55 protein-coding genes and 1 pseudogene (2 of these 56 running past the window's edge) are annotated in these 55383 nt (G+C 64.2%); 37 read left to right on the forward strand and 19 right to left on the reverse strand.

Annotated features, from left to right (window positions below; all coding sequences use genetic code 11):
- On the forward strand, window positions 1-22 hold the end of the coding sequence (gene pth / locus DUGA2_RS24045) for an aminoacyl-tRNA hydrolase (RefSeq protein ID WP_070271961.1). It extends 560 nt beyond the left edge of the window; only the last 22 of its 582 coding nucleotides appear in the window; the start codon falls outside the window, past its left edge; its stop codon occupies window positions 20-22.
- Between the two features lie 49 nt (window positions 23-71).
- Window positions 72-1358 (forward strand): amidohydrolase, encoded by a 1287-nt coding sequence (locus tag DUGA2_RS24050; RefSeq protein ID WP_070271962.1) that lies wholly within the window; start codon window positions 72-74, stop codon window positions 1356-1358.
- Between the two features lie 95 nt (window positions 1359-1453).
- Here the strand turns inward: DUGA2_RS24050 and DUGA2_RS24055 are convergent, their stop codons facing one another.
- A complete protein-coding gene (locus DUGA2_RS24055) occupies window positions 1454-3292 on the reverse strand; it encodes a DUF885 family protein (RefSeq protein WP_070271963.1) in 1839 nt (612 codons plus the stop codon).
- A 144-nt stretch (window positions 3293-3436) separates the two neighbouring features.
- Here DUGA2_RS24055 and DUGA2_RS24060 point away from each other — a divergent pair, with 144 nt between their 5' ends.
- A complete protein-coding gene (locus DUGA2_RS24060; RefSeq protein WP_070271964.1) occupies window positions 3437-4765 on the forward strand; it encodes an MFS transporter in 1329 nt (442 codons plus the stop codon).
- A 1-nt stretch (window position 4766) separates the two neighbouring features.
- Here DUGA2_RS24060 and DUGA2_RS24065 read toward each other — a convergent pair whose 3' ends face one another.
- From DUGA2_RS24065 to DUGA2_RS24095, 7 genes are all read right to left on the reverse strand, one after another.
- Window positions 4767-5918 (reverse strand): acyltransferase, encoded by a 1152-nt coding sequence (locus DUGA2_RS24065; RefSeq protein WP_070271965.1) that lies wholly within the window; start codon window positions 5916-5918, stop codon window positions 4767-4769.
- Between the two features lie 2 nt (window positions 5919-5920).
- On the reverse strand, window positions 5921-6958 hold the full coding sequence (locus DUGA2_RS24070; RefSeq protein WP_070271966.1) for a hypothetical protein: 1038 nt from the start codon (window positions 6956-6958) through the stop codon (window positions 5921-5923).
- Between the two features lie 87 nt (window positions 6959-7045).
- A complete protein-coding gene (locus DUGA2_RS24075) occupies window positions 7046-8047 on the reverse strand; it encodes an SUMF1/EgtB/PvdO family nonheme iron enzyme (RefSeq protein WP_070271967.1) in 1002 nt (333 codons plus the stop codon).
- Window positions 8048-8153: 106 nt separating this feature from the next.
- Complete coding sequence (locus DUGA2_RS24080) at window positions 8154-8921, reverse strand: LytTR family DNA-binding domain-containing protein (protein ID WP_070271968.1); 768 nt, start codon at window positions 8919-8921, stop codon at window positions 8154-8156.
- Window positions 8918-10048, reverse strand: a complete 1131-nt coding sequence (locus DUGA2_RS24085; protein ID WP_070272036.1) for a sensor histidine kinase — start codon at window positions 10046-10048, stop codon at window positions 8918-8920. Before DUGA2_RS24085 ends, DUGA2_RS24080 begins: the two co-directional genes overlap by 4 nt.
- Window positions 10049-10155: 107 nt before the next feature.
- Window positions 10156-10581 carry an XRE family transcriptional regulator gene (locus DUGA2_RS24090; protein WP_070271969.1) on the reverse strand — a complete coding sequence of 142 codons (426 nt, stop codon included), beginning with the start codon at window positions 10579-10581 and terminating at the stop codon, window positions 10156-10158.
- 9 nt (window positions 10582-10590) lie between these two features.
- A complete protein-coding gene (locus tag DUGA2_RS24095; protein ID WP_070271970.1) occupies window positions 10591-11016 on the reverse strand; it encodes a type II toxin-antitoxin system RelE/ParE family toxin in 426 nt (141 codons plus the stop codon).
- Between the two features lie 382 nt (window positions 11017-11398).
- Here DUGA2_RS24095 and ychF point away from each other — a divergent pair, with 382 nt between their 5' ends.
- The 4 genes from ychF (at window position 11399) to DUGA2_RS24115 (ending at window position 15938) form a co-directional block, all read left to right on the forward strand.
- A complete protein-coding gene (ychF, locus tag DUGA2_RS24100) occupies window positions 11399-12490 on the forward strand; it encodes a redox-regulated ATPase YchF (protein ID WP_008444460.1) in 1092 nt (363 codons plus the stop codon).
- A 198-nt stretch (window positions 12491-12688) separates the two neighbouring features.
- On the forward strand, window positions 12689-13417 hold the full coding sequence (locus DUGA2_RS24105; protein ID WP_070271971.1) for a Crp/Fnr family transcriptional regulator: 729 nt from the start codon (window positions 12689-12691) through the stop codon (window positions 13415-13417).
- Window positions 13414-15129 carry an ATP-binding protein gene (locus DUGA2_RS24110; protein ID WP_070271972.1) on the forward strand — a complete coding sequence of 572 codons (1716 nt, stop codon included), beginning with the start codon at window positions 13414-13416 and terminating at the stop codon, window positions 15127-15129. Before DUGA2_RS24105 ends, DUGA2_RS24110 begins: the two co-directional genes overlap by 4 nt.
- Window positions 15126-15938 carry a response regulator gene (locus DUGA2_RS24115; protein ID WP_070271973.1) on the forward strand — a complete coding sequence of 271 codons (813 nt, stop codon included), beginning with the start codon at window positions 15126-15128 and terminating at the stop codon, window positions 15936-15938. Before DUGA2_RS24110 ends, DUGA2_RS24115 begins: the two co-directional genes overlap by 4 nt.
- Here the strand turns inward: DUGA2_RS24115 and DUGA2_RS24120 are convergent.
- Window positions 15935-17134: a hypothetical protein gene (locus DUGA2_RS24120; RefSeq protein ID WP_083296442.1), complete on the reverse strand. Its 1200-nt coding sequence runs from the start codon at window positions 17132-17134 to the stop codon at window positions 15935-15937. The two genes, DUGA2_RS24115 and DUGA2_RS24120, sit on opposite strands and share 4 nt — an antisense overlap.
- A gap of 114 nt (window positions 17135-17248) precedes the next feature.
- Here DUGA2_RS24120 and DUGA2_RS24125 point away from each other — a divergent pair, with 114 nt between their 5' ends.
- The 4 genes from DUGA2_RS24125 (at window position 17249) to DUGA2_RS24140 (ending at window position 22012) form a co-directional block, all read left to right on the forward strand.
- On the forward strand, window positions 17249-18052 hold the full coding sequence (locus DUGA2_RS24125; protein ID WP_168167821.1) for a transporter substrate-binding domain-containing protein: 804 nt from the start codon (window positions 17249-17251) through the stop codon (window positions 18050-18052).
- A gap of 117 nt (window positions 18053-18169) precedes the next feature.
- Window positions 18170-19783, forward strand: a complete 1614-nt coding sequence (locus DUGA2_RS24130; RefSeq protein ID WP_070271976.1) for an NYN domain-containing protein — start codon at window positions 18170-18172, stop codon at window positions 19781-19783.
- Between the two features lie 112 nt (window positions 19784-19895).
- A complete protein-coding gene (locus DUGA2_RS24135; protein ID WP_070271977.1) occupies window positions 19896-20747 on the forward strand; it encodes an MOSC domain-containing protein in 852 nt (283 codons plus the stop codon).
- An 80-nt stretch (window positions 20748-20827) separates the two neighbouring features.
- Window positions 20828-22012, forward strand: a complete 1185-nt coding sequence (locus tag DUGA2_RS24140) for a diguanylate cyclase (RefSeq protein WP_070271978.1) — start codon at window positions 20828-20830, stop codon at window positions 22010-22012.
- Between the two features lie 126 nt (window positions 22013-22138).
- On the opposite strand, the gene DUGA2_RS24145 is transcribed toward DUGA2_RS24140, so the two are convergent.
- Window positions 22139-24121, reverse strand: a complete 1983-nt coding sequence (locus DUGA2_RS24145) for a monovalent cation:proton antiporter family protein (protein ID WP_070271979.1) — start codon at window positions 24119-24121, stop codon at window positions 22139-22141.
- Between the two features lie 127 nt (window positions 24122-24248).
- Here DUGA2_RS24145 and DUGA2_RS24150 point away from each other — a divergent pair, with 127 nt between their 5' ends.
- From DUGA2_RS24150 to DUGA2_RS34580, 10 genes and pseudogenes are all read left to right on the forward strand, one after another.
- A complete protein-coding gene (locus DUGA2_RS24150) occupies window positions 24249-25247 on the forward strand; it encodes an SIS domain-containing protein (RefSeq protein WP_083296444.1) in 999 nt (332 codons plus the stop codon).
- Window positions 25247-25777, forward strand: coding sequence for an HAD family hydrolase (locus DUGA2_RS24155; RefSeq protein ID WP_070271980.1), 531 nt, complete (start codon window positions 25247-25249; stop codon window positions 25775-25777). Before DUGA2_RS24150 ends, DUGA2_RS24155 begins: the two co-directional genes overlap by 1 nt.
- Before the next feature lie 10 nt (window positions 25778-25787).
- Window positions 25788-26381, forward strand: coding sequence for an LPS export ABC transporter periplasmic protein LptC (gene lptC / locus DUGA2_RS24160; RefSeq protein WP_070271981.1), 594 nt, complete (start codon window positions 25788-25790; stop codon window positions 26379-26381).
- Between the two features lie 28 nt (window positions 26382-26409).
- On the forward strand, window positions 26410-26988 hold the full coding sequence (gene lptA, locus DUGA2_RS24165; protein ID WP_070272037.1) for a lipopolysaccharide transport periplasmic protein LptA: 579 nt from the start codon (window positions 26410-26412) through the stop codon (window positions 26986-26988).
- Window positions 26989-26990: 2 nt separating this feature from the next.
- Complete coding sequence (gene lptB / locus DUGA2_RS24170) at window positions 26991-27743, forward strand: LPS export ABC transporter ATP-binding protein (RefSeq protein ID WP_008444484.1); 753 nt, start codon at window positions 26991-26993, stop codon at window positions 27741-27743.
- A gap of 5 nt (window positions 27744-27748) precedes the next feature.
- Window positions 27749-29227, forward strand: a complete 1479-nt coding sequence (locus DUGA2_RS24175) for an RNA polymerase factor sigma-54 (RefSeq protein WP_070271982.1) — start codon at window positions 27749-27751, stop codon at window positions 29225-29227.
- 78 nt (window positions 29228-29305) lie between these two features.
- Window positions 29306-29665 carry a ribosome hibernation-promoting factor, HPF/YfiA family gene (gene hpf / locus DUGA2_RS24180; protein WP_070271983.1) on the forward strand — a complete coding sequence of 120 codons (360 nt, stop codon included), beginning with the start codon at window positions 29306-29308 and terminating at the stop codon, window positions 29663-29665.
- 102 nt (window positions 29666-29767) lie between these two features.
- Window positions 29768-30703 carry an alginate lyase family protein gene (locus tag DUGA2_RS24185; RefSeq protein WP_070271984.1) on the forward strand — a complete coding sequence of 312 codons (936 nt, stop codon included), beginning with the start codon at window positions 29768-29770 and terminating at the stop codon, window positions 30701-30703.
- Window positions 30704-30735: 32 nt separating this feature from the next.
- Complete coding sequence (locus DUGA2_RS24190) at window positions 30736-31821, forward strand: enoyl-CoA hydratase/isomerase family protein (protein WP_070271985.1); 1086 nt, start codon at window positions 30736-30738, stop codon at window positions 31819-31821.
- Window positions 31822-31833: 12 nt separating this feature from the next.
- Window positions 31834-32025, forward strand: a pseudogene (locus DUGA2_RS34580) (Lrp/AsnC family transcriptional regulator); the annotation flags it as partial.
- A gap of 40 nt (window positions 32026-32065) precedes the next feature.
- On the opposite strand, the gene DUGA2_RS24195 reads toward DUGA2_RS34580, so the two are convergent.
- Both DUGA2_RS24195 and rapZ read right to left on the reverse strand, forming a co-directional pair.
- On the reverse strand, window positions 32066-32311 hold the full coding sequence (locus DUGA2_RS24195; protein WP_070271986.1) for a hypothetical protein: 246 nt from the start codon (window positions 32309-32311) through the stop codon (window positions 32066-32068).
- A 27-nt stretch (window positions 32312-32338) separates the two neighbouring features.
- A complete protein-coding gene (gene rapZ / locus DUGA2_RS24200; protein ID WP_070271987.1) occupies window positions 32339-33202 on the reverse strand; it encodes an RNase adapter RapZ in 864 nt (287 codons plus the stop codon).
- A 171-nt stretch (window positions 33203-33373) separates the two neighbouring features.
- On the opposite strand from rapZ, the gene DUGA2_RS24205 reads away from it, so the two are divergent.
- The 4 genes from DUGA2_RS24205 to DUGA2_RS24220 are packed head-to-tail and all read left to right on the forward strand — an operon-like array spanning window position 33374 to window position 37462.
- The gene (locus tag DUGA2_RS24205) at window positions 33374-35305 is read left to right on the forward strand and encodes a TonB-dependent receptor domain-containing protein (RefSeq protein WP_168167822.1); all 1932 of its coding nucleotides are present in this window, start codon (window positions 33374-33376) and stop codon (window positions 35303-35305) included.
- 3 nt (window positions 35306-35308) lie between these two features.
- Complete coding sequence (locus DUGA2_RS24210; RefSeq protein WP_083296446.1) at window positions 35309-35572, forward strand: hypothetical protein; 264 nt, start codon at window positions 35309-35311, stop codon at window positions 35570-35572.
- Complete coding sequence (locus DUGA2_RS24215) at window positions 35565-35861, forward strand: hypothetical protein (RefSeq protein ID WP_070271989.1); 297 nt, start codon at window positions 35565-35567, stop codon at window positions 35859-35861. Before DUGA2_RS24210 ends, DUGA2_RS24215 begins: the two co-directional genes overlap by 8 nt.
- Complete coding sequence (locus DUGA2_RS24220; RefSeq protein WP_070271990.1) at window positions 35858-37462, forward strand: PepSY domain-containing protein; 1605 nt, start codon at window positions 35858-35860, stop codon at window positions 37460-37462. Before DUGA2_RS24215 ends, DUGA2_RS24220 begins: the two co-directional genes overlap by 4 nt.
- A gap of 13 nt (window positions 37463-37475) precedes the next feature.
- On the opposite strand, the gene hprK is transcribed toward DUGA2_RS24220, so the two are convergent.
- The 4 genes from hprK to ilvA form a co-directional block, all read right to left on the reverse strand.
- On the reverse strand, window positions 37476-38411 hold the full coding sequence (hprK, locus tag DUGA2_RS24225; RefSeq protein WP_008444515.1) for an HPr(Ser) kinase/phosphatase: 936 nt from the start codon (window positions 38409-38411) through the stop codon (window positions 37476-37478).
- A 66-nt stretch (window positions 38412-38477) separates the two neighbouring features.
- Window positions 38478-38960 (reverse strand): PTS sugar transporter subunit IIA, encoded by a 483-nt coding sequence (locus DUGA2_RS24230; RefSeq protein ID WP_070271991.1) that lies wholly within the window; start codon window positions 38958-38960, stop codon window positions 38478-38480.
- 339 nt (window positions 38961-39299) lie between these two features.
- A complete protein-coding gene (gene queF / locus DUGA2_RS24235; protein WP_070271992.1) occupies window positions 39300-40139 on the reverse strand; it encodes an NADPH-dependent 7-cyano-7-deazaguanine reductase QueF in 840 nt (279 codons plus the stop codon).
- 62 nt (window positions 40140-40201) lie between these two features.
- The gene (gene ilvA, locus DUGA2_RS24240) at window positions 40202-41737 is read right to left on the reverse strand and encodes a threonine ammonia-lyase, biosynthetic (protein ID WP_070271993.1); all 1536 of its coding nucleotides are present in this window, start codon (window positions 41735-41737) and stop codon (window positions 40202-40204) included.
- Window positions 41738-42013: 276 nt separating this feature from the next.
- Here ilvA and DUGA2_RS24245 point away from each other — a divergent pair, with 276 nt between their 5' ends.
- The 4 genes from DUGA2_RS24245 (at window position 42014) to DUGA2_RS24260 (ending at window position 47591) form a co-directional block, all read left to right on the forward strand.
- Window positions 42014-42505 (forward strand): YqaA family protein, encoded by a 492-nt coding sequence (locus tag DUGA2_RS24245; protein ID WP_070271994.1) that lies wholly within the window; start codon window positions 42014-42016, stop codon window positions 42503-42505.
- Between the two features lie 222 nt (window positions 42506-42727).
- Complete coding sequence (locus DUGA2_RS24250) at window positions 42728-46735, forward strand: FAD/FMN-binding oxidoreductase (protein ID WP_070271995.1); 4008 nt, start codon at window positions 42728-42730, stop codon at window positions 46733-46735.
- On the forward strand, window positions 46735-47169 hold the full coding sequence (locus DUGA2_RS24255) for an HIT family protein (protein ID WP_070271996.1): 435 nt from the start codon (window positions 46735-46737) through the stop codon (window positions 47167-47169). Before DUGA2_RS24250 ends, DUGA2_RS24255 begins: the two co-directional genes overlap by 1 nt.
- Window positions 47166-47591 (forward strand): gamma-butyrobetaine hydroxylase-like domain-containing protein, encoded by a 426-nt coding sequence (locus DUGA2_RS24260; protein WP_070271997.1) that lies wholly within the window; start codon window positions 47166-47168, stop codon window positions 47589-47591. The genes DUGA2_RS24255 and DUGA2_RS24260 overlap by 4 nt, the downstream gene beginning before the upstream one ends.
- Window position 47592: 1 nt before the next feature.
- Here DUGA2_RS24260 and DUGA2_RS24265 read toward each other — a convergent pair whose 3' ends face one another.
- Window positions 47593-47865, reverse strand: a complete 273-nt coding sequence (locus DUGA2_RS24265) for a hypothetical protein (RefSeq protein WP_070271998.1) — start codon at window positions 47863-47865, stop codon at window positions 47593-47595.
- Complete coding sequence (locus DUGA2_RS33745; RefSeq protein ID WP_141753364.1) at window positions 47852-48340, reverse strand: type II toxin-antitoxin system VapC family toxin; 489 nt, start codon at window positions 48338-48340, stop codon at window positions 47852-47854. The genes DUGA2_RS24265 and DUGA2_RS33745 overlap by 14 nt, the downstream gene beginning before the upstream one ends.
- Window positions 48341-48481: 141 nt before the next feature.
- Between DUGA2_RS33745 and DUGA2_RS24270 the strand changes: the two genes are divergently transcribed.
- The 6 genes from DUGA2_RS24270 (at window position 48482) to DUGA2_RS24295 (ending at window position 54363) form a co-directional block, all read left to right on the forward strand.
- On the forward strand, window positions 48482-49780 hold the full coding sequence (locus DUGA2_RS24270; RefSeq protein ID WP_070271999.1) for an alpha/beta fold hydrolase: 1299 nt from the start codon (window positions 48482-48484) through the stop codon (window positions 49778-49780).
- A 40-nt stretch (window positions 49781-49820) separates the two neighbouring features.
- Window positions 49821-50555 (forward strand): bifunctional demethylmenaquinone methyltransferase/2-methoxy-6-polyprenyl-1,4-benzoquinol methylase UbiE, encoded by a 735-nt coding sequence (gene ubiE / locus DUGA2_RS24275; RefSeq protein ID WP_008444534.1) that lies wholly within the window; start codon window positions 49821-49823, stop codon window positions 50553-50555.
- Between the two features lie 23 nt (window positions 50556-50578).
- On the forward strand, window positions 50579-51496 hold the full coding sequence (locus DUGA2_RS24280; protein WP_070272000.1) for a Tim44 domain-containing protein: 918 nt from the start codon (window positions 50579-50581) through the stop codon (window positions 51494-51496).
- A gap of 91 nt (window positions 51497-51587) precedes the next feature.
- Complete coding sequence (locus DUGA2_RS24285; protein ID WP_070272001.1) at window positions 51588-52202, forward strand: SCP2 domain-containing protein; 615 nt, start codon at window positions 51588-51590, stop codon at window positions 52200-52202.
- Window positions 52199-53767: a ubiquinone biosynthesis regulatory protein kinase UbiB gene (ubiB, locus tag DUGA2_RS24290; protein WP_070272002.1), complete on the forward strand. Its 1569-nt coding sequence runs from the start codon at window positions 52199-52201 to the stop codon at window positions 53765-53767. The genes DUGA2_RS24285 and ubiB overlap by 4 nt, the downstream gene beginning before the upstream one ends.
- A 2-nt stretch (window positions 53768-53769) precedes the next feature.
- Window positions 53770-54363 carry a methyltransferase domain-containing protein gene (locus DUGA2_RS24295; protein ID WP_070272003.1) on the forward strand — a complete coding sequence of 198 codons (594 nt, stop codon included), beginning with the start codon at window positions 53770-53772 and terminating at the stop codon, window positions 54361-54363.
- 9 nt (window positions 54364-54372) lie between these two features.
- On the opposite strand, the gene DUGA2_RS24300 is transcribed toward DUGA2_RS24295, so the two are convergent.
- On the reverse strand, window positions 54373-54585 hold the full coding sequence (locus DUGA2_RS24300) for a hypothetical protein (protein ID WP_070272004.1): 213 nt from the start codon (window positions 54583-54585) through the stop codon (window positions 54373-54375).
- 250 nt (window positions 54586-54835) lie between these two features.
- Between DUGA2_RS24300 and DUGA2_RS24305 the strand changes: the two genes are divergently transcribed.
- Entirely contained in the window at window positions 54836-55126 is a 291-nt protein-coding gene (locus DUGA2_RS24305; protein WP_070272005.1) for an FmdB family zinc ribbon protein, read from the forward strand.
- A gap of 47 nt (window positions 55127-55173) precedes the next feature.
- Window positions 55174-55383 carry the 5' end (the start) of a DUF502 domain-containing protein gene (locus DUGA2_RS24310; RefSeq protein ID WP_070272006.1) on the forward strand. It continues 411 nt past the right edge of the window, so only the first 210 of its 621 coding nucleotides appear in the window; the start codon lies at window positions 55174-55176; its stop codon lies beyond the right edge, outside the window.

Raw genomic sequence — 55383 nt, forward strand, 5'->3', positions numbered from 1 at the left:
GATGAAGTTGCATACAGCCTGATCCGCCGGTGGTATGCTGGTCCGATTATCCCCGGACCAGGAAACCACCGATGAAGCTGCTCCCGCTTGCTGCATTCTTGTGCATCCACGCCGCCCAGGCGCAGGATGCGTCCGCCGTCGCCAGCCAGATCAATGGCATGTATCCCAAGCTCGATGCGATCTACAAGGATCTGCATGCGCATCCCGAGATCGCCTTCCAGGAAGAACGCACGGCCGCCAAGCTGGCCGCCGAGATGCGCGCCATCGGCTTCGAGGTGACGGAAAAAGTCGGCAAGACCGGGGTGGTGGCGATCTACAAGAACGGCGCCGGTCCGACCGTGCTGGTGCGCACCGAGCTCGACGGCCTGCCGATGGAGGAAAAATCCGGCTACGCCTATTCCAGCAAGGCGCACGCGCTGTTGGACGGCAAGGATACGATGGTGGCCCACAGCTGCGGCCACGACGTCCACATGACCGCCTGGCTGGGCGCGGCGCGCGCGCTGGTGGCGCTGAAGTCGCAGTGGAAGGGCACGCTGATGTTCATCGGCCAGCCGGCCGAGGAAACCGTCAGCGGCGCCAGGGCCATGCTGGACGACGGCCTGTTCAAGCGCTTTCCCAAACCGGACTACGCCTTCGCGCTGCACAGCTGGCCGCTGGCCTACGGCACCATCGGCTACAACAGCGGGCCGGTGTCGTCGAACTCGGACGCGATTGAAATCACTTTTAAAGGCCGCGGCGGCCACGGCTCGGCGCCGGACAAGGCGCTCGACCCGATCGCCATCGCCGCCCGCTTCGTGGTGGACGTGCAGACCGTGGTCAGCCGCGAGAAGGATCCCAAGGAATTCGGCGTCGTCACCATCGGCGCGATCAACGGCGGCTCGGTCGGCAACATCATTCCTGACACGGTGCGCGTGCGCGGCACGATACGTTCGTACAGCCCGGAAGTACGGGCGAAACTGCTGGCCGGCGTGCGCCGCGTCGCCAACGCCTCGGCCGCGATGGCCGACGCGCCGGCGCCGGACGTGGAGCTGATCACCGGCGGCGCGGCCATCGACAACAGCGACGCGCTGGTCAAGCGGACCGAGGGCGTGTTGAAGCAAGCCTTTGGCGACGCCAACGTCGCACGCATGCCGGCGATGACGGCCAGCGAGGACTTCTCGGCCTACGTCAACGAAGGCGTGCCGGGCATGTTCTTCTTCACCGGCGTCTACGATCCTAAAGCGGTGGCCGAGGCGGCCAAGCCGGGCGGCAAGCCGATCGCCTTCAACCACTCGCCGTACTACGCGCCGGTGCCCGAACCGTCGATCAAGACCGCCGCCCAGGCGATGACGCTGGCCGTCCTCAACGTACTTAAATAAACCTGGGGTCAAGTCTGACATTCGGACACGAACTCTGCCTTAGCGTCTGCTACGGCAGAGTTCGTGTCCGAATGTCAGACTTGACCCCGGTGTGTTTACTTGCTGGCGGCGATCCAACGGTCCACGCGGGCTTCCAGGATGGGCAGCGGCAGCGTGCCGTCGCCGATCACCACCTCGTGGAATTTCTGGTAGCTGAACTTGTCGCCCAGCGCCTGCTGCGCGCGCGCCCGCAGTTCCAGGATTTTCAGCGAACCGATCTTGTAGCTCAGCGCCTGCGCCGGCCAGACCATGTAGCGCTCGATCTGGTTCCTGGCGCGCGCTTCGCTCCAGCCCAGCGTGTCCGCCAGGTAGGTGATGGCTTGCTCGCGGCTCCAGCCCTTGGCGTGCATGCCGGTATCGACCACCAGCCGCGCCGCGCGCAGCATCTCGGCGTTCAGGTGGCCGTAGTAGGCCACCGGATCCTCATACAAGCCCATCTCGCGGCCCAGCGTTTCCGAGTACAGCGCCCAGCCTTCGGTGTAGGCTGCGCTGTTCGGATTCTCGGTGCTGAACTTGCGGAAGTCCGGCAAATCCAGTTCCTTCAGCAGCGCCGCGTGCAGGTGGTGGCCCGGCACGCCTTCGTGCAGGAACAGGCTGACCATGTCGACCCGGCTGTATTTCTTCGGATCGTTGACCACCGGCCAGAACACGCCCGGATGCGAGCCGTCCGCCGCCGACGGCGTGTAGTGGTCGGACGCCGTGGCGCGCGTCAGCTCCGGCTCCAGGTGCAGCTCCAGCTTGGCCTTCGGGACCAGGCTGAAATAGGTTGGCAGCTTGGTCTGCACGGTGGCGTAGATGTCGCGGTAGGCGTCCAGCACCTGCTCATCGGTGCTGAAGATCTTGAACTTGTCCTGCGCCGCCACCCACTGCGGCAACTGTTTCTCAGGCCCGTCGTAGCCCAGCTTGGGACCAAGCGCGGCCAGCTGCTGCTGGATGCGCGCCACTTCCTTCAGGCCCAGCGCGTGTACCGCGTCCGGCGTCAGCGGCAGGTTGGTGCTGTCCTTGATGCGCGCGGCGTACCAGGCGGCGCCGTTCGGCAGCGCGCTCCAGCCGGTGCTGGCGCGGCTGGCCGGCAGGTATTCGTTTTCCAGGAAGCTCACCAGGCGGTTCAGCGCCGGCGCGATTTTCGTATCGACCGTTTTCAGGTAGGCCGCCGTCAGCTTCTGCTTGTCGGCGGCGGAGAAGCCGGCCGGCAGGCGCGTCACCGGCGAGTAGTAGATGCTCGCTTCCGGCGTCGCGCTGCGCAGGTTCTGGAACTGCGGCAGCATCGCCACCGTGATCGCCTTCGGCTGCACGATGCCGCTGCGCATGCCCAGCTTCATGTTGGCGATGGCCTGGTCTATCCATGCCGGCAGCTGGTTCAGGCGGCTCAGGTAGGCCTGGTATTGCTTGACCGTGCCCAGCGGCTGCGAACCGTTGCCGTCGGCGTAGTTGGCCAGCGTGCTGGGCACGTTGTCGAGCTGGTTCAGCGGCAGCTGGTGCTCGGGGAAGGACTCCAGCTGCATCGCGTTGTTCAGTTCGTAGGACAGCAGGTCGTAGGTCAGCTGGTCCTGCTGGCCGAGCTGGTCGCGGCGCACCGTCATCAGCTGTTTCTGCATCTGGCGGTACAGCGTGAACTGCTGCGCGCGCACCTTGGGCGAGATGCCCAGGCCAAGCTGGTCGTCGTAGCGGCCGTCGCCGTTGGCGGTGGCGAACAGCAGCGGATCGAACTTGCAGCGCGCCGTGTGGAAGGCCGCGGCCAGCTTGGCCAGCTGCTTCTGCGCGAGTTTCGCTCCCACCCCGGCCGCTTGCGTGTGGGCCGGCTTGGCGGCGGCTTGCGCCGGCGGCGCTCCGATCAGCAGGGCGGCAATCAGGGCGGAAGTGGTCAGCGCGGCGAGCGGGCGGGCAGTTGGCATAGGTGTCCTCGAAGTTGAGATGATTTGCGCCCAGCAGTCTAGCATTTGTCGATCCGGTTTACTCATCGCGGGAAAAATTGCGTATTCTATGCTTGCCGCGAACCGGCGCACCCATAAAAACGAGACAAGAAGCGAGACGAAAACATGCACATAGAAGACAGCGCAGCAGCCATGGCCCCGAACGCCAGGAAGGAAGCGCGCGCCGCTCCGGCGCGCGCGCTCACCCGGCAGGATTACAAGACCCTGTCATTGTCGGCCCTGGGCGGCGCCCTGGAGTTCTACGACTTCGTTATTTTTGTGTTCTTCACCGCCGTGCTCGGCAAGCTGTTCTTCCCGCCGTCGATGCCGGACTGGCTGCGGGTCCTGCAGACCTTCGGCATTTTCGCCGCCGGCTACGTGGTGCGTCCGCTGGGCGGCATCATCATGGCCCACTTCGGCGACTTGCTGGGTCGGAAAAGAATGTTCACCATGTCCATCCTGCTGATGGCGGTGCCGACCTTGCTGATGGGCCTGTTGCCGACCTACGCCAGCATCGGCCTGGCCGCGCCTGTGCTGCTGTTGCTGCTGCGGGTGATGCAGGGTGCGGCGGTGGGCGGCGAAGTGCCGGGCGCGTGGGTGTTTGTTTCGGAGCACGTGCCGGCCCGCCATATCGGCTATGCCTGCGGCACGCTGACGGCCGGCCTGACCGCCGGCATCCTGCTGGGTTCGGTCGTCGCGACCGGCATCAACACCGCCTTCACGCCCGACCAGGTGGCCGACGGCGCCTGGCGCCTGCCGTTCCTGCTGGGCGGCATCTTCGGCCTGGGCGCGATGTACCTGCGCCGCTGGCTGCATGAAACGCCGGTGTTCGCCGAGCTGCAACAGCGCAAGGCGCTGGCCGCTGAAATGCCGCTCAAGACCGTGCTGCGCAACCATCGCGGCCCGGTCGTGATCTCGATGCTGCTGACCTGGATGCTGTCGGCCGCCATCGTCGTGGTCATCCTGATGACGCCGACCCTGCTGCAAAAAATCTACGGCTTCGATCCGCATACTTCGCTGGTGGCCAATACCGTGGCGACGCTGTGCCTGTCGATAGGCTGCCTGGTGGCCGGCGTGCTGGCCGACCGCATCGGCGCGCGCACCACCCTGTTCGGCGGCGCCTTGCTGCTGGCGGTCTGCACCTATGTGTTCTACACCACCATCAAGGGCCGCCCCGATCTGCTGCTGCCTTTGTACGCGCTGGTCGGCTTCAGCGTCGGCGTGGTCGGCGCCGTGCCTTGCGTGCTGGTCAAGGCCTTCCCGGCGCAGGTGCGGTTCTCGGGCCTGTCGTTCTCGTACAACCTGTCGTACGCGATTTTCGGCGGCCTGACGCCGGTGGTGGTGGCGCTGATGTTGAAGAATAATCCGCTGGCCCCGGCCTACTACGTCATCGCGGTGAGCGTGATCGGCATGATCACGGCGCTGTTCGTCAAAGAGCGTACGGACATCGCCTGAGTCAGATCGCGACCGACCGCTCGCCAGCGCGCCGCCGGTCGCGCAGCAGCAGGAAGGGCCGCTCCAGCGCAACGTGCAGCAGCCACGCGGCGGCCCAGGACATGGCGCCGTAGATGGCCAGGAACAGCAGGCTGGCCGTTGCCGGCGCCAGGCCATCAGGCAGCGCCCGGCACACCAGCATGGCCGGTGCGATCAGCGGGTAGTGCACCAGATACAGCGCATACGACAGCTTGGCGATATAGCGCAACGGCCGCGCCGCGCCAAACGCCGGCAGCCTGCAATTGACGGCCAGGCCGCAACGCACCAGCAGCGCAAACAGGCAGGACGACAGCACGATGATCGAGCAGACCGCCGGCCAGTCGCTACGCCCCAGCCAATCGCGGTACATGAGCAGCATCAGCGGCAGTGCGGCCAGCGCCAGGAACAACGGACGCGGCGCCTGGCGCGCACTGGACGCGCCGTGCTGCACGGCGACCAGCACGCCGGCCAGGATGCCTGGCACCGCATGGTGGAACGGCGCGCGCACCGTCCAGAAGAAGGCCGCATAGTCGCCCGGCGCGACGCCCGCCGTGCCGGCCTGCATGGACCAGCACACCAGCCCCATGGCCGCCGCCAGCAGCACGCAGGCGACGCCGGTGCGCAGCCGCAGCAGCATGAACAGCAGCAGCGGCGCGGCCAGGTAAAACTTTTCCTCCACCGCCAGCGACCACAGCGTGACCATCGCGTCCGAGCCAAGATAATCCTGCAGGAACAGCAGGTGGGTGACGAACGACAAACTGGTGAACGCGGCGCCCGGCCGCCACGGCGCGGTCAGCCAGCACAGCAGGATCACGCCCCAGTACAGCGGCAGCGTGCGGAACGCGCGCCGCCGGTAGAAGTCCAGCACGGCGGCGCGGCTGAACGGCTGCGCCTGCGGTCCGGCGAAATGGGTGCCGATCAAAAAACCGCTCAGCACGAAGAACAAGTCCACGCCCAGCCAGCCATTGAGCGACAGCACCGCCAGCGGACCGCCGGGCACGACGCCGAAAGCGCCCTGCGACGCCACCGCCCAATGCCGCGCCAGCACCAGCAGGATGGCCACCGCGCGCAGCGCGTCGAGCACCGGGTAGCGCCCGGGATTGCCGGCCAGTCCCTTGCGCTCGGAGACGGGCATGGTCAGCCTATCTTCAACGCGCTTTGCACATCGCGCTTGCGCAGCTTCCAGATGATCGAGTCGACGATGTAGTGATGGAAGTTGATGCCCTGGTAGGCGATGACCACCAGCGGCACCATGGTGTAGTTGGCGAACCAGGCGTTGGAGGCGTCGATCGAGCGGTACACCACGCCGGTCAGCGCCACGCAGGCCATCAGGTAGAGCGGCCATCGGCCTTCCTGGCTGAGCCAGGACAGCGCCAGTTGCTGCCGGTTGACGCCGCCCTTGAACTGGTTGGAATTGAACAGCCAGACAAAGGCGATGTACTGCGCGTTATGCCACACGTTGATGACCAGCCAGCCGGTCGTGATGTCGCGGATCGCCACATAGGACACCAGGTAGATCACGTAGTGCGAACACAGGTAGGCGAAATGCAGCAAGCCCAGCGTGCCAGCGCGCAGCGCCCGCAGCTGCGCCGCCAGCCACCACGCCAGGCAGGCGCCCGCCGCCGCCAGCGTGGCCTGCGACAGCCACTGCGGCACCGGCAGCTTCCACACCTCGATCCCCAGGAAGGTGGTTTCCGGGCGCGCGCTCATCATCAGGAAGGCCGCCACCGGCACCAGGTAAAAAGCGAGGCGGTTGAACCGCGCATTGCCGGCCTGGGCGCTGCGCGTCTTCATGCCGTAGGCCTTGTTGATGCCTTCGCTCTGCCGCGTGTAGTGATACCACTGCCAATGCATGTACAGCGTGGCGACCGCCGTTACGCCGCCCCAGCGTATCAGCAGGTAGACGCCGGCGAACACCGCCACCGGCAAGGGCAGCAGCAGCGCCCAGTGCTGGCGGGCCGATTTCAGGTCGAACAGCAGCCGGGTGTAGGTGGAAATGACATGGTGGTAGCCCAGCAACGCCAGGTCGAGCGTGAGTATCAGCACCACGTATTGCGGATAGCCGAGCGCCAGCGCGCCCACGGCCAGGGCCAGCGATGGGATGCCCAGCACGAACAGGCGATCGAATCGCCTGCTGCGCATGTAGATCGGGGCCGTCTCGGCGATTGCGGACATGGCGTGGACTCCGGCAGGTGGCACTGTCTGTATGATAGTGCTACGCGGCAATAAGTCCACTATTCCTTTGTGCAGTGTTGCGCCGGCTTACTTTGCGCGGCGGCTGCGTTCGGCCGCTTGCGCTGCCGCCAGGCCGGTGTCGAAGGCGCGCGTACCGGCATCCTGGACGATGTCGCCGACGGCGTCCTCGGCGATGCGGAAGCCTTCTCCCACGCTGCTGCGGTTGTCCTTGCCCGTATGTCCACGATAGGTCGGGCTGGCGCCGGCCGGGCCGTTGTTGTAGTTGCCGCCACGGTGGATGACCATGACCGAGCCGTGGAACAGCTTGCAGTCGCTGGCCCAGGCCGCGCCGTTCTTCGGGGCGCCCTCGTAGTTGAGGTGCTGGCAATCTTCCACCAGCTCGCCGGCGTTGCCCAGCATGTCATGCAGGCCGTAGGCGTTCGCCGCGTACATGCCGACCACGGTGGTCAGCGCCGCCTGGTCGTCGCAGTCGATTTCCTTTCTTTCCTTGCCGGTCAGGCGTGCAATGACGGGCTTGCCGCTGCGGTCGAAAACATTGGCGTATTGGCACAGGGCGGCCGGATCGTCGCCGTGCGGGTAGCGGGTGCTGGCGCCGGCGCGCGCCGCGTATTCCCATTCCGCCTCGCTGGGCAGGCGGAAGTGGCGGCCGGTCTGCTTCGACAGCCATTGCAGGTAGGCGTGGGCGTCGTCCCAGCTCACGCACATCACCGGGTGGTAGTCGCTGGGCGCGTTGACGGCCGCGTCCCAGCCGGCCTTGCCGCCTTCCATGCCCCAGTCGTTGGCCGCCAGCTTCCAGCAATCGCCGTCGGTCTTGTAGCCGGTGGCCGCGACAAACTGGCGGAACTGGCCGACGGTGGTCTCGTAGCGGGACAGCCGGTAACTCTGGATGTTGACGGTGTGGACCGGCTCCGACACCGGATAGTCGTCGTTCTTCGGATTGGCGGTGCTGCCCATGGCGAACTCGCCGCCCTTGATCGTCACCATCGAGGGCAGCAGCAGGGGATCGGTGGCGGCGAACAGCGGGCAGCCCAGCATCAGCATCGACAACAGCGAGAGGGTTTTTTTCATGGTGGAATCCTGTGGTATCGGTAGGGAGGCAACCATCCCACAGGCCGCGCGCCGGCGGCAGCGGCAGGCGACGAATCGACAGCCGCGCCGACGAATCGCCAGCGGCCTACATCGCCCGGAACAAATGGACGTAGGCGCGGCTGACCCGCAACTCGCGGGCATGGCCCTTGATGCGCAGGAACAGGCGGCTGCTTTCATCGCGCCGGGTGCCGGCCAGGTAGTCCAGGTTGACCAGCGTGGAGCGGTGCACCTGCCAGAATTGTTCGGGGTCGAGCTGTTCGCACAGTTCGGAGATGGTGGTGCGGATCAGGTGCTCGCCGCCGGTGGATTGCACCACCGTGTATTTGTCGTCGGCGTGAAAGTACAGCACGTCGCTGACGGCGATCTGATGCACATACTCGCCTTGGCCTGCGCGCACGAAGCGCAACCGCGACGGCGCCGCCGGCCCGCGCGTCAACTGCTGCAGCGCTTGCGACAGGCGCGCATCGGGCTGGGCGTCGCGGCCGGTCGCCTGCAAGGCCAGCGTCGCCTTCACGCGTTCTATCATCAGCGCCAGGCGGTCGGTCTTCAGGGGTTTGAGCAGGTAGTCGAGCGCGCAATGATCGAAGGCTTGCACCGCGTAGGTATCGAAGGCGGTCACGAACACCACGCGGGTGTTGCCCTCGATGCCCTGCGCCACCTCCAGGCCGCTCAGGCCCGGCATCTGGATGTCGAGGAAGGCCAGGTCCGGCTCCAGCTCTTCGATGAGCGCCGCCGCTTCCACGCCGTTGCGGGCGAGGTGCAGGATCTCAAGTTCCGGCCACAGCAGTTCCAGCTGCTCCTTCAGGTAGAGCGCCAGATGCGGCTCGTCGTCGGCGATCAGCGCGCGCGTCATGCCGGCGTCCGGTAGGGGAGGGACAACGCGGCCTGCGTGCCCACCGCTTGCGGCGTCAGCGTCAGCGTGGCCTTGCCGCCGTAGCGGGTGCGCAGCCGCTCGCGGATGTTGGGCAGGGCCATGCCGTTGCCGCGCCGGCGCGGACGGCGCGGGCCGTCGAGGCCGAGGCCGTCGTCGTCGACGCAGATGTCGAGCTGGCCGTCGGCCACGCGCGCGCGGATGCGGACGCGGCCGCCTTCGATCTTCGGTTCCAGGCCATGTTCGATGGCGTTTTCCACCAGCGGTTGCAGCAGCAGGGTCGGCAGGGATGCCGCCAGGGCGTCGTCGCTGGCGTCGATCTCGAAGCGCAGCCGGTCTTCCATGCGGATCTGCAGCAGCGTCAGATAGCTGCGCACCATCGCCAGTTCGGCCTCCAGCGTGCTGTCGGTGTGGCGCAGCTGGCCCAGGCTGGCGCGCAGGTAGTCGGTGAAGCTTTCCAGCATCAGCCGGGCGCGCGGCGTGTCGCGTTCGAGCAGGCTTTGCACATTGGCCAGCGTGTTGAACAGGAAGTGCGGTTCGATCTGGGCCTGGAGCAGGCGCAGCTGGGCCTCCATCGCCTGATGCAGCAGCCGGTCCTGCTTGACCCGCAAGCGCCACCAGAACCAGTTGGCCGCCGCGACCACCATGAGAAAGGCCAGGAACTCGGTCTTGGCCACGCTGTGGCCCATGAAACTGGTCCAGCCATCCCAGTCGGTGAACCAGGTGTACATGCTCAGGCTGAGTGCGGCGCCCAGCATCACGCCGCCGATCGCGATGGCGTTGATGACCAGGGCGGAACGCCAGTCCGCGGCCTCGGACATGCGTTCGATGCTGGCGGCGGGCAGCAGCCTTTCGACGACGCGGGTGATCGCCAGCATGCTGTAGGCGACGCACAGGCAGCTGAACAGGTTGAACAGCAGCGAGGCCCGCCACCAGCCGTGATCGCTCACGCGGCCGGTCAGCAGGCCGTTAATCAGCATCATGCCGAAGCCGATCGGCAGCGCCAGGGCGGCGCCGACCGCCAGTTGCGCCCACAGCGGCTCCTGGCGGTGCTTTTTAAGCTGCCAGAACGAGCGCCAGGCCAGTTGGAAAGGGGAGCTGGTATTCATGGCGGCCATTGTAGCCGGGAAGAATCGCCGGGCCGGGGGGAATGCGATGGATCGACAGGAATGCCGACGGAATGCAAGCGTTTACTCAGCCGGCATGGTGTTTGGCGTCAGGCGCCCGCTTTTTTTGCGCGTGTTGTTCGTTTCCTGGCTGCGTTTTTCTTGGCGGACGGCGTGGTTGCTTCTGCAGCGTCCTCGTTGGAATTGTCGGACCATTGAAGAAAGTTTTGCAAGTCAATCCGCATCCCGTTTTTGTCGAGAACCGACAACTCAAGCGTCAATCCCAGCGATTTCAGGAATCGGCGCAAAGTGGAAACATAGGTCTCGGAACGCTTTTCAAGTTGAGAAACTGCGTTCTGATTAATGCCCAATTCCTTGGCTACTTCAGCCTGGGTCTTGCCGACAGCCTTGCGAAAATCGGTGAGCGTCGCCGCGTGCGCGATCATCTCTTCTATTTTTTTTTGAGAAAGCGCCGCAATTTTTTTCTGACGGTCAGCCGGCAGGCCTTTGATGACATCGTCCAGATTTCTTCCCATTGCAGTCTCCTATTTCTTTCCCTTGGTGCTTTTCTTTTGCACTTTCGAAGGCCCGGCGGCTACGGTGGTTCTCAAGTTTTCCAGGTGTTTATCGAAGCGCTCATTTGCCTTCTTCAATAAGTCCTTGTAAAACTTCTTCTCATCAATGCCTTGCTTGTCGGCGGCAATTAAGACGATCGCTTCGCGGAGAGGGTCAAAGGCAAACGCGGCCCTCCAAACTTCCGCCCCATGGTTTGCCTTGAAGCGAAGCTCTTTCATGTTGGGATGTCTTGGGTTTTCCAGTGTCCCCACATGAGGGCGACCAGCGGCCGGGCCGAGTTCCCTTACAGCGGCAGCGACCGCAAGCAATTCATCCTGGACATCTTTTGAGAAGGCATCGAATTCTGCGTCAAATTCGTCATGGAAAAATACCGTCCACTTCTGGGATCGAGTCAATTATCATCTCCTCGTGATATCACGTCAACGTGATTACCTCGGTCCATAGCGGATGGTCATAGCCTATGTGACTATTCTTTCACAGAGAATTCACGTGGCGTCACGGAATGCGCGATTGCCTATACCCAGATCAAGGGGGGGCGGCGCGCCGATCATGCGGAATTGCGCGTTCCCGTGCAGGATGCTTTGGAGATGGGTGTCGCTGAGGGTTACAATAGCGATATTCTTTGACGAAACTCGCACAAAATTCAGCGATCGCGCTGTAGTTTTGGGAGTTTTGTTGTCATTTATAGTAGTGATGGTGGTTGAAGCAAGCGTCTTGCCTGGCGAATTATTGCCACGATCTGCATCCGCCTAACTTATTGATAATTAAAGGTTTTTCATGAGTCTCCAATGCGGCATCGTCGGCCTGCCCAACGTCGGCAAGTCCACCCTCTTCAACGCCCTGACCAAGGCCGGCATCCCGGCCGAGAACTATCCGTTCTGCACCATCGAGCCTAATGTCGGCGTGGTCGAAGTGCCGGATCCGCGCATGGGCGCGCTGGCCGACATCGTCAAGCCGGAACGCATGGTCAACGCCATCGTCGAATTCGTCGACATCGCCGGCCTGGTGGCGGGCGCGTCGCAGGGCGAGGGCCTGGGCAACCAGTTCCTGTCGCACATCCGCGAAACCGACGCCATCGTCAACGTCGTGCGCTGCTTCGAAGATGACAACGTGATCCACGTGGCCGGCAAGGTCAGCCCGCTGGACGACATCGAAGTGATCCAGACCGAGTTGGCGCTGGCCGACCTGGGCACCGTGGAAAAAGCCATCCACCGCGAAAACAAGAAAGCCCGTTCCGGCGACAAGGACGCCGCCAAGCTGCTGGCCATCATGGAGCGCATCGTGCCGCACCTGAACGAAGCCAAGCCAGTGCGCGCCATGGGCCTGGACGCCGACGAAATGGCCCTGATCAAGCCGCTGTGCCTGATCACCGCCAAGCCGGCCATGTACGTGGCCAACGTGTCCGACACCGGCTTCAAGAACAACCCGCTGCTGGACCAGCTGACCGCCTACGCCGCCACCCAGAACGCGCCTATCGTCGCCATCTGCGCGTCGATCGAAGCGGAAATCGCCGACCTGGACGACGCCGACAAGACCGCCTTCCTGAGCGACATGGGCATGGAAGAGCCGGGCCTGGACCGCCTGATCCGCGCCGCCTACAAGCTGCTGGGCCTGCAGACCTACTTCACCGCCGGCGTGAAGGAAGTGCGCGCCTGGACCATCCACATCGGCGACACCGCGCCGCAAGCGGCCGGCGTGATCCACACCGACTTCGAACGCGGCTTCATCCGCGCGCAAACCATCGCCTACGACGACTACATCCAGTACAAGGGTGAAGGCGGCGCCAAGGAAGCGGGCAAGATGCGCGCCGAGGGCAAGGAATACGTGGTCAAGGATGGCGACGTGCTGAACTTCCTGTTCAACGTCTAAGCTGAAATCACCGAAAAAGCCCCGCCGTTGCGGGGCTTTTTTGTTTGAGACGGAGCGGAACCGGCCACAACGCCTTGCCTGGCGTGCTACGGTGCGCCGCTTGTCATTCGGCAAAGTGTGTTACTCTGTACAGCGGCCTTCGTTTGCCGTCTTTGCCCCCCACTCTCCTAGTTGACGACCTGGAACAAGGAATGTTTCATGCGTCTCAACAACCCCAATCAAAACCATCTGCTGGCCGCGCTGCTGGACGCCGAGTTCTCGCGCCTGTCGCCGCACCTGGAGCCGGTCATGATGCGGCTGGGCGACGTGCTGTACGAATCGGGCGGCAAGCTTAACCACGTCTATTTCCCGACCTCGGCCATCGTCTCGCTGCACTATGTGCTGGAGAACGGCAGCTCGTCCGAGATCGCCGGCGTCGGCAACGAGGGCATCCTCGGCATCTCGCTGTTCATGGGCGGCAACACCACGCCCAGCCGCGCCGTGGTGCAGACCGCCGGCCACGGCTATCGCCTCAAGTCGCAGATCCTGCTCGACGAGTTCAACCTGGCCGGACCGGCCATGCGGCTGCTGCTGCGCTACACCCAGGCGCTGATCACGCAGATGTCGCAGACGGCGATCTGCAACCGCCATCACACGCTGGAACAGCAGCTGTGCCGCTGGCTGCTGCTGACGCTGGACCGCCTGCCCACCAGCGAGCTGACCATGACCCAGGAATTGATCGCCACCATGCTGGGCGTGCGGCGCGAAGGGGTGACGGTGGCGGCCGGGCGCCTGCAGGCCAAGGGCTACATCAGCAACCGCCGCGGCCACATCTCGGTGCTGGACCGGATCGGGCTGGAGGGCGATGTCTGTGAATGCTATGAAGTCGTCAAAAAAGAATTCGCGCGCCTGATGTCAGACGTACGCCAACGTCAGGAACCGCAATGAAAACCAATCAACTCCCCGACAGCCCCCTGCTCAAGGCCGATGCGCTGCAACTGGCGATCCACAACAGCGCCAACTTCTCCAGCATCGCCACCGACGCGCAGGGCGTGATCCAGATCTTCAACGTCGGCGCCGAGCGCATGCTGGGCTACAGCGCGGCCGAGGTGGTGAACCGCATCACGCCGGCCGGCATTTCCGATGCGCAGGAAGTGGTGGCCCGCGCCGCCGCGCTCAGCGAGGAATGGGGCACGACCATCCGGCCGGGCTTTGACGCGCTGGTGTTCAAGGCTTCGCGCGGCATCGAGGACATCTACGAGCTGACCTATATCCGCAAGGATGGCAGCCGCTTCCCGGCCATCGTCTCGGTCAGCGCGCTGCGCGACGCCGAGGAAAAAATCATCGGCTATCTGATGATGGGGACGGACAATACGGCGCGCAAGGAAGTCGAGCGCGAGCAGGCGGCGCTGGACCAGCGCCTGCGCGAGCAGCAGCTGGCGCTGCAGGAAACCAATGTGGAGCTGGAAGCGGCGCGCGCGGCGGCCGACAAGGCCAATCGCGCCAAGTCGGATTTCCTGTCGGGCATGAGCCACGAGCTGCGCACGCCGCTCAACGCGGTGCTGGGCTTTGCGCAGCTGCTGGCGTCGGACAAGCCGCCGCCGAGCGCCTCGCAGCAGCGCTCGCTGGACCAGATCCTCAAGGGCGGCTGGTATCTGCTGCAACTGATCAATGAGATCCTCGACCTGGCCATGATTGAATCGGGCAAGGTGACGATGTCGCAGGAGTCGATGGGCCTGTCCGAGGTGCTGCGCGATTGCCAGGCCCTGATCGGGCCGCAGGCGGAAAAGCGCGGCATCCGCCTGTTCTTCGCCTCGCTCAGCGAACCGTTCTTCGTCCACGCCGACCGCACGCGCGTCAAGCAGGTGATGATCAACCTGCTGTCCAACGCCATCAAGTACAACAGCCACGGCGGCAAGGTGACGGTCGAATGCATGGCCGGCCGCGAAGGCATGGTGCGCATCAGCGTGACCGACACCGGCGCCGGCCTGACCAGCGAACAGACGGAGCAGCTATTCCAGCCGTTCAACCGCCTGGGCCAGGAAGACGGCGCGGAAGAGGGCACCGGCATCGGCCTGGTCGTGACCAAGCAGCTGACCGAATTGATGGGCGGCGCCATCGGCGTCGAGAGCGAAGTCGGGGTCGGCACCACCTTCTGGATCGAGCTGACCGCCAGCAGCGAGCCGGTGCTGGAGGCGGCGGCTTTCGATGCGCCGTTGCTGCTCGGCGCCCGCAATGGCGCGGCGATGAAGACGCTGCTGTATATCGAGGACAATCCCGCCAACCTGACCCTGGTGGAGCAACTGATACAGCGCCGCAGCGATCTCAAGCTGCTGACCGCCATCGACGGCCATACCGGCATGCAGCTGGCGCGCGCCTACCAGCCCGATGTAATTTTGATGGACATTAACTTGCCGGGCGTGAGCGGCTATGGCTGCCTCAAGATCTTGCGGGATGACGCCACCACCGCGCACATCCCGGTGATGGCGCTGTCGGCCAACGCCATGCCGCGCGACATAGAAAAAGGGGTGGAGGCGGGCTTCCTGCGCTATCTCACCAAGCCGATCAATGTGGTTGAATTCATGGGCGCCCTGGATTTCGCACTTGAATTCGCTGCCGATGGCAGCCGCCTTAGCCAACCACCGGAGGTCGCATCATGATCGCGCCATCAGAAATACTGCACGCCGAGATCCTGATCGTCGACGACCAGGAAGCCAACGTCATGCTGCTGGAGCAGATGCTGGCCAACGCCGGCTACACCCGCGTCACCAGCACGATGGATCCGTTTGCCGTCTGCGACCTGCACCAGAAGAACCACTACGACCTGATCCTGCTGGACCTGCAAATGCCCGGCATGGATGGCTTCGCCGTGCTGGAAGCGCTCAAGGATATCGAGCCGGACGGCTATGTGCCGGTGCTGGTGGTCACGGCGCAGCCCAACCACAAGCTGCGCGCGCTGCAGGCCGGGGCCAAGGATTTCGTCGGCAAGCCGTTCGAGCTGGTCGAGGTGGAAACCCGCATCCGCAACCTGCTGGAAGTGCGGCTATTGCATCGCAAGCTGCAGCGCTACAACCAGCAGCTGGAATACACGGTGCTGGAGCGCACGGCGCAATTGCGCGCCAGCGAGGCGCGCTTCCAGCGCTTCGCCGAACTGTCGACCGACTGGTACTGGGAGCAGGATGCCGACGGCAAGCTGACCAACTGGTCCGGCCCGGTGGCCGACATGGTGGGCATAGGCGGCAGCGACACCGGCGGCTGGGATGTGGCCGAGCACGCGCTGTTGCAAGAGAACATAGACGAGCGCAAGGCCTTCCTGGACTTCGTCTACAGCCGGACCATCAACGGCGTGGTGCAATACCTGCAGGTGAGCGGCGAACCGATGTTCGACGAGACCGGCCGCTTCACCGGCTATCGCGGCGTCGGCCGCGACGTCACCGAGATGGCGGCCATGTTTGGCAAGGCCGGCTAGGCCGGAGGCGCGCTGTCCAGCGCATGCAATTTGACCGACTGCGACACCAGCGCCTCCATCATGCGCTTGTGGCGTGCCGCGAAGTCTTCGCGTCGGGGTATCGCATCGATCTGCTCCAGCCGCAGCTGCGCGGCGCTCTCCGGATGCCGCTGCGCCAGCGTCTTCCGCAAACCGTCGAACAGGGTCATGTCGTACTCCTGGTGGAAGCGCTGCTCGGTGTAGCAGATCGAATCGTGCAGGAACACCTGGCGCTTTGCCTCGGACATTTCGGCAAGTACCGACGGCGTCATATACCACTCGTTGCAGCATGCGATGATAGACTCCACCAGGTCGAGCGCGGCGATATCGGAAGCGAAGCCGTGCTCCAGCCGGTCCCGCACCCGGGCATTGATAGCCTTGGGCATGACGCCCATGACCACGGTGGCCGCTGCATACGGGATGACCGTGAAGTAGAAGTCCTGCAAAACCTTGTCGGCCAGGATGGTGAGCTTGGCATTGAGCGCGACCGGGATGCGGAAGCCCACGCGCCGGAAGACAATGGCGTGGCTGGACTGCTCGGTGGCCACGGTAACGAGATGGTCCAGCGGCCTCGATTCGATGATGTGGAATCTCTCCAGCAGCTCTTGCGGTAAATGCATCAGCGCGTCGGCCCGTTTTTTCTCGCTGTCCGCGATCTCTTTGTACCGCGATCTGACCTGGGCCCGGACTCGCTCGTCGCGGAAGCGAGGATCGTCCGCGGCCCGCGCATCCAGGACGGCTTCGATATCGGCTCGGGTGCGGCCCTCATACATCAGCTTGGCTATCCGGGATTCGGTGCAGCACGCTGCCATGACAGACCGGTATGCCTGCAGGAACAGGCTCTTGGAGTCGGCGATTTCCCGCGTGTCCAGGCTTTTGAACAGGTCGTCATGCGTTGCGCAAAAACCGTTGAAGGCGGTGGCCTGCTTGATCCCGATGCGGTCGAAGTCCAGCGTCTTGATGTCCCCCTGCCGCTGCGACCGCACGGTCTGCAGATGCCCCGACTCGGCGATCGTCTCCAGCGAAATCGACTTGGAAATCGCATGGGAGTAGATGCATTTGTCCGCGCAGCCGGGATGGAGGCACGGCCAGGAGCGGTTGGGCCTTAAAATCTCGCGCAGCGCGCGTTCGTGCTGATTGTCGGAGTGGATCGTCGATTTCCTGACATCTCTGTTCATGTCGTCTCGCTTGCTCTGTTGGCGCCAGGCAAGCATATTAGCAAATGCACGCCTGCGCCATGCCGGCATTGCCGCCGCTGGCCGCCGCCGCGGCATGCTGATAGTATGGGCGGCATGACAAGAACAAGGACATGGAGACGGCTCGCCGGCCTGGCGCTGCTGCTGCTTGGGCGCCTGGCGCCGGCGGCGGAGAGCGTGCCGTTGTATGTCTACTACGCCGATCCCACCTTCGCCGCCGACACGCCCGACAGCCTGACCGACAAGATGGCCGCCTGGCTGACGCAGCGCTCCAACGGCCGCTACCATTTCATCGCCACCCAACTGCCGCGCCGCCGGCTGGAGTTGATGATGGAACAGCCTGCCTGGCCGGGCGTGGTGGCCTGGGCCAATCCGCGCTGGTTCGCCGCCTCGGCCGCGCGCCAGAGCTGGAGCCGCTACTACATGGTCGACGCCAACCTGGTGGCCTCGCTGCGCAGCGCGCCGCTGGATTACGTGGACGACAGCTCGCTCTACGGCCACAACATCGGCACGGTGCGGGGCTACATCTACAAGAACCTGGAACCGCTGGTCAAGGACGGCAAGCTGGCCCGCGACGACGCCGATAGCGAGGCCCGCAACCTGCTCAAATTGCAGCAGCGCAGGGTGTCGGTGGCGTTCCTGCAAGCGAGCTCGCTGCCGCGCTTTCACCGGCAGTTCGCCAACCTCGATCACTGGCTGTATCTGTCGCCCAAGCCACGCACGGTGTTCGAACGGGCCTTTTTCACCGCGCCGAACCAGCCTGAACTGCTGGATTTCATCAACCGGCAAGTCGACGCGCTGATTGCCGACAAGCCGTGGCAGGAGGCGTTCGGCACCTGCAAGCTGGTGCTGCCGCGCCAGTCCGGCGCCACCGACGCCCAACGCAAGCTGTGCCGCTAGTTGTCGCGTTCGTCGCGCGCGGGCCGTTGTTGGGTATAATCGTCGGATTGCCGGATCGAACGACCGCCGCGTCTACCTTCCTCACCGCCTCACTCCTCACTAGAAAAAATACTCTTCATGGCTTCTTCCAACGATAACGTCAGCATGGCGCTGTTCTGCGATTTTGAAAACGTGGCGCTCGGTGTGCGCGACGCCAACTACGACAAGTTCGACATCAAGCCGGTGCTGGAACGTCTGCTGCTCAAGGGCAGCATCGTGGTCAAGAAAGCGTATTGCGACTGGGACCGCTACAAGGGCTTCAAGGCGCCGATGCACGAGGCGAACTTCGAACTGATCGAAATCCCGCACGTGCGCCAGTCCGGCAAGAACTCGGCCGACATCCGCATGGTCGTCGATGCGTTGGACTTGTGCTACACCAAGTCGCACGTCGACACCTTCGTCATCATCTCCGGCGATTCCGACTTTTCGCCGCTGGTGTCCAAGCTGCGCGAGAACGCCAAGAAGGTGATCGGCGTCGGCGTCAAGCAGTCGACCTCGGACCTGCTGGTGGCCAACTGCGATGAATTCATTTTCTACGACGACCTGGTGCGCGAGAGCCGCCGCGCCAAGCGCGAATCGAGCACCGAGGCCAAGCCGGCCGTCAAACGCTCGCCGGAAGAGGAACGCGCCCGCCGCGAAGAGATGGACAAGCGCCGCAACCAGGCGGTGGAAATCGCCGCCAATACCTTCGAGGCGCTGGTGTCCGAGCGCGGCGACAGCGGCAAGATCTGGGCTTCCGTGCTGAAAGAGGCGATCAAGCGCCGCAAGCCGGACTTCAGCGAGTCCTACTACGGCTTCCGCACGTTCGGCAACCTGATCGAGGAATGCAAGGCGCGCGGCCTGCTGGAATTCGGCCGCGACGAGAAATCCGGCGCCTATGTGTACCGTGGCACAGGCGTGCCGACGCCGGGCTTGCAGGGCGGCGAATCGTTGTCGGCCGACGGCGCGCAGGGCGATGGCCAGGATGGCGGCAAACAGGAATCGCGCCGCAGCCGCGGCCGCGGCCGCACCGCCGCCGAGCGCTTCGCGGAGCGCCAGGCCGAGCGTCTGGCCCAGCAGGCACGCGCCGCGCAAGCGGACGGCGATGCGGACGATGCCGAGCCGGCAGCGCATGCCTATGTCGAGCCGGAACAGTTGGCCGGCCAGCCTGACGCGCCTGAGGCGGTAGCCGCGCCGGAGGCGGCCCCAGCCGCCGAATCCGACCGTGGCCGGGGCCGTGGCCGCGGCAATCGCGGCGGCCGCAAGCAGGGCGAACGCCAGGGCCAGCAGGATGTCGCTGCCGAGGCGCCGGTGGCCGTGGAAGCTGTCGTCGAAGTGCCGGTCGTGGTCGAGGAAACTTCGGCCAAGAAGAAAAGCGGCCAGAAACCGCCTGCACGCAAGCTGAAAGAGGCTGCCAAGCCGAAGGCGGAAGAGGCTGCGGCCAAGGGCGGCAAGAGCGCGAAAAATGCACGCGGCGGCAAGAGCGCGGCGGGCCTGGGCGAGCAGCCGGCGGCGGCAGCCGCGCCTGCTCCGGCACCAGCGCCAGTTGCCGCAGCGGTCGAAGCGGCCCCGGCCGCAGCAAGCGCACCGGCGGATGCGGCGCCAGCCGCCAAGCCTGCCAAGGCCAAGCCGGCCGCCAAGCCGGCCCGCAAGCCTGCGGCGGCGCGCACGCCGCGTCCGGCCAAGGCGGCTGCTGCCAAGGCCGAGGAGTAATCCGGCTCCGAGAGGATGGACGCCGTCGCCGGACGGCCCACGGCAAGCGGCTTTGCGCCGCTTGATCGTATAATGGCAATGTTTTCATCTGCCTAACGACCGGTGCCCAAGCATGCCCATCCTCTCCGATATCACGCTGTACCCGATCAAATCCTGCGGCGGCATGTCGCTGCAGGAAGCGACGCTGACCACCACCGGTCTGATGACCGAGCAGATCTACGACCGCGAATGGATGGTGGTCGACGGCGCCGGCGTCTGCCTGACCCAGCGCGAACATCCGCGCATGGCGCTGATCATCCCCAGCATCAAGGGTAGCCGGCTGGAACTGCGCGCACCCGGCATGCTATGCCTGGAAATCCCGCTGGACCTGCCCGACCCCTACCTCGCCCCCACGCTGACCACCCAGGTTTGGGACGACACCGTGCTGGCCTACGACTGCGACGAGCTGACCGCCGAATGGTTCAGCAAGGCCATCGGCGTGCCGTGCCGCCTGGCGCGCTTCCACGCCAAGGCCGAGCGCGCCGTCAGCGGGAAGTGGACCAACGGCGTGGCCGCCACCACCATGTTCTCCGACGGCTATCCGGTGCTGGTGGCCGGCGCCGCCTCGCTGGACGACCTGAACGACAAGCTGCGCCGCGCCGGCCGCGACGCCATTCCGATGAACCGCTTCCGTCCCAACCTCGTCATCGAAGGCATCGAAGCCTTCGAAGAGGACTACGCCGACACCTTCCAGCTCGGCGACGCCGTGCTGAAACCGGTCAAGCCTTGCCCGCGCTGCCCGATGCCGTCGGTCAACCAGGCCACCGGCGAATTCGGCCCCGACCCGCTGGACATCATGCAAAGCTACCGTGCCAAACCGGAAGTGGACGGCGCCCTGTGTTTCGGCATGAACAGCATTTTGATCGCCGGCGAAGGCCAGCGCGTGCGTGTTGGGCAGGAAATCGTCGTCACGTTGGCGTTTTAACGCAGACAGGCATTCCCAAGTGCTAAAACTTGGCGTAATGTGGCATCTGGCATGAAACTAGCTGATGAGTAAGGGCATATATGACGCAAACTGCAACAGGCAAGTTCACGCCGCAGACCGATCACGCCGCGCGCGCGATCGATCTGGCGGCCGAAAACCAGGCCCTGCGTGCGCGCATGGCTTACCTGCTTGAGCAGGCCGAGCGCAACCATTCCATCATGACCCGCCACCAGGCGTTCGACCTGGACATCGTCAGCGCCGCCAATTTTCCCGAACTGATAGGCACCATCTTCCGCGTGCTGCCGGTGATCTCCGAGCTCGACAGCGTGACGCTGACGCTGATCGATGAAGACGCCGACATCCGCACCGTCATGGCCAAGCTGGACGTGGTGTTCGAGGATTTCCCCGAGCTGATCTTTGTCGAGACGATCGACGGCCTGGGCTTCGACCTGGGCCAGCGCAACGCCTACACGCCGACGCCCAAGCCGCTGCTGGGCATGTACGACGCCCATCGCCATGCCACGCCGTTCCCGCAGCCGCCGGCCGGCCTGCAGAGCGTGGCGCTGGTGCCGCTGCTGCGCAACAAGCGCATCATCGGCAGCCTGAACCTGGGCAGCTGCGACCCGACCCGCTTCACGCCCAGCCTGGGGACCGACTTCATCGAGCACATGGCGTCCATCATCGCCATCTGCCTGGAAAACGTCATCAGTAACGAGATGCTGAAGTACATCGGCCTGACCGATTCGCTGACCGGCGTGTACAACCGCCGCTATATCGACCGCCGCTTGCTGGAAGAGATAGCGCGGGCGCGGCGGCAGCAGTATCCGATCTCGTTCATGTACATCGACATCGACCACTTCAAGCGCGTCAACGACACCGTCGGCCACGGCGGCGGCGACGACGTGCTGCGCGAGGTGGCCAGCCGCATCAAGAACGAGCTGCGCACGTCGGACGCATTGGCGCGTTTCGGCGGCGAGGAGTTTGTCGTGCTGCTGATCGACGCCAATCTGGAAAGCGCCGCCTTCGTGGCCGAGCGCATCCGCGCCAGCGTGGCCGGCAGCATGATCGCGCTGTCGCAGGAATTGCAGTTGTCGGTGACGGTGTCGATCGGCGTGGCGTGTTTGAATCCGGGCGAAGCCGAGGGCGATCCGGCGGCCGTCGCGCGCGCCTGGGTGGCGCATGCCGATACGCTGCTCTACGTCGCCAAGGAAACCGGCCGCAACCGCGTGGTCAGCCGCGATCCAGAAGGCCGGGGTCAAGTCTGACATTTGGACACGAGCTCTGCCGTAGCAGCCGCTACGGCAGAGCTCGTGTCCAAATGTCAGACTTGACCCCAGGGTTTGACCCCAGGGTTTGACCCCAGGGTTTGACCCCAGGGTTTGACCCCAGGGTTAGCGCAGCAAGCGCTGCTCGGCGCGGTTGACCGCGTCGGCGGCGCCGCGCAGCACCACCACATCGCCCGCCTCCAGCACCAGGTCCGGCGCCACGTCCAGCCGCCCCTTGCCGCGCCGGATGCTGGTCACTGCCGCGCCCGCGCCCGCCACATCGATCTCGCCCAAGGCCTTGCCCACGCTGACCGCGCTGTCGCTCAGCGTGACCGAATGCAGCCGTTCCAGATCGGCCTCTTCGCCGGCGTCGCTGACGCCGTGGAAGTAGCCGCGCAGCGATGCATAACGTTCCTCGCGCGCGGTCTGCACGCGGTGCACCACGCGCCGCAGCGGCACGCCCAGCATCACCAGCGCGTGCGAGGCCAGCATCAGGCTGCCCTCCATCAGTTCCGGCACCACCTCCGCCGCGCCGGCCGATTTCAGCAGGTCGAGGTCGGTGTCGTCGTGCGAGCGGACGATCACCGGCAGCGCCGGCGCCAGCTCGTGCACCAGGTGCAGCACCTTCAGCGCCGACGGCGTGCTGGCGTAGGTGATGACCACCGCGCTGGCGCGGTAGATGCCGGCCGCGACCAGGCTCTCGCGCCGCGCCGCATCGCCGTAGGAGACGTTGCGGCCCGCCGTCCGCGCTTCCTGCACCCGCTCCGGATCCAGGTCCAGCGCGTGATAATCGATCTGCTCTTCGCCCAGCAGCGTCGCCAGGCTCTGGCCGCTGCGGCCGAAGCCGCACACGATCACGTGCTTGTTGGTCGACATGGTGCGGCTGGCGATCTTGGTCAGCGCCAGCGACTGCATCATCCACTCGTTGCTGGAGACCTTCATCACGATCTGGTCCGACTTGGAAATGATGAACGGCGCCACCAGCATCGACAGCACCATCGACGCCAGCACCACCTGGATGATGAACGGGTCCATCAGGTGGCTGCCGCCCGCCAGGTTCAGCAGCACGAAACCGAACTCGCCCGCCTGCGCCAGCGCCAGGCCGGTGCGCATGGAGACGCCGTCGGAGGCGCCGAACAGCTTGGCCAGGCCGGCGATCAGCGCGAACTTCATCAGCACCGGCCCCGCCAGCAGCACCAGCACCAGCCACCAGTGCGCCAGCACCAGCTGCACATTGAGCAGCATGCCGATGGTGATGAAGAACAGCCCCAGCAGCACGTCGCGGAAGGGCTTGATGTCTTCCTCCACCTGGTGCTTGTATTCGGTCTCGGAGATCAGCATGCCGGCCACGAAGGCGCCCAGCGCGAGCGACAGGCCGGCGCGCTCGGTGATCCAGGCCGCGCCCAGCGTGATCAGGAGCAGGTTCAGCATGAACAGTTCCTGCGAGCGCCGCTTGACCACGACGGTGAACCAGCCGCGCACCAGCTTCTGGCCGAAGAACAGCAGCAGCGCCAGCACGATCACCGCCTTGACTCCGGCCCAGGCCAGCGTCTCGACCAGCGCGTCCGGGCGCTGGCCCAGCGAGGGGATCAGGATCAGCAGCGGCACCACGGCCAGATCCTGGAACAGCAGGATGCCGATGATCTTGCGGCCGTGCTCGCTCTCCAGCTCCAGCCGCTCCGTCAGCATTTTTGACACGATGGCCGTCGACGACATCGCCAGCGCGCCGCCCAGCGCGAACGAGGCTTGCCAGCTGATGTGGATCGAAGGGGGCAATTGGGTGGCGATGGTCCAGCCGAACAGCATGGTGGCGGCGATGGTCAGCACCACCTGCGCCATGCCCAGCCCGAACACGATGCCGCGCATGGCCATCAGCTTGGGCAGCGAGAATTCCAGCCCGATGGAGAACATCAGGAACACCACGCCGAATTCGGCCAGCGAATGGAAGGCCTCGCTCGATTCGGCCAGCCCCAGCGCGTGGGGGCCGATCAGGATGCCGACCGCCAGGTAGCCCAGCATCGGCGGCAGGTGCATCATGCGGAAAGCGACGACGCCCAGCACCGCGCTCCCCAATAACAACAATGTTAATTCCAAGGGTGAAAACGTCATATCAACCTAGCCAGTAAATATAATTTCGTTGTTTGTCGGCCGGCGCGGGCGTTATGTTGTGACTGGCAAGTTTTTTGCTTTCTCAATTCGGCTATACTTGGGCATGAGTGTAACCCATGAAAAAACAATGCTGAAAGCTTTTGACGCAAATATGGCCGCGCATGCGTTGCGGCTGGCCCGCGACACCCTGCAGAACGAAGCAGAGGCGATCGCCGCCCTCAATGCCCGCCTGGACGCCGACGACAGCGTCGTGCAAGCCATCGCCCTGTTGCTGAACTGCAAGGGCCGCGTGGTCGTGTCCGGCATCGGCAAGTCCGGCCATATCGGCCGCAAGATCGCCGCCACGCTGGCCTCGACCGGCACGCCGGCGCTGTTCGTGCACCCGGCCGAAGCCGCCCACGGCGACCTCGGCATGGTGACGGCCGACGACGCCTTCATCGCCATCTCGTATTCCGGCGAAAGCGCCGAGCTGATGACCATCCTGCCGGTGGTCAAGCGCATGGGCAGCAAGGTCATCGCCATGACCGGCAAGCCGGGCTCCAGCCTGGCCGAGATCGCCGACGTGCACCTGAACGTGGCCGTGGCCAAGGAAGCCTGCCCGATGAACCTGGCGCCGACCACCTCGACCACCGTCACGCTGGCGCTGGGCGACGCCATCGCCGTCGCGCTGCTGGACCTGCGCGGCTTCAAGGAAGAAGACTTCGCCCGCTCGCATCCGGGCGGCGCGCTGGGCCGCCGCCTGCTGACCCACGTGCGCGACGTCATGCGCAGCGGCGACGCCGTGCCGCAAGTGACCGCCGACGTCAAGCTGACCGACGCGCTGCTGGAAATCACGCAAAAGGGCATGGGCATGACCGCCGTGGTCGACGCCGACGGCAAGCCGGTCGGCGTGTTCACCGACGGCGACCTGCGCCGCATGATCGAGAAGGTCCAGGATTTCACCAAGGTCGTGATCCGCGACGTGATGCACGCCAATCCGCGCACCATCTCGCCGGAAAAACTGGCGGTGGACGCCGTCGCCGTGATGGAACAGTTCCGCATCAACCAGATGCTGGTGACGGACGCCGCCGGCAAGCTGGTCGGCGCGCTGCACATCCATGACCTGACCCGCGCCAAGGTGATCTGATGACCGAGTTGACCTATGTGGAGCGCGCCGCGCGCGTCAAGCTGATGATCTTCGACGTCGACGGCGTGCTGACCGACGGCAGCCTGCACTACGGCGCCGACGGCGAGGCGCTGAAGACCTTCAATGTGCACGACGGCCTGGGCATCAAGCTGCTGCAGGAATCCGGCGTGCAGACCGCCATCATCAGCGCGCGCACCTCGCCGCAGGTGATCAGGCGCGCGGCCGACCTCGGCATCGGCCACCTGCACCAGGGCGGCCACGACAAGCTGACGCCGTTCAACGCGCTGCTGGAAAAGACCGGCCTCACCGCCGAGCAGGTCGGCTTCATCGGCGACGACGTGGTCGACCTGCCGATTTTGACACGCGTCGGTTTCGCCGTCGCCGTGCCGAACGGCCGCGCCGAAGTGCTGGAGCGTGCCCACCACACCACCGTCGCCCACGGCGGCCGCGGCGCGGTGCGCGAAGTGTGCGAGCTGCTGCTGCACGCGCAGGGCACTTACCCGCGCGTGATGGCGCAGTTCCTGGTGTAACGGAGCGGCCATGCGTAAAAGAACAGCCCACCGCTGGCAGCTGACCATCGTCATGGTGGTCGGCGTGTTTGTCGCCGTCGGCAGCTTCTGGCTGGTGCAGGTGGTCAACCAGGCCGGCCAGGAAGCGCAGGAAGACCAGCACCGCAACGAGCCGGACTACATCATCGACCGCTTCAGCCTGGTGCGCATGAACAAGTCCGGCCAGCCGGCCTATATCATTTCCGGCGACAAGCTGACCCACCGCCCGATCGACGATTCGTCCGACATCGACAAGCCGTACGTGCACAGCCTGTCGGGCGACCAGCCGCCGATGAATATGCACGCCGACACCGCCCATGTCGACCAGGGCAATACGCGCGTCAAGCTCAGTGGTAATGTGGACGTGGTGCGCCCGGCGACGCCGAACGCGCAAGCCTTGCGCATGACCACGCCGACGCTGACCGTGTATCCCGACGAAGAACGCATGGAAACCGCCAGCCCGGTGGCGCTGGAGCTGGGCAAGACCACCGCCACCGGCGTCGGCATGAAGGCCAACAACGCCACCCGCCAGGTGCAACTGGGCGGACGCGGGCAGCTGGTGATGCCGCCGCGCGACGCCCGCTGACGAACCCAATACGATGAATGGAATGACGATGAAGAAATTGATACTCTCGGCCACGATGCTGCTGCTGGCGATGACCGCCGCGCACGCTGAAAAAGCCGACGCCAACAAACCGACCACGATCAACTACGACGACCTGCAGATCGACGACGTCAAGCAGATCAAGACGCTGATCGGCAACGTGGTGCTGACGCGCGGCACCTTGCTGATGAAGTCGCCGAAGGCGGTGATGACCACCGACCCTGAGGGTTATGACTTCGTCGTGCTGACCAGCACGCCGGGCACGCCGGCCACCTTCCGCCAGAAGCGCGACGGCGCCGGCGACCAGTGGGTCGAAGGCGAAGCCGAACGCATCGAATACAGCAACAAGACCGACCTGGTCAAACTGTTCTCGAAAGCCAAGATCCGCCGCCTGGAGGGCGGCCGCCTCAGCGACGAGGTCGACGGCGAATTCATTTCCTACGACAGCCGCAAGGAACAGTTCGCGGTGAAGAACAGCGTCACCGGCGAGAGCAAGCCGGGCGCCGGCCGCGGCACCATGGTGATCCAGCCGGTGATCCGCCCGGCGCCCGCGCCAGCCGCGTCGACCCCGCCTGCGACGGAGAAGTAAGCATGGAAGCATCCTGCGGTAGCACCCTGATCGTGCGCGGCCTGCAAAAGACCTACGGCAAGCGCCAGGTCGTGCACGACGTGTCCCTGCAAGTGGAATGCGGCGAAGTGGTGGGTCTGCTCGGCCCCAACGGCGCCGGCAAGACCACCTCGTTCTACATGATCGTCGGCCTGGTGCCGTCGGACGCCGGCAGCATCGATATCAGCGGCACCGACATCTCCTCGCTGCCGATCCACCGCCGCGCCTCGCTCGGCTTGTCCTACCTGCCGCAGGAAGCGTCGGTGTTCCGCAAGCTGACGGTGGAAGAAAATATCCGCGCCGTCCTCGAAATCCAGAAAGTGGACGGCAAGCCTTTATCCAAGGCTGCCATTGATGAACGGCTCAATACCCTGCTGGCCGATTTGCAGATCGAAAAGCTGCGCGAAAACCAGGCGCTGTCGCTGTCGGGCGGCGAACGCCGCCGCGTGGAGATCGCGCGCGCGCTGGCGACCAACCCGCGCTTCGTGCTGCTCGACGAACCATTCGCCGGGGTCGACCCGATCGCCGTGATTGAGATCCAGCGCATCGTGCGCTTCCTCAAGGAACGCGGCATCGGCGTCCTCATTACCGATCACAATGTGCGCGAGACGCTGGGCATCTGCGACCGCGCATATATCATCAACCAGGGCACGGTATTGGCTTCAGGCCGGCCAGACGACATCATCGCCAACGAATCGGTGCGTCGCGTGTATCTGGGTGAACACTTCCGCATGTAAAACCCATGAAACAGTCTTTGCAACTGCGCACGTCGCAGCACCTCGCGCTGACACCGCAATTGCAGCAGTCGATACGGCTGCTGCAACTGTCGACGCTGGAGCTGCACCAGGAACTGGAACAGCTGCTGACCGATAATCCGCTGCTGGAGCGCCTCGACGACCCGCTGGACCGCTCGCTGCGGCTGCTGTCGGACGGCGCCATCAGCCAGCAAGCCCCGGTCGGCGATGCGCCGCCGGAAGGCCCGCCCAACGCCCAGGAAGCGCCGGCCGCCGACGCCGACAACTACGACGGCCCGGCCGCCGACACCGAGAGCACCAGCAGCGACGCCGATGTCGACTGGAGCGACGCCGGCCGCAGCAAGGCGCCCGACGACGAGGACTCGCGTCCGCAGCTGGAGGCCAGCCACTGCACGCTGCGCGAGCACCTGATGGAGCAGATGCGGGTGACGGTGCTGGAGATGCGCGACCGCGCGCTGGTCGAGCTGATCATCGACGCGCTGGACGAAAACGGCTACCTCGAAGAACCGCTGGAGGAAATCCTGGCGCGCTTGCCGGAAGAGCTGGAGATCGACCTCGACGAACTGCGCACCGCGCTGTCGCTGCTGCAAAGCTTCGATCCGATGGGCGTGGGCGCGCGCAACGCGTCCGAGTGCCTGGCGCTGCAGATCAAGCGCCTGCCGGGCATACCGATGGTGACGCGGCGCATGGCGCTGGCCATCGTGGAAAACCACCTGACCTGGTTTGCGCAGCGCGATTTCAACAAGCTCAAGAAGGCGCTGCTGTGCGACGACGAGGATTTGCGCGAGGCGCAAACCGTCATCCGCCAGTGCAATCCGCATCCGGGTTCGGCCTTCGCGTCGGACGTGTCGGACTACGTGGTGCCGGACGTGATCGTCAAGAAATCGCGCACCGGCTGGCAGGTCAGCCTGAACAACGACGTCATGCCGCGCCTGCGCGTCAACGCCATGTACGCCAACCTGCTCAAGCAGGGAAAAGGCGAGGGCGCCATGGGCGCGCAGCTGCAGGAAGCCAAGTGGCTGATCAAGAATATGCGCCAGCGTTTCGACACGATACTGCGCGTCGCCCAGGCGATAGTAGAAAGACAAAAGAACTTTTTCTCGCACGGCGCGGTCGCCATGCGCCCCCTTGTGCTTCGCGAAATTGCTGATACACTGGGTCTACACGAGAGCACTATTTCTCGTGTAACAACTCAAAAATATATGCTGACCCCGCATGGCATGTTTGAGTTGAAATATTTCTTTGGTAGCCATGTCGCCACCGAAGCGGGGGGGGAAGCAAGTTCGACGGCGATACGCGCACTCATCGTGCAATTGACAGGAGCAGAAGACCCGAAAAATCCTTTATCCGACAGTAAGATTGCGGACATGCTGGGAGAACAAGGCATGGTGATTGCGCGACGAACTGTTGCCAAATATCGCGAAGCGTTGAAAATCCCGCCAGTCAGTCTCCGCAAGTCTTTGTAGTTATTCTGGTTCCTGCGCGCCCGGCAGTAATGGGCTACGCACTAACCGTAAGAAGCGACATTATCTCTAGGAGTGTGTATGAATCTCACCATCAGTGGACATCATCTCGAAGTGACCTCGGCCATCCGTGAATATGTGCAGAACAAGCTTGAGCGCGTCACCCGCCACTTTGATCAAGTGATTGATATTGCTGTCATCCTGACTGTAGATAACCTTAAAGAGAAAGAGAAACGCCAGAAGGCTGAAATCAACCTGCGTCTGTCGGGCAAAACCGTCTACGTGGAAAGCCTGTCGCAAGACCTGTACGCCGCCATCGATACCTTGATCGACAAGCTGGATCGGCAGGTCATGAAGTACAAAGCCAAGGTCCAAGAGCACGGCCACGATGCGATCAAGCATCTCCCGGATAGCTACGAACCCGCTGCCGCCGCCCTATAACAACGGCCCCGGCACCATCAAACTAAGGGCGCAGAGGCGCCCTTTTTTGCGCCCGGATAGTTTAGAGTAAACGTTTTCCAAATGTCTTCTGATGGGAGTGGCATGAAACGAACTAAACTATTTACAGCCTGGCTGCTGGCGCTGGCCGCCCCGGCCGCGCTGGCGTGCACCGCGCCGCCGCCGGCCGTGATCGATATCGACGCCAACAGCTATTACTCGGATGCGCATCACTCTGTCATCGATCCGGTGCTGCGGGCACGCAATATCGCCAACACCAAGCCCATCGACGACTTCCTGGCCGACGTGGCGAAAAACGCCAGCCTGGGCAACGCCGCCTGCGCGCTGGGCTGGCTGGAGAGTTGGGCTGGTCAAAAGGCCTTGTTGGGCAAACTGTCCAGCGAGCAGGCGTGGTATGTGCGCAAGTGGACCCTGGGCGGCATGGCGCTCAGCTATGCCCGCGTCAAACCGGCCGCCGGCGCGGCGCAGCAGCAAGCCATTGAAAGCTGGTTCAAGACGCTGGCCGACGCCACCATGGCGCACTCCGACGCGCACAAGGGCACGCGCAACAACCATTACTACTGGGAAGGACTGGCGGTGACGGCGGTGGGCGGCGTCACCGGCGACGAGCGTTATCTGGGCTGGGGCCGCAAGGTCTTCGAGCATGCGATGGGGCAGGTGGCGGCCGACGGTTCACTGCCGCCGGAAATGGAGCGCGGAGCCAAGGCGCTGCACTACCATGTGTTCGCCGCCGTGCCGCTGGTGATGAGCGCATCCATCCTGGACATCCGCTCGCCCAAGCTGGACCAGCTGATGCGCTTCACCATCGCCGCCGCGCAAGACCCGTCGGCGATGGAGAAGGCCACCGGCTTTGCGCAGGAGCGGGCCAACGGCAGCGAAATGTCGTTCGCCATCATTTATGCGCGGCACGAGGGCAGGGCGGAGCTGATGCCGGCCAAGGCCAACTTCCAGCCACGGCTGGGCGGCGACCTGAATCTGCCCAATCCGCTTGAGCATCTGGCGGCGCGCAAGTCGCAGTAGAATAGGGTTTTCTCCACGAACCCAAGCACCTCATGAGCGACTACGTCCACACCAGCGTCAGCAACGGAACCGGCTTCATCACACTGGACCGGCCCAAGGCCTTGAACTCCCTGTCGCTGGCGATGGTGCGCGATATTACGGCGGCGCTGATGGCGTGGCGCGACGACAGCGGCGTGGCCGCCGTCGTCATCCGCAGCAGCAGCGAGAAGGCGTTCTGCGCCGGCGGCGACATTCGCTTCTTCTACGACAACGGCCGCGCCACGCCGCAGGGCGGCAGCGCGCTGGTCGAGGATTTCTTCACCGAGGAATATGCGCTCAACCATCTGATCCATTTCTATCCCAAGCCGTATATCGCGCTGATGGACGGCGTGGTCATGGGCGGCGGCATGGGCGTGGCGCAGGGCGGTCCCGACTGCCGCGTGCGCATCGTCACCGAGCGGACCAGGATGGCGATGCCGGAAGTGAATATCGGCCTGTTCCCGGATGTGGGCGGCAGCTATTTCCTGTCGCGCGCACCAGGGCGCTTGGGCAGTTACCTGGGCGTGACCGGCGTCACCATCGGCGCGGCCGATGCGCTGTACGCCGGCCTGGCCGACCACTACGTGCCGGCCGCCGAGATGGCGGCCCTGTCGGCGCTGCTGGAGTCGACTGCTGGCGCGGCGTTGAAGGACGCCATCGCGGCCTTCGCGGCGCCGTTCCGCGCCGCCGTAGGCGAGGGCAAGCTGGCGGCCGAGCGCAGCGTCATCGACCGCCACTTCGGCGCCGCCTCGGTGGCCGCCATCGTCGGCTCGCTGAAAACGGACGACAACGCCTTCGCGCAAAAGACGCTGCAGGTGATGGCCACCCGTTCGCCGCTGATGATGTGCGTCACGCACGAGCTTGTCCGGCGCGGCGCCGCGCTGGATGTGGCCGAGTGCCTGCGCCTGGAGCGCACGCTGGTGCGCCACAATTTCGAGGATGGCGAAGTGATCGAAGGCGTGCGCGCGCTGGTGATCGACAAGGACAACACGCCGCAATGGAAACCGTCGTCGCTGGACGCGGTCGACGAGGCGATGGTGCAGCGCTTCTTCCAGCCGGTGTGGCCGGACTACGCCCACCCGCTGCGCCACCTGGACTGATCGCCGATGACTGTGGAACTGGACCGGCTCGACATCCAGATACTCAACCTGCTGCAGGAAGACGCCACCGTGCCGCTGCGGCGGATCGCCGAACAGGTGCACGCGTCCGCCGCCACCTGTCAGCGCCGCATTGCCCCGCTGCGGGCCAGCGGCGTGCTGGTCAAGGAAGTGGCACTGGTGGATCGCGTGCGGGATCAAAGACCCCGACGGCCACATCATCGAAGTGGTGCACTGGAGCCGCTGACTAAGCGCTGGGGGGGACGGCGGCGACAGTCAGTCTTAGTCCGAGCACCTTCATCAGCGCCAACGTGGTTTTCAGGGATGGCTCACCTGCCAATTGTGTGAGTCCTTGCGCCTTGGCGGCGATATCCAACGCCGCAGCGATATGCGCGGCATCACCGGTTTCGAATGCATCCGTCATGAACACTTCGATGGCTTCCAGGCTATTAAGCGCTTGCGTTGGATCGTAAGGGGAAAATTTTTCAGCCATGATCTCGCCTCCATTGATCGAGACCGCTTAAGCCTGCTCGCGGTGGCGCAGGATGACGCGTTCGGATTTTTGGAAGTAGGCCGCCAGTTGTTCGGCCATGTAGACCGAGCGGTGCTGGCCGCCGGTGCAGCCCACGGCCACCGTCAGGTAGCTGCGGTTGTCGGTCTTGAAGGACGGCAGCCACTTTTCAATGAAGATGCGGATGTCGTTCATCAGGTCCAGCGCACTCGGCTGGGCGTTGAGGAAGTCGATCACCGGCGCGTCGCGGCCGGTCAGCGGGCGCAAGGTCAGGTCGTAGTAGGGATTGGGCAGCGCCCGCACGTCGAACACGAAGTCCGCGTCCAGCGGCACCCCCAGCTTGAAGGCGAACGATTCGAAGAACAGGATCAGCGGCGCGCGCTCGATCGCCACCAGGTCCTTGACCCACGCCCGCAGCTTGTTGGCGCTCAGCTCCGAGGTGTCGATCACATGGCCCAGCTGCTCGATCGGCGACAGCCGTTCGCGCTCTTCCGAGATGCACTCGATCAGGGTGCGCCGCGCCGCCGGGTTCTGCCCTGGCCGCAATTCGTGCGACAGCGGATGGCTGCGCCGCGTTTCCGAAAACCGCGCCACCAGCGAATGTGTGTTCGAGGTCAAGAACATCACCTTGACGTCGTGCCCCTGCTGGCGCAGGCGCTCGACGTCGGCCGGCAGCGTCGCCAGCGATGCGGCGCTGCGCGCATCGACCGCCACGGCCAGCGCTTCCATTCCTTCCGCCACCAGGGTGTCCACCAGGCTGGCGAGCAGGGCGGGCGGCAGATTGTCGACGCAATAGTGCCCCGTGTCCTCCAGGACGTTCAGGGCGACGGATTTGCCGGAGCCGGAAATACCGGTAATGAGTACGATGCGCATAGTCCCCGATGATACCGCAGCCCGGCCAAGCTTGCCGAAAATGACCATCTTTTGTCCCGGCAACAATGCGAAAAAGATACTAAATTCCTTGCCAATCTAAATAGAAATAATTATCATTTGCGTTCATTTTTTCGAAACGCAGGGATGGGTATGTCTTTTACAAAAAAAACGATGGTTGCCGCGATAGCCGGCGTATGTGGTTTTGCTTCGGCGATGGCGGCCAGCGCCGTGGATGCACAGGATGCGGGGACGGTGGTGGTCAGCGCCACCCTGCGCGAACATAATCTGGCGTCGGCCCCGGCCTTCACCACCGTGCTGACGGCGGACGATATCGCCAAGTCGCCGGTCAACAGCCTGGCCGACTTGCTGCGCGAAACCGTGGGCGTGAACAACCAGAGCGATGGCACCGGCCGCGACGAGATCCAGATCCGCGGCCTGCCGGGCAAGTACACGCTGATGCTGGTCAACGGCCGCCGCCTGTCCTCCACCGGCGCGCTGTGGCGCGGCGGCGACTTCGACTTCAGCTCGATTCCGCTCAACAGCATCAAGCGCGTGGAAATCGTGCGCGGCCCGATGGCGGCGCTGTACGGTTCGGACGCCATCGGCGGCGTCATCAACATCATCACCAAGACCCCGACCAGGGACTGGAGCGGCGCCGTCACCGGCGAATACCGCACCATCGCCAGCGGCGACCGGGGCGACCAGTACCGCGTGGGCGCCTCGGTGGCTGGCGCCTTCAACGACGCCGTCAGCCTGTCGATTTCCGGCGAAGACTATGACCGCAAGCCCTGGTACAGCACCAGCGCTTCCGATCCGACCCGCCCGCCGCGCCTGGAGGAAAAGCGCGCGCAAAACCTGGTGTCGACGCTGACCTGGAAGCTGTCGGAAACGCAGAGCCTGGACTTCGACTTCGGCTACAACAAGGACGAGCGTCCGCTGGGCATGTTCTACTACAGCTACAACCCGCAATGGAACTACACCGCCAAGGACTTCCGCGCCCAGACCATCAAGCGCAGCACCTTCGGCGTGACGCACAAGGCGCTGTGGGGCTGGGGCAGCACCACCGCCTTCCTGAGCCAGGAAGAGACCCGCATCGACGACTTCAACAGCCGCTACAACAAGCCGCAGCAGCGCGTGCTGAGGGAGAAAAATACTTCCGCCAAAGTCTACGGCAGCACCGAGTTCGGCAATCACTCGCTGACCGCCGGCGTCGACCTGCGCCGCCAGGTCGTCAAGGATCCGCTGTCCTACCTGACGAGCGGCCAGTCGACCACCGACCGCTCGGCGGTGTTCGTCGAAGATGAAATCGCCCTGACCAAGCAGCTGAGCCTGACCCTGGCCGGCCGCGAAGACCACACCGACTTCGGCAACCACTTCACGCCAAAGTCCTACCTGGTCTACCAGGCGACGCCGGAGTGGACCGTCAAGGGCGGCGTCAACAAGGCCTTCAAGGCGCCGGACGCCTATCAACTCGTCAAGGACTACAGCATCATCAGCTGCGGCGGCGGTTGCTATCTGAACGGCAATCCCGACCTGACGCCGGAAACCAGCATCAACTACGAGTTCGGCGTCGAGTTCCACCGCAAGGGACTGAACGCCAGCGCGGCGGTCTTCAAGAACGACGTCAAGGACATGATCGTCTCCATCTACAGCCCCAATCCGCCGTCGCGCAAGTGGCTCAACGTCGCCAAGGCCAAGACCAGCGGCATCGAGTTGCAGGCCGACGCCGTCATCAATCCGGCGCTGTCGATCAGCGGCAACTACACCCGCCTGAACGCGAACTACACCGACGAATCCGGCAAGGAAGCCAAGCTGGATAACCGTCCGCGCCAGATGGCCAGCGTCAGCCTGAATTGGAACGCGGCCGCGTGGCTGCAGGGTTCGCTGGCGGCGCACTACACCGGCGAGCAGTCCTATGACGACGCCATGCTGCCGGCTTACACCCGCGTCGACGTGTCGGCTTCGGCCAAGGCCGGCCGCAACATCACGCTGCGTTTCGGCGTGAAGAACCTGACCGACGTCAACCTGGAGCAGAAGAGCAAAAGCTTCCAGACGTTCGAGCTGGGCCGCAACTACTACGTCAGCGCAGCGTATGCGTTCTAAGCGATGCTGATCCCCCTGACGGCGTTGTTGTTGACGCTGGCGGCGTGTGTGCTGCTGTACCTGAGCCACCGCCACCAGGGCTGGTTGCGCGCGCCTTTGCCGGCCTGGCCGGCGAGGGCGTCCGGCGTTGGCTTGCTGTTGCTGGCGCTGGCCTGCGGCTTGCGCTATTACAGCCCGCTGACCGCCGTTTTCGCGTGGCTGATGGTGCAGATGCTGGTCTTCAGCACGCTGCCTTTCCTTTCTCTGTTGAAGCGCCGCGATGGATAACAAGATGGACCGCAAGATCGCTCCCGACTGGTGGAGCAAGACCTTTGCCGGCGCCGTGCTCGGCTTCTCGCTGGCGTTCGCGCTGGCCGGCCTGCTGGCGTGGTACGGCCCCGGCGGCATCGCCGCGCCGAACAAGACGCAGGCCGTCATGTGGAGCATCGCCGTGTTCTGGATGCCGGTGTTCGCCTTCGTCTACCTGTTCCGCACCGGCTTGCGCGCGGTGCTGTGGCTGTCGGCCGCCAATGCGGTGGCGTATGCCGCGCTGTTTCATGCGCGAGGACTGTTATGAAAATTCGTAGCGACATCTTGCGCGTCTACCAGTCGCTGCACACCTGGGTCGGCATCTGCGCCGGCATGCTGCTGTTCATCGGCTTCTTCGCCGGTGCGCTGACCATGTTCAAGCAGCCGCTGGACCGCTGGATCAGCGCGCCGGCGCGCACGCTGCCGGCCATGCCCGCTGCGCAAACCGATCAACTGGTGCGCGAGCTGCTGGCACAAAAGCCGGCGGCGCGGAAAGAGTTCACGCTGCATTTGCGGCAGCATGAAAACATCGCCGCCCCGGTCAGCTGGAGCGAAGGCGAGGGCGAGCGCAGCATCGATGTGTCGGCCACCCGCTGGCATGCGGCGCTGGACCCGTCCGGCAAGCTGCTGGTGCAGGAGGAAGTGCCGTCGCTGCTGGCGGAGCTGATCGACATGCTGCACCGGACCGGCGGCATCCCGGGACGGCTGGGCGACGAGTACATCGGCGCTTACCTGATGGGCATCGCCGGCATCATGTATTTCCTGGCGCTGGTCTCGGGCGTGATCCTGCTGCTGCCGACGCTGGTCAAGGATTTCTTCGCGCTGCGGCCGGGCAAGAACCGCAAGCGCTTCTGGCTGGATGCGCACAACATCGTCGGCATCGCCAGCCTGCCGTACCACATCGTCATCAGCGTGACGGTGATCGTGTTCGCCTTCCATGACCAGTTCTACGGCGGCATCGCCAAGGTGGTCTATGGCGAGCAGCCGATGTTCGCGCGGCGCGCCGCCGACGCCGCGCCGCACCGCATCGGCGACCTGCAGCCGGCCAGCGCGCTGGTGGCAGCCGTGCGGCGCGAGGCGCCCGGCTTCGAGGTGACGGCGCTGATGTACATGGGCCTGGAAACGCCGCGTCCGATGATACGGGCTGCGGTGGCCAGCCCGCGCTACCTGGTGCGGGGTGCGGAGACCGGCTATGTGATGATCCACCCCTACACCGGCAAGGTGCTCGACACCAGCATGTTGCCGAGCAAGAGCGATGCATGGAGCGATGTGGTGGCGCCGATGTTCGCGCTGCACTTCGGCAGCTACGGCGGCAGTTTGATGCGCTGGGTGTATTTCCTGTTCGGCGCCAGCGGCGCCTTCCTGTTCTACTCGGGCAATCTGCTGTGGGTGGAGAAGCGCCGCAAGAACCAGTTGCGCAATGGTCCGGTGCCGCGGCAGTCGCTCACCACGCGGGTGATGGCGGCGGCGACCGTGGGCGTGTGCTTGGGATCGATGGCCGGAGTCGCCTTCGCCATCGTCGCCGGCAAATGGTTGTTTGCGGCGGCGGAGAATATCAACTCGGCTTACCTGACGGTGTATTACTGCGTGTTCCTGGCGGCGCTGGCGTGGGCGTTCTGGCGCGGTGCGTCGCGCGCGGCGGTGCACCTGCTGGCCTTGTGCGCGCTGGGCGCCTTGGCGATTCCATTGACCTCGTTAATGGCGTGGCTGCTGCCTTCGCTGGGATGGTGGGCGCATGGCAGCGTGGCGGCCATCGGTGTCGATGTGACGGCGCTGGTGCTGGCGCTGCTGTTCGCCTATGCGGCGCGCTTGACTGCGCGCCGCGCTGAGCATGGGCCGGCGGACAGCGTGTGGGCTAAAACCGCTTGAGTTGTTGCGGCGTTTAGTCGCCGCTCATGGCCTGCCGCTGGCGCTCCATGAATTCCTGCAGCGTATCGATGCCGCGCAGTTGCAGGATGGTGTTGCGCACGGCGGCCTCCAGCAGCACCGCGATGTTGCGGCCGGCCGCCACCGGGATCACGACCTTGCGGATTGGCAGGCCCAGCACATCCTCGGTGGGGAACTGGAACGGCAGGCGTTCCACTTCCTCGTCGGCGGCGCCGCGCCGCACCAGGTGCACGATCAGTTTCAGGCGCATCTTGCGGCGCACGGCGGTCTCGCCGAAGATGGCCTTGATGTCCAGCAGGCCCAGCCCGCGCACTTCCAGCAAATTCTGCAGCAGCGCCGGGCAGCGGCCTTCGATCATGTTCGGCGCGATGCGCGAGAACTCCACCGCGTCATCGGCCACCAGGCCGTGCGAGCGCGAAATCAGCTCCAGGCCCAGCTCGCTCTTGCCCAGGCCGGAATCGCCGGTGATCAGCACGCCCACGCCCAGCACGTCCATGAACACCCCGTGCATGATGATGCGCTGCGCCAGCTTCTTCGACAGGTAGACGCGCAGGAAGTCGATCACCTGCGCGGCCGGCAGCGGCGTCGAGAACAGTGGGATGTTTTTCTCGTCGCAAATGGCGAGAATGTCGGGCGGCGTTTCCAGGCCTTGCGCGATGATCAGCGCCGGCGGCCCGCCGGCGATCAGCTCGCCGATGACGTGGGCGCGCGTCAGCGATTTCAGGCGCTGGTAGTAATTGATTTCCTGGTGGCCGAAGACCTGGATGCGGCCCGGGTGGATGGTGTTCAGGTGGCCGACCTGGTCGGCGGCCGAGGCGACATCGCCGGAGATCAGGCGTTCGCCGCCGGGGAAGCCGGCGAACCAGCCTAGCTGCAAACTTTCGCGATTGTCGTCGTAGAGGCGTTGTATCGTCAGCGGAGTTTGCAGCATGGGTCGTCTTTGCAAGAGGATGAACTAAACCTTAGTTTAACCTATAGTTTGACGACCCCGGCTATCTCAACCGGCGGCCTGCAGGCTGGGCATCCAGTTGACGATGCGCGAGTGCACCGATTTCGGGTCCGCGTCCGTGCTCAGCGCGGTGCGGAAGGCGTCGTCGGAGAACATCTCGGCGATCTCGGACAGGATCTCCAGGTGCTGCTGGGTGACGTGGTCCGGGATCAGCAGGAAGAACAGCAGGTTGACCGGCTTGCCGTCGGGCGATTCGAACGGAATCGGCTCGGCCAGGCGGACAAACGCCGCCAGCGGCGACTTCAGGCTCTTCATGCCCTTGATGCGGCCGTGCGGCACGGCGACGCCGTGGCCCAGACCGGTCGAACCGAGGCGCTCGCGCGCGAACAGGTTGTCCGAGACGGTGGAGCGGGCGATGCCGCAGTTGTTTTCGAAAATCAGGCCGGCTTGCTCGAAAGCGCGCTTCTTGCTGGACACTTCCAGATCCAGCTGCACGTTTTCCAGAGAGAGTATTTTGCTAAGGTTATTCATAACGCGACATAAAATGTTGCAACGCACAAAGGTGGCATGCGAGCAGAATTATAGGCTTGTTTCTGCGCCATGTAACAGTAAATCGCTCGCGCCTACCGTTGCGTTTATGTCGGCCAGCCGACGCGCGGGCTGGGCGGTATGTGCACCAAAGAAAGGAATCGCTATTTCTGAGTAGAAATCTCGGAAAACGCCGGTTTTTCGCCAGGGTCTGGGGCGAATTTCCGATTTTTGCGCGTTTTCAGGCCGCTGTGGCCGTATGACGCGCAGTTGCGGACAACGGCGCGTCATCTGCACATCATACGCCTGATTTTTCTGGTTTGATTGGAAAAAGCGCCAGATTTATTGACGTGCGCCACGTAGATTCGGCGGCCGCTGGGCGGTGCTGAAGTTGCTGCGCCAGGGGTTGATGTCCAGGCCGCCGCGGCGGGTGTAGCGGGCGTACACGGCCAGCTGCTGGGGCTGGCACTGGCGCAGGATGTCGGTGAAGATGCGCTCGACGCACTGCTCGTGGAACTCGTTGTGCTCGCGGAAGCCGATCAGGTAGCGCAGCAGGCTTTCCTGGTCGATCTGCGGGCCGGCGTAGTGGATTTGCACGCTGGCCCAGTCCGGCTGGCCCGTCACCAGGCAGTTCGACTTGAGCAGGTGCGACAGCAGTTTTTCCTCGACCGGCTCCTCGTCCAGCGCCGCCTTGAGCAGCTCCGGCGCCGGGCTGTAGTGGTCGACGTCGATGTCCAGGCGGTCCAGCAGCAGGCCGTCGAGCTCGCCCATTTCCACCATGCCGAATTCCTCCGGCTGGGTCAGCGAGATGTGCACGGTGGCGCCGAAGCCGTTCGACAAATCCTGTTGCAGCAGGTTCTTCAGCGCGACCACGCTGTCGAGCCGCGTCTGGTTGAACGAGTTCAGGTAGAGCTTGAAGGACTTCGATTCGATGATGTTGGGCGAATCGGCCGGCACGGTGATGCGGGCGATCGCCACCTGCGGCTTGCCGCGCGCGTTGAGCCAGGAGATTTCGTAGGCGTTCCAGATGTCGACGCCGAAGAAGGGCAGGGTGGTGCCGACGCCCAGGCCGATTTCATCGCGCTTGCCCTGGCGTGGAATCGGGAACAGCAGTTCCGGCGCGTATTCGGTGCGGTAGGCGGAGGTTTTTCCCAGCGGGGACAAGTCGACGGTATTGGTCATGGCGGTATCGATGTTTCAGTGAAGGACGGCATGGTAGCGCAAACCATGCCGTCGTGCTGCGGTTAGCCCAGGAACAGCTTGTACACCGGGTTGGCGCTTTCGTCCCAGTAGCGGTAGCCGAGGGTAGTCAGGAATTGCGCGAACTGGTCCATCTCGCCCGACGGCACCTGCAGGCCGATCAGGATGCGGCCGACATCGCCGCCCTGGCTGCGGTAGTGGCACAGCGAGATATTCCAGTTCGGCGCCATCGAATTAAGGAAACGCATCAGCGCGCCCGGCCGTTCGGGGAATTCGAAACGATACAGCAGCTCGTCCTTGGCCAGCGCGCTCTTGCCGCCCACCAGATGGCGGATGTGGGCCTTGGCCAGTTCGTCGTGGGTCAGGTCCAGCGTCTTGAAATCGTGCTGCTCGAAGGTGCGGGCCAGCACGCTCGATTCGCTGCGGTCGGCGATCTGCACGCCGCAGAACACATGGGCCTCGTCCTTGTCGCTGATGCGGTAGTTGAACTCGGTGACATTGCGCGGGCCGACCAGCGCGCAGAAGCGCTTGAAGCTGCCGCGCTGTTCCGGCAGCGTGACGGCGAACACCGCCTCGCGCGCCTCGCCCAGCTCGGCGCGTTCGGCGACGAAGCGCAGGCGGTCGAAGTTCATATTGGCGCCGCAGGCGATGGTGATCAGCGTCTGGTTCTTGACCGGATCCTTGCTCAGCGCGGCGCGCTCGACGTAGGCCTTGGCGCCGGCGATGGCCAGCGCGCCGGCCGGCTCCAGGATGCTGCGGGTATCGGTGAACACGTCCTTGATGGCCGCGCTGATGGCGTCGGTGTCGACCAGGATAATGTCGTCGACGTACTGCCGGGTCAGGCGGAAGGTTTCCTCGCCGACCAGGCGCACCGCCGTGCCGTCCGAGAACAGCCCGACATCGGCCAGCGTGACGCGTTCGCCAGCCTTGATGCTGCGCGCCATGGCGTCCGAATCGAGCGTCTGCACGCCGATGATCTTGATGTCGGGGCGGATTTGCTTGACGTAGGCGGCGATGCCGGAGATCAGGCCGCCGCCGCCGATGGCGACGAAGATGGCGTGGATGGGGCCGGAATGCTGGCGCAGGATTTCCATGCCGATGGTGCCCTGGCCGGCGATCACGTCCGGATCGTCGAACGGGTGGACGAAGGTCAGCTTCTGTTCCTGCTCCAGCGTCAGCGCGTGGTTGTAGGCGTCGGTATAGGATTCGCCGTGCAGTACCACCTCGACGTCGGCGCCGCCGCGTGCCTTGACGGCGTCGATCTTCACCTGCGGCGTGGTGGTGGGCATGACGATCAGCGCGCGGCAGCCCAGCTTGGCCGCCGACAGCGCCACGCCTTGCGCGTGGTTGCCGGCCGAGGCGCAGATCACGCCGCGCTTGCGCTGCGATTCGCTCAGATGGGCCATCTTGTTGTACGCGCCACGAATCTTAAAGCTGAACACGCTCTGCATGTCCTCGCGCTTGAAATAAATGCGGTTCTCGTAGCGCTGCGACAGCGTCGGCGCCAGTTCCAGCGGGGTTTCAGTGGCGACGTCGTAGACGCGCGCGGTCAGGATTTTCTTCAGATAGTCGATAGTCATGGTTTGCAAACATAGTGATTCCGAGGCTCAACCTGGGGTCAAGTCTGACATTTGGACACGGGCTGGTCCGTAATCCTTGTTACGGACCAGCCCGTGTCCAAATGTCAGACTTGACCCCAGGGTGGGGGGCTTTGCTTTTCAGTGCTAACTATCCGGCTTGTTACCGGGTGGAGCAGGGGCGCGGGCCGCGCGCGGATGGGTGCGCGGCCGGACTGTTCAATCGTGCGGTGTGCGAGTCATTATAATGGACACCTTTCCTCCCGCTCAAAGAAACCGATGATCGACTCAGTAATCGCCTGGCTGCTGCACGTTTTGGCCGCGCCGGAAGTGGGCCTGACCTCGGTCTTCATCATCAGCTTCATCTCCGCCACGCTGCTGCCGCTGGGCTCGGAACCGGCGGTGTTCGCCGTCATCAAGGCCAATCCGGCCCTGTTCTGGAGCACCATCGCCGTCGCCACCGTCGGCAACACCCTGGGCGGCGCGGTCGATTACTGGATGGGCTACCAGGCCAAGCAATCCTTCGCCAAGGAGCGCAAAAGCCGCTGGTTCCACTGGCTGGAGCGCTACGGCGCCAAGACCATGCTGCTGGCCTGGCTGCCCGGCATCGGCGATCCGCTGTGCACCCTGGGCGGCTGGCTCAAGCTGCCTTTCTGGCCCAGCATCGCCTACATGGCGGTCGGGAAACTGCTGCGCTACCTGACCATGACCTCGCTGCTGTTGTACGTGCCGGACGGCGTGTGGCACCGGATCGGCCAGTTGCTGAGCTAATTTGACGCAATTTATCATATTGCCATTTGCACTCGCACATGAATTTCGTTCAGTTTTATAGCGGGTATTTATCCGGTATTGCCAAGAAAAGCGGTATTTTGCAAATTTTTGGCGGGTTCTTGCATGCCGGATAGCCCCTCGGCCGCCTAAGGCTGTTCCGGCGTGGTGCGCCGCAATACGCTAGAATGGCCCTCCCGGGTTCAGTCTACAAGTCCATTTCACATGAATGCCCCTGCACAAATTCAAGCTCTGCTGGCGGAAACGCCCCACGGTCCGGAGGCTGTCCGCCTGCGCGAAATTCCTTATAACTACACGTCGTTTTCCGATCGCGAGATCGTCATCCGGCTGCTGGGCGAGGAATCGTGGAGCTTGCTCGACGCGCTGCGCGGCGCCCGCCAGACCGGCCGTTCGGCCCGCATGCTGTACGAAGTGCTGGGCGATATCTGGGCGGTCCGCCGCAATCCGTACCTGCAGGACGACATGCTGGACAACCCGAAGCGCCGCCAGGAGCTGATCGACGCCCTGCATCACCGCCTGGCCGAGGTGGACAAGCGCCGCCTGACCGTCGACGACACCGGCGACGAAGCGGCGCGCGCACGCAGCACCAACGTCGCCAAGCTGCTGCGCGCGGCCGGCAAGGCGGTGGCCGATTTCGGCGAGGAATTCAAGCAGGTCTACGACCTGCGCAAGCGCACCAACAAGGTGCTGGGCCGCTACACCGACAAGCACAACATCTGCTTCGACGGCATGAAGCGCATCTCGCACGTCACCGACGCCACCGACTGGCGCGTCGAGTATCCGTTCGTGGTGCTGACCCCGGACACCGAGGAAGAAATGGCCGGCCTGGTCAAGGGCTGTATCGAACTGGGGCTGACCATCATCCCGCGCGGCGGCGGCACCGGCTACACCGGCGGCGCGATCCCGCTGACGCCCATGTCCGCCGTCATCAACACCGAGAAGCTGCTCAACATGGGCGCGGTGGAAATGAAGGTGCTGCCCGGCCTGGACCGCGACTACGCCACCATCTACACCGGCGCCGGCGTCATCACCAACAAGGTGTCCGAGGCGGCCGAGAAGGCCGGCTTCGTGTTCGCGGTCGATCCGACCTCGGCCCACGCCTCCTGCATCGGCGGCAATATCGCCATGAACGCGGGCGGCAAGAAGGCCGTGCTGTGGGGCACGGCGCTGGACAACCTGGCCTCGTGGCGCATGGTCGACCCGAACGGCGACTGGCTCGAAGTGACGCGCCTCGACCACAACCTGTCGAAGATCCACGATACGCCGCTGGCCCGCTTCAAGCTGGAGTGGACCCATCCAACCGCGCGCGGCGAGTCGAAAGGCGAGCCGTTCAAGACCGAGCTGCTGGAAATCGAAGGCCGCAAATTCCGCAAGGAAGGCCTGGGCAAGGACGTCACCGACAAATTCCTGGCCGGCCTGCCGGGCATCCAGAAGGAAGGCTGCGACGGCCTGATCACCTCGGCCCGCTGGATCCTGCACAAGATGCCGAAGTTCGCCCGCACCGTCTGCCTGGAGTTCTTCGGCCAGGCGCGCGACGCGATTCCATCGATCGTCGAAATCAAGGACTACCTGGACGGCTTGCCGGCCAAGGGCGAGCAGTTCAGCACGCTGCGCCTGGCCGGCCTGGAGCACCTGGACGAGCGCTACCTGCGCGCGGTCGGCTACGCCACCAAGTCGAAACGCGGCGTGCTGCCGAAGATGGCGCTGTTCGGCGACATCGTCGGCGACGATGAAAACGCCGTCGCGCTGGCCGCGTCGGAAGTGGTGCGCATCGCCAATACCCGCGTGGGCGAGGGCTTTGTCGCCGTCAGCCCGGAAGCGCGCAAGAAATTCTGGCTCGACCGCGCCCGCACCGCCGCCATCGCCAAGCACACCAACGCCTTCAAGATCAACGAAGACGTGGTGATCCCGCTCAACCGCATGGGCGAGTACACCGACGGCATCGAGCGCATCAACATCGAGCTGTCGATCAAGAACAAGCTGCAGCTGGCCGAGGAACTGCAGCAGTTCTTCGCCGCCGGCAATCTGCCGATCGGCAAGAGCGACGACGCCGACGACGCCGTCGGCGACGCGGAAATGCTGGGCGACCGCGAGCAGCAGGCGCAAGCGCTGCTGGCCCAGGTGCACGCACGCTGGACCTTCCTGCTGGCCGAGCTGGACAAACCGCTGACCGCCGTCGCCGCGCAACTGGCCGAACTGGGCCTGGAGCGCCTGCTGCCGGTGTTCGATGAACGCCTGAAAACCCAGCCGGACGCGACGCTGTTCGACGTGGTGCAGGACCGCACCATCCGCGTCACGTGGAAGCAGGAAATCCGCGCCCAGCTGCGCCAGATCTTCAACGGCGCGGCCTACAAGCTGATCCTCGACGAAGCGACCGCCATCCACAAGCGCGTGCTGCGCGGCCGCGTGTTCGTGGCGCTGCACATGCACGCCGGCGACGGCAATGTGCACACCAACCTGCCGGTCAACTCCGATCATTACGAGATGCTGCAACTGGCGCACCAGGCCGTGGCGCGCATCATGAAGCTGGCCCGTTCGCTCAACGGCGTGATCTCGGGCGAGCACGGCATCGGCATCACCAAGCTGGAGTTCCTGACCGAAGAGGAAATCGGCCCGTTCCGCGACTACAAGCTGCGCGTCGATCCGGAAGGCCGCTTCAACAAGGGCAAGCTGCTGAACCTGGCCGGCATGGAAGCCGATTTGTCCAACGCCTACACGCCGTCCTTCGGCCTGATGGGCCACGAATCGCTGATCATGCAGCAAAGCGATATCGGCGAAATCGCCAACAGCGTCAAGGACTGCCTGCGTTGTGGCAAGTGCAAGCCTGTCTGCTCTACGCATGTCCCGCGCGCCAACCTGCTGTACTCGCCACGCGACAAGATCCTGGCGACCTCTTCGCTGATCGAAGCCTTCCTGTACGAGGAGCAAACCCGCCGCGGCATCTCGATCAAGCATTGGGAAGAGTTCGAGGACGTGGCGGACCACTGCACGGTCTGCCATAAATGCGTGACCCCATGTCCGGTCAACATCGACTTCGGCGACGTGTCGATGAATATGCGCAACCTGCTGCGCAAGATGGACAAGAAGAGCTTCAATCCCGGCAAGTCGGCGGCGATGTTCTTCCTCAACGCCACCGATCCGGCCACCATCAACGCCACCCGCGCGGCGATGGTGGGCATCGGCTACAAGGCCCAGCGCCTGGGCAACGACTTGCTGAAGAAGTTCGCCAAGAAGCAGACCAAGGCGCCGCCTCCAACGGTGGGCAAGCCCAAGGTGCGCGAGCAGGTGATCCACTTCATCAACAAGAAAATGCCGGGCGGCCTGCCGAAGAAAACCGCGCGCGCCTTGCTGGACATCGAGGACGACAAGGTCATCCCTATCATCCGCAATCCCAAGGCCACCAATGCCGACACGGAAGCGGTGTTCTACTTCCCGGGCTGCGGCTCGGAGCGCCTGTTCTCGCAAGTGGGCCTGGCGACGCAGGCGATGCTGTGGGAGGTGGGCGTGCAGACCGTGCTGCCGCCGGGCTATCTGTGCTGCGGCTATCCGCAGCGCGGCGCCGGCGAGTACGACAAGGCCGAGAAGATGATGACCGATAACCGCGTGCTGTTCCACCGCATGGCGAACACGCTCAACTATCTGGACATCAAGACCGTGCTGGTGTCGTGCGGCACCTGCTACGACCAGCTGGCGACCTACGAGTTCGACAAGATCTTCCCGGGCTGCCGCATCATGGACATCCATGAGTACCTGATGGAGAAGCAGGTCCGGCTGGAAGGCGTGACCGGCACGCGCTATATGTACCACGAGCCTTGCCACACGCCGATGAAGCTGCAGGAAGCGACCAAGACCGTCAACACGCTGATCCAGACGCACGACAACGTCAAGATCGAGAAGAACGACCGCTGCTGCGGCGATTCGGGCACGCTGATGATTGCGCGTCCCGACATCTCGACGCAGGTGCGCTTCCGCAAGGAAGAGGAAGTCATCAAGGGCGCGGACAAGCTGCGCGCCGACGGCTTCGAAGGCGAAGTGAAGATCCTGACCAGCTGCCCGGCCTGCCTGGGCGGCGTCTCGCGCTACGGCGAGGATGCCGGCACGACGGCCGACTACATCGTGGTCGAGATCGCCAAGCACCTGTTGGGCGAGAACTGGATGGCCGACTACGTCAAGCGCGCCAACGACGGCGGCATCGAACGGGTGCTGGTGTAATGGCCTGCGAGCTGTGCAAGCTGCTGGAAGCGCCGGGCGCGGCTTTGATCTGGGGCGATGACCGGTTGTCGGTGGTTGCTGTGGATGAGGCCGAGTATCCGGGCTTTACGCGCGTGGTGTGGAATGCGCACGTCAAGGAAATGACCGATCTGTCGCCGGCCGAACGCGGCCGCGTGATGGAGGTGGTGTGGGCGGTCGAGTCCGCGCAACGCGCGGTGATGGCGCCGGAAAAGATCAACCTGGCCAGCTTTGGTAATATGACGCCGCATGTGCACTGGCATGTGATTCCGCGTTATGTGGATGATGCACATTTCCCGAATCCGACCTGGGCGGCGGCGCAGCGCGCCTCGGCGCCGGAAGTGCTGGCCGCGCGCCGCGCGCTGCTGCCGGCCCTGCACGCGGCGATCATCGAACGTTTGAAAGACTCCATATGAGCAAGCAACCCACCGGCCTGACCGTCCACAACAAGTCCAAAGTGCTGGACATCGAATTCGACGACGGCGCTTCGTTCTCGATTCCGTTCGAGCTGCTGCGCGTGTATTCGCCGTCGGCCGAGGTAAAGGGACATGGCGAAGGGCAGGAGGTGCTGCAAGTGGGCAAGCGCGAAGTGGGCATCGCGGCGGTGGACCCGGTGGGCAACTACGCGGTGCAGCCGACCTTCACCGACGGCCACAACACGGGGCTGTACACCTGGGATTACCTGTACAAGCTGGGCAATGAAAAAGACGCTTTGTGGGCCAACTACATGGACCGCCTGCACGCATCAGGCTTTGAAGGCGACAGCGGCCGCGAGACCGGCGTGACCTTGACCGGCCCCGGTTCGAAAAACCACAGCGGTTGCGGTCACAAGCACTGATTCAGTAGGTGATCGCTTCGCGATGGATGTAGGCGAAAATTGCCCTTATCCTCGGCGATAATTTCCGAAACGCTTCGACGTTGATAGTTGGCGGAGGCAGGTTTGCCTCCTTTTGCATGGTGGGCCAGCGTTCCTTGTAGCGTTCGTGGATTTGATTCATGACTTCCTTGTCTCGTTCCCATTCGGCATCCAAGGCGTCAATCTCGGCCTTGGTTTTTTCATCGAGCTCGGGGATTTCCAGGTCGGATGGAATTTCTTTATCAAAAATCTTCATGGCGGTTCTCCATCAGTTCAAAGGGCGTCACCAGTTCTGGTAATTGCAATTCCTCGGCGTCCATCAGGAACCGAAGTGCCGGTAGTCTTCTTGCATTCGCGATATCCCGGCAGTTCCAGGTCAGCAGAATATCGTTGTGATTCAACGCGGCGCATGCGATATGCCTTGATGACTCGTTGGCTCTCGCCGTTAGACCCGCGCCCAAACTCAATAGTTCAGCAATGCTGTGAGCGCGATCGCTAACGGGATAGCAAACCAGATTGTCGATAGCCTTGAGACGCCGCTGCATTCTTAGTGGCATTCCCTCTTCGATTTCCTTCACCACGTATTTGGATACATAAGTCATATTGGGAACCCTGCAGTTCTCCCACCAGAGGCGTGTCAGTTGTTGGCAAGCGCGGGTGATCGGGTTCGGACTCGGTGGATCGGTCAGGTGCAAAATGACGGAGGTGTCGAGATAAACGGTCGGCGGCATGGTAGTACCTCTGGTGACTCTGGCCAGATTAGCCTGCCCGGCTGGCGATGTTTTCGGCTATATCAAACGAACGCGCCTTCATTTCATCAAGCTGTCACAGCGCCGTGGGATAGTTGGCGGTTTCGCTTGATGGGAGTTGGCATGAGGGATGTTTGCAAGGTGTTGATGCTGGCCGTGGCCTTGATCGCCGTGCCGTTGGGCGCGCAGGAGTATTTCGGCGATGCGCGGCCCGACGCGCCTGAGCTGGCTGCGCGCGGACCGTCGCCGGTCGGCGTGCGCACGCTGGTGGCCGAGCACGCCGACCAGCTCGACATCCTGCGCTACAGCGACGCCACGCCCAACCCGCGCTACACCCGCAAGCTGACGCTGGAAGTCTGGTATCCCGCCGCGCTCCAGCCCGGCCAAAAAGAACATACGGTTTATACCGATGTGCTCGGCTCCGGACCGAACGACCCGGCCCGCCCCAACACCCCGTTCGCGTTCAACGGCCGCGCCGCGCGCGACGCCGCGCCGCTGGCCCCGGCCGCCACCGCGCCGGCCGGCGGCTATCCGCTGGTGATCGTCTCGCACGGCTATCCGGGCTCGCGCCTGCAGATGAGCTACCTGACCGAAAACCTCGCCTCCAAAGGCTATGTCGTGGTGGCCATCGACCATCCCGAATCGACCCGCGCCGACAAGGCCGGCTTCGCCAGCACGCTGCTCAACCGCGCGCAGGACGATTTGTTCGTGCTGCAAACCGTGGCCGCCTGGGCCAGGCCGGGCAGCGGCCATTTCCTGTCCGGACTGGTCGATGCCGACAACACCGCGCTGGTCGGCTATTCGATGGGCGGCTACGGCGCGCTCAACACCGTCGGCGCTGGCGTCGGTCCGGTCGCGGCCGCGTATGTCCCCGGCGGCAAGCTGGCCGTCAACCAGCAGGGCAACGCGCAATACGAGGCGCGGCGCGATCCGCGCATCAAGGCGGTGGTGGCTTTCGCCCCGTGGGGCGGCGCGCATCAGGTGTGGGAGCCGGCCGGCCTGGCCGGCGTGCGCACGCCGACGCTGTTCGTCAGCGGCGACCAGGATGACGTGGCCGGCTACCAGGACGGCGTGCTGCGCCTGTTCCAGGGCGCCATCCACGCCGACCGCTACCTGCTGACCTACATCGGCGGCCGCCACAATTCCGCGCCGAATCCGCCATCGCCGGCCATGCTGGCCAACTTCGACGACTTCCAGTCCTATGCCGAGCCGGTTTGGGACAGCCGCCGCATCAACAACATCAACCAGCACTTCGTCACGGCCTTCCTCGGCATCCACCTCAAGCAGCAGCCGTACCAGTCGTATCTGGACCTGCCGCCGCTGGGCGCGGACGGCACCATCAAGCCCGATCCGGGCCTGTGGAAGGGTTTTCGCCCCCGTACGGCGCTCGGACTGGGGTGGCGCCACCTGAATGCGCAGTAGCGTCTTGTATAATGCAGGCAAACTAACAGGCCTGCCTACCATGACCAATACCACTCACTTCGGTTACAAAACCGTCGCGGAAGACGATAAAGTCCGCGAAGTCGCCAAGGTTTTCCATTCTGTCGCCGCCAAGTACGACATCATGAACGACGTCATGTCGGCCGGCCTGCACCGTCTGTGGAAGACCTTTACCATCGCCAACGCCGCCGTGCGCCCCGGTTTCAAGTGCCTGGACATCGCCGGCGGCACCGGCGACCTGGCCAAGGTATTCGCCAAGCAGGCCGGCCCGACCGGCGAAGTCTGGCTTACCGACATCAACGAGTCGATGCTGCGCGTCGGCCGCGACCGCCTCTTGAATCGCGGCCTGTTGACCCCCACATTGCTATGTGACGCCGAAAAATTGCCGTTCCCGGACAATTACTTCGACCGCGTCAGCGTGGCCTTCGGCCTGCGCAACATGACCCACAAGGACCAGGCGCTGGCGGAAATGCGCCGCGTGCTGAAGCCGGGCGGCAAGCTGCTGGTGCTGGAATTCTCGAAAGTGGCCGAGCCGCTGCAAAAACCTTACGATCTGTATTCGTTCAAGATCCTGCCGTGGATGGGCCAGAAGATCGCCGGCGATGCCGAAAGCTACCGCTATCTGGCCGAATCGATCCGCATGCACCCGGACCAGGAAACGCTGAAGACCATGATGGAAGAGGCCGGCCTGGAACGCGTAACGTATTACAACCTGACGGCAGGTGTGGCCGCTTTACACACCGGTATCAAACTGTAGTCAACTGTAGTGATAGGAACATCATGAACATCAAGAAAATCCTGATCGGCGCCGTACTGGCCGTCTCCGCACTGTCGATGCTGGGCGAGGCCCTGGCCCGTCCGATGGGCGGCGGCCGTTCGATCGGACGCCAGTCGCAAAGCGTCAACCGCATGCCGCCGGCCGCCGCGCCTGCGCCGACCGCGCCGCGCCAGGCCGCGCCTACACCGGCCGCTCCGCCGGCCGCGATCCCGCCTAAACCGGCCAGCCCGTGGAAGGGCATCCTGGGCGGCGCACTGCTGGGCCTGGGTATCGGCGCGCTGTTCTCGCACTTTGGCCTGGGCGGCGCGATGGGCGGCATGTTTGGCTCGCTGATCATGCTGGCGCTGCTGGCCGGGGCGGTGTTCTTCGTCATCCGCCTGATCCGCAGCCGCTCGCAGCCTGCCGCCGCGGCGCCAGCGGCGTTCGGCGGTAACAATGTCTACTCGATGCCGCCAGCCAGCGGCACGCCGGACATCGGTTCGCGCCTGCAGCCTGAGCAGCAGTCTTATGCCCAGCCTGCTCCGGTGGCCCACACGCCTTGGGGCGTGCCGGCCGACTTCGACGCGCCATCCTTCCTGCGCGTGGCCAAGAGCAATTTCATCCGCCTGCAAGCGGCCTGGGACAAGGGCGATTCGGCGGACATCCGCGAATTCACCACCCCTGAAGTGTTTGCCGAGCTGAAGATGCAGATCACCGAGCGCGGCGCGCAAAAGGACTACACCGACGTCGTCACCATCGAAGCCGAGCTGCTGGGCATCGAAACCAGCGACAGCGATTACCTCGCCAGCGTCAAGTTCACCGGCACCATCAAGCCGGCGCCGGACGCGCTGGCCGAGCCGTTCAACGAGGTCTGGAACCTGTCCAAGCCTGTCTCCGGCGCCTCCGGCTGGCTGCTGGCCGGCATTCAACAGCTCGCGTAACGGCGAGGCAAGCTGGTAACTGGTAAGATTGCGAGACCGCCCGTATTTCCGGGCGGTTTTGTTTTGCGGTTTTTGTTTTCACGGTTAACGAATGACACCACCGAATTTCTCCGCCGCGGCGCCGGCCAGCGCCGCCATCAATCACCTGCTGGCGCAGGAGCCATGGGCGCGCGCGGAGTTGCAGCGCCACGCCGGCAAGATCGCCGCCATCGACACCGGCGCGGTCGTGCTGCGCCTGCGCGTGACGGCAGACGGCATGCTGGAAGCCGCACCCGCTGAAGAGCCGGCCCGCGTGACCATCCGCGTCAAGCTGTCCGACCTGCCGCTGATCGCGCGGAACCGCGAGCGCGCGTTTTCCTATGTGCAGATCGAGGGCGACGCCGAGTTCGCCAACGCCATCTCCAACCTCAGCAAGTCGCTGCGCTGGGAAGCCGAGCACGACCTGGAAAAAGTGGTGGGTCCGATCGCCGCCGTGCGCATGGTGTCCGGCGTCCGCGCCGCGTTTGAAACCATCAAGACGGGCCATCAAAAGCTGGCCGAGAACGTCGCCGAATTCCTGCTCGATGAAAAGCCGGTGCTGATCCGCCCGCAAGCGGTGGAAGCCTTCTCGGCCGACGTGGTGCGCCTGCGCGACGACGTCGAGCGCGCGGCCAAGCGCCTGACCCGGCTGGAACAAAAACTGGCACAGAAACTGGATCCCAAATGATGTTGAAATTTTTACGCCTGCTGAAAATCCTGCGGGTATCGGTGCAGTACGGCCTCGATGAAATTGCCATCTCCGGCTTGAAGAAGCCGCGCATCACCAAGCTGATCGACACGGTGTTCTTCTGGCGCGACCTGTCGGCGCCGCGCGGCGTGCGCCTGCGCATGGCGCTCGAAGAGCTGGGCCCCATCTTCGTCAAGTTCGGCCAGGTGCTGTCGACCCGGCGCGACCTGATCCCGGCCGACCTGGTCGAGGAGCTGTCGCGCCTGCAGGACCGCGTGCCGCCGTTCGATTCCGACCTGGCCATCGCGCAGATCCGCAAATCGCTGGGCGCCCATCCGGACCAGCTGTTCGCCAGTTTCGAGCGCACGCCGGTGGCGTCGGCCTCGATCGCGCAGGTGCACTTCGCCACGCTCAAGGATGGCAAGCAGGTGGCGGTCAAGGTGCTGCGTCCGGGCATGAAGAAGTCCATCGACGAGGATGTCGCGCTGATGCACATCGCCGCCGAATGGATAGGCCGCGTCTGGGCCGACAGCAAGCGCTTGAAGCCGAAGGAAGTGGTCGCCGAGTTCGACAAGTATCTGCACGACGAGCTGGACCTGATGCGCGAGGCCGCCAATGCCAGCCAGCTGCGCCGCAACTTCGCCGACTCCGACCTGCTGCTGGTGCCGGAGATGTACTGGGATTACTGCTCCAACAGCGTGATCGTGATGGAGCGCATGCACGGCATTCCGGTGTCGCAGATCGACCGCCTGGAAGCGGCCGGCGTGGACTTGAAAAAGCTGTCCAGCGACGGCGTCGAGATCTTCTTCACGCAGGTGTTCCGCGACGGCTTCTTCCACGCCGATATGCATCCCGGGAACATCCTGGTGTCGATCGACCCGGCCACCTTCGGCCGCTACATCGCGCTCGATTTCGGCATCGTCGGCACGCTCAACGATTTCGACAAGGATTACCTGTCGCAGAACTTCCTGGCCTTCTTCCGCCGCGATTACAAGCGCGTGGCCGAGGCGCACATCGAGTCCGGCTGGGCGCCCAGGGAAACCCGGGTCGACGAGCTGGAGTCCGCCGTGCGCGCCTGCTGCGAACCGATCTTCGACCGGCCGCTGAAGGACATCTCCTTCGGCCAGATCCTGCTGCGCCTGTTCCAGACGTCGCGCCGCTTCAACGTCGAAGTGCAGCCGCAGCTGGTGCTGCTGCAAAAAACGCTGCTCAATATCGAAGGCCTGGGCCGCCAGCTCGATCCCGACCTGGACCTGTGGAAGACCGCCAAGCCCTATCTGGAAAACTGGATGGCCGAGCAGGTCGGCTGGCAGGGCATGTGGCAGCGCCTGAAAGCGGAAGCGCCGCGCTACACCCACATCCTGCCGCAACTGCCGCGCCTGCTGCACCGCGCGCTGGAGCAGCAGGGCGAGCGCCCGGCCGACAACGCCGAGCTCATCAAGGTGCTGATCGGCGAACAGCAGCGCACCAACCGCCTGCTGGGCTTTGTGGTGTACTTCGCCGGCGCCTTCGGCCTGGGCCTGGCGCTGTACCAGCTGTATCTGCGCTGGCACCACCTGGCCTGACCATGGTCGATTTCGCACAACGCGATCCGATGTCGCCGGCGTTCTGGGACGAGCGCTTCGAGCGCAACTTCACGCCCTGGGACAAGGGCGGCGTGCCGCAGGCGCTGCGCGCATTCGCCGCCGCCAGCGCGCCGCTGGCGACGCTGATACCGGGCTGCGGCTCGGCCTACGAGCTGGCCTTCCTGGCCGATGCGGGCTGGGATGCGGTGGCCATCGACTTCTCGCCGGCCGCGGTGGCGGCGGGCAAGGCGGCGGTCGGCGCGCACGCGGCGCGTGTGGTGGAGGCGGATTTCTTCGACTGGCAGCCGGCGCAGCCGCTGCAACTGATCTACGAGCGCGCCTTCCTGTGCGCCTTGCCGCGTGCGATGCGGCCGCAGGTGGCGGCGCGCTGGGCGGCGCTGCTGGCGCCGGGTGCGCTGCTGGCCGGTTATTTTTTCTTTGACGAGGCGCCCAAGGGGCCGCCGTTCGGCATCGCCCGCAGCGAGTTGCAGGCTTTGCTGCAGGCCGATTTCGACTGTATCGCCGACGACGCCGTCAGCGATTCGATTCCCGTGTTCGAAGGCAAGGAGCGCTGGATGGTGTGGCGCCGCCGCTAGCGGGCAGGCCTAGTCCGCGGCGATCATCTGCAGGCCATGCTGCCTTTGCTTTTCGAAGCGGCGGCTATAGGCATGCAGGCCCACCAGCAGCAGCATGCAGGACAGCACGGCGCGGCTGCGCAACGGCTGGTCCGGTGCGGATGGCTGAAGGGTGGTCGGTGCGGCGAAGGCGGGGAAGGCCAGGGTGATGGCCAGGATGCCGGCATAAACGTGTTTTTTCATTATGTTTCCCAATCATGGTTCGGTGGCGATGTTGCGTGGTGCGGGGCAGCGTTAAAACGGCGATTCAGGGATTGGGAAATCGGCGGGTTGCAGCACGTATTTAAGCATGTCCCGCGACGATTGACGAATAGATTTTGCGGATGAAATCGATAATCGCGGCCTACCGTCTGCTCTTGGCCACAGGAAACAGGCAAGCGCCCGGCAAAAAGCTTTATAATTCAGGGTTTTGATGATTTTTGCGGAGTAATAGATGCCGATCTACGCCTACCGCTGCGAGGCATGTGGTTTTGCCAAGGATGTCTTGCAGAAGATTTCCGACCCGCAGCTGACTGTTTGCCTGTCGTGCGGCAAAGAGACGTTTAAGAAACAACTGACCGCCGCTGGTTTCCAGTTGAAGGGTTCGGGCTGGTATGTGACCGATTTCCGTGGCGGTACGCCGCCGGCGACCGGCACGGCGACCGGACCGGCCGCGTCCGCTCCGGCGGAAACGTCGGCCCCGGCAGCCGCCCCTGCCGCCGGCACCGGTACGAAGTCGGACTGAATTCGGCCTGAAGCACCCCGCAGCACCACCCACTCGAAGAGTAATCGATGCGTAAATATTTCATTACCGGCTTGCTGATCCTGGTTCCCCTGGCGATTACCGCCTGGGTGCTGAACCTGGTCATCAGCACCATGGACCAGTCCCTGCTGTTCGTGCCGGAGCGCTGGCAGCCGCGTACCCTGGTCGGCTTCGATATTCCCGGCCTGGGCACGGTGCTGACGATACTGATCGTGTTCCTGACCGGCCTGCTGACCAAC

The organism is Duganella sp. HH101, from assembly GCF_001758795.1.
Lineage (GTDB): Bacteria > Pseudomonadota > Gammaproteobacteria > Burkholderiales > Burkholderiaceae_D > Rugamonas > Rugamonas rivuli.

Bases quoted from the DNA above. Each gene is read 5' to 3' on its own strand.
- lptA (WP_070272037.1), top strand. From the start codon at position 26,410: ATGAAGAAATTGATACTCTCGGCCACGATGCTGCTGCTGGCGATGACC.
- rapZ (WP_070271987.1), bottom strand. From the start codon at position 33,202: ATGCGCATCGTACTCATTACCGGTATTTCCGGCTCCGGCAAATCCGTC.
- DUGA2_RS24060 (WP_070271964.1), top strand. From the start codon at position 3,437: ATGCACATAGAAGACAGCGCAGCAGCCATGGCCCCGAACGCCAGGAAG.
- DUGA2_RS24050 (WP_070271962.1), top strand. From the start codon at position 72: ATGAAGCTGCTCCCGCTTGCTGCATTCTTGTGCATCCACGCCGCCCAG.
- DUGA2_RS24210 (WP_083296446.1), top strand. From the start codon at position 35,309: ATGCTGATCCCCCTGACGGCGTTGTTGTTGACGCTGGCGGCGTGTGTG.
- DUGA2_RS24155 (WP_070271980.1), top strand. From the start codon at position 25,247: ATGACCGAGTTGACCTATGTGGAGCGCGCCGCGCGCGTCAAGCTGATG.
- DUGA2_RS24120 (WP_083296442.1), bottom strand. From the start codon at position 17,134: ATGAACAGAGATGTCAGGAAATCGACGATCCACTCCGACAATCAGCAC.
- DUGA2_RS24265 (WP_070271998.1), bottom strand. From the start codon at position 47,865: ATGAAGATTTTTGATAAAGAAATTCCATCCGACCTGGAAATCCCCGAG.
- ubiB (WP_070272002.1), top strand. From the start codon at position 52,199: ATGATGTTGAAATTTTTACGCCTGCTGAAAATCCTGCGGGTATCGGTG.
- DUGA2_RS24145 (WP_070271979.1), bottom strand. From the start codon at position 24,121: ATGACGTTTTCACCCTTGGAATTAACATTGTTGTTATTGGGGAGCGCG.
- DUGA2_RS24185 (WP_070271984.1), top strand. From the start codon at position 29,768: ATGAAACGAACTAAACTATTTACAGCCTGGCTGCTGGCGCTGGCCGCC.
- DUGA2_RS24110 (WP_070271972.1), top strand. From the start codon at position 13,414: ATGAAAACCAATCAACTCCCCGACAGCCCCCTGCTCAAGGCCGATGCG.
- DUGA2_RS24205 (WP_168167822.1), top strand. From the start codon at position 33,374: ATGGTTGCCGCGATAGCCGGCGTATGTGGTTTTGCTTCGGCGATGGCG.
- DUGA2_RS24280 (WP_070272000.1), top strand. From the start codon at position 50,579: ATGAACATCAAGAAAATCCTGATCGGCGCCGTACTGGCCGTCTCCGCA.
- DUGA2_RS24220 (WP_070271990.1), top strand. From the start codon at position 35,858: ATGAAAATTCGTAGCGACATCTTGCGCGTCTACCAGTCGCTGCACACC.
- hpf (WP_070271983.1), top strand. From the start codon at position 29,306: ATGAATCTCACCATCAGTGGACATCATCTCGAAGTGACCTCGGCCATC.
- DUGA2_RS24260 (WP_070271997.1), top strand. From the start codon at position 47,166: ATGAGCAAGCAACCCACCGGCCTGACCGTCCACAACAAGTCCAAAGTG.
- DUGA2_RS24250 (WP_070271995.1), top strand. From the start codon at position 42,728: ATGAATGCCCCTGCACAAATTCAAGCTCTGCTGGCGGAAACGCCCCAC.
- DUGA2_RS24150 (WP_083296444.1), top strand. From the start codon at position 24,249: ATGCTGAAAGCTTTTGACGCAAATATGGCCGCGCATGCGTTGCGGCTG.
- DUGA2_RS24245 (WP_070271994.1), top strand. From the start codon at position 42,014: ATGATCGACTCAGTAATCGCCTGGCTGCTGCACGTTTTGGCCGCGCCG.
- DUGA2_RS24085 (WP_070272036.1), bottom strand. From the start codon at position 10,048: ATGAATACCAGCTCCCCTTTCCAACTGGCCTGGCGCTCGTTCTGGCAG.
- ychF (WP_008444460.1), top strand. From the start codon at position 11,399: ATGAGTCTCCAATGCGGCATCGTCGGCCTGCCCAACGTCGGCAAGTCC.
- DUGA2_RS33745 (WP_141753364.1), bottom strand. From the start codon at position 48,340: ATGCCGCCGACCGTTTATCTCGACACCTCCGTCATTTTGCACCTGACC.
- DUGA2_RS24130 (WP_070271976.1), top strand. From the start codon at position 18,170: ATGGCTTCTTCCAACGATAACGTCAGCATGGCGCTGTTCTGCGATTTT.
- DUGA2_RS24305 (WP_070272005.1), top strand. From the start codon at position 54,836: ATGCCGATCTACGCCTACCGCTGCGAGGCATGTGGTTTTGCCAAGGAT.
- DUGA2_RS24080 (WP_070271968.1), bottom strand. From the start codon at position 8,921: ATGACGCGCGCGCTGATCGCCGACGACGAGCCGCATCTGGCGCTCTAC.
- DUGA2_RS24055 (WP_070271963.1), bottom strand. From the start codon at position 3,292: ATGCCAACTGCCCGCCCGCTCGCCGCGCTGACCACTTCCGCCCTGATT.
- DUGA2_RS24270 (WP_070271999.1), top strand. From the start codon at position 48,482: ATGAGGGATGTTTGCAAGGTGTTGATGCTGGCCGTGGCCTTGATCGCC.
- DUGA2_RS24295 (WP_070272003.1), top strand. From the start codon at position 53,770: ATGGTCGATTTCGCACAACGCGATCCGATGTCGCCGGCGTTCTGGGAC.
- hprK (WP_008444515.1), bottom strand. From the start codon at position 38,411: ATGCTGCAAACTCCGCTGACGATACAACGCCTCTACGACGACAATCGC.
- DUGA2_RS24135 (WP_070271977.1), top strand. From the start codon at position 19,896: ATGCCCATCCTCTCCGATATCACGCTGTACCCGATCAAATCCTGCGGC.
- DUGA2_RS24300 (WP_070272004.1), bottom strand. From the start codon at position 54,585: ATGAAAAAACACGTTTATGCCGGCATCCTGGCCATCACCCTGGCCTTC.
- DUGA2_RS24090 (WP_070271969.1), bottom strand. From the start codon at position 10,581: ATGGGAAGAAATCTGGACGATGTCATCAAAGGCCTGCCGGCTGACCGT.
- DUGA2_RS24230 (WP_070271991.1), bottom strand. From the start codon at position 38,960: ATGAATAACCTTAGCAAAATACTCTCTCTGGAAAACGTGCAGCTGGAT.
- queF (WP_070271992.1), bottom strand. From the start codon at position 40,139: ATGACCAATACCGTCGACTTGTCCCCGCTGGGAAAAACCTCCGCCTAC.
- DUGA2_RS24190 (WP_070271985.1), top strand. From the start codon at position 30,736: ATGAGCGACTACGTCCACACCAGCGTCAGCAACGGAACCGGCTTCATC.
- ubiE (WP_008444534.1), top strand. From the start codon at position 49,821: ATGACCAATACCACTCACTTCGGTTACAAAACCGTCGCGGAAGACGAT.
- DUGA2_RS24175 (WP_070271982.1), top strand. From the start codon at position 27,749: ATGAAACAGTCTTTGCAACTGCGCACGTCGCAGCACCTCGCGCTGACA.
- DUGA2_RS24195 (WP_070271986.1), bottom strand. From the start codon at position 32,311: ATGGCTGAAAAATTTTCCCCTTACGATCCAACGCAAGCGCTTAATAGC.
- lptC (WP_070271981.1), top strand. From the start codon at position 25,788: ATGCGTAAAAGAACAGCCCACCGCTGGCAGCTGACCATCGTCATGGTG.
- DUGA2_RS24115 (WP_070271973.1), top strand. From the start codon at position 15,126: ATGATCGCGCCATCAGAAATACTGCACGCCGAGATCCTGATCGTCGAC.
- DUGA2_RS24075 (WP_070271967.1), bottom strand. From the start codon at position 8,047: ATGAAAAAAACCCTCTCGCTGTTGTCGATGCTGATGCTGGGCTGCCCG.
- DUGA2_RS24065 (WP_070271965.1), bottom strand. From the start codon at position 5,918: ATGCCCGTCTCCGAGCGCAAGGGACTGGCCGGCAATCCCGGGCGCTAC.
- DUGA2_RS24105 (WP_070271971.1), top strand. From the start codon at position 12,689: ATGCGTCTCAACAACCCCAATCAAAACCATCTGCTGGCCGCGCTGCTG.
- ilvA (WP_070271993.1), bottom strand. From the start codon at position 41,737: ATGACTATCGACTATCTGAAGAAAATCCTGACCGCGCGCGTCTACGAC.
- DUGA2_RS24070 (WP_070271966.1), bottom strand. From the start codon at position 6,958: ATGTCCGCAATCGCCGAGACGGCCCCGATCTACATGCGCAGCAGGCGA.
- DUGA2_RS24255 (WP_070271996.1), top strand. From the start codon at position 46,735: ATGGCCTGCGAGCTGTGCAAGCTGCTGGAAGCGCCGGGCGCGGCTTTG.
- DUGA2_RS24125 (WP_168167821.1), top strand. From the start codon at position 17,249: ATGACAAGAACAAGGACATGGAGACGGCTCGCCGGCCTGGCGCTGCTG.
- lptB (WP_008444484.1), top strand. From the start codon at position 26,991: ATGGAAGCATCCTGCGGTAGCACCCTGATCGTGCGCGGCCTGCAAAAG.
- DUGA2_RS24215 (WP_070271989.1), top strand. From the start codon at position 35,565: ATGGATAACAAGATGGACCGCAAGATCGCTCCCGACTGGTGGAGCAAG.
- DUGA2_RS24285 (WP_070272001.1), top strand. From the start codon at position 51,588: ATGACACCACCGAATTTCTCCGCCGCGGCGCCGGCCAGCGCCGCCATC.
- DUGA2_RS24140 (WP_070271978.1), top strand. From the start codon at position 20,828: ATGACGCAAACTGCAACAGGCAAGTTCACGCCGCAGACCGATCACGCC.